The following is a 57,671-nucleotide window of genomic DNA, read 5'->3' as shown; positions in this document are numbered from 1 at the left end:
TTGAAAACCCAGAAATGGAAGTAAGCGGGGATTGAATCTCGTGAGACACGTTAGAAACAAAAGTTTGTCTCATCCCTTCAAGCTGCTGCATCTGGCTCGCCATATAATTAAAGCTTCTTGCCAACTGTCCGAGCTCATCCTTTCTGCTGCTCCACTCCAGATTAATGTCGAACTCACCTCTAGCCAACTGCTCGGTAGCCGCCTTCATGCCGCGTATTGGTCTCACTAAATACTTCGCGCCGATAAGAATGATCACACAACCTACCAATAAATTCACAACCAGTGCAAAAATAAGCAGCTTGGTCGTAATTGCGGACATTGAACCTTCGGACGCTTGTATAAACAGCGCATAACGGCTGCCCGCTTCTTCGTAAGGTAGTCCAATAACAAGCTCTGATGGAGAAACATCACGTCCCCTGTACGTTTCACCATTTAATACAAACCGAACAACTTGATCGGAAATAATAAATAGATCAGACGCACCTTCACCATTTATCACTTTCATTACTCTGCTGCTATCGTATAACATAACATCGTATTTTTTAGCATATCCTTTCTGCTCTAGCAGAACGTCGGCTTGCTCAATTCCATTACTACGAATGCCCTGCTCAAGAATAGCAACATCACGGGCCAATTCTTCCTGAAGATTAGCGATAAATTGATCCCCGTAAGACTTAACAACAAACTGTGACAACAAGAAAGAACTTATCAAACCAACCGATACAGCTGCTACATAGGTGAGTACCACCCGAATATATAGAGATTTGATCATATTTTCTGTTCCTCTAGCTTATAGCCTAGACCACGCTTAGTCTCGATTGTGAAAGCGCAGTCCAATCCAGCGAATCGATCTCTTAACCGTTTAATATGAACATCTACTGTACGGTCGTCTCCTTCAAAATAGGTTCCCCATACTTGCTCGATAAGATCATTTCGAGTAAATATTTTACCCGGATAGCTGGCCAGCTTATATAGGAGATCGAATTCTCGTAACGGGAGCGACAACTGTATACTGCCTATAACTGCTTCATATCTATTTTTGTCCAGCAGCATTTTGCCTACTTGCACCCTCATAGAGGATTGAATATGATATCTCTTCAAATGAAGCTTCACTCTCGCTACCAGCTCAAGCGGGTCAAATGGCTTGACGAGATAATCGTCCGCACCAAGATTAAAGCTTTTAATTTTATGCTCGGTTTCTCCCTTAGCCGTCACCATCAGAATGGGCATCTCATGAAATTCGTCCCTTAAGAAGCCGCACAAATCCCACCCATCCATTTGCGGCATCATAATATCTACGATCACTAAGTCTATTTTTTGATCATTTAATCTTTCAATCGCCTCAACGCCATTATATGCATGAATAACCTTAAAGCCGTCCCTATGTAAATAAAAGCGAATAAGCTCTAAAATATCTGGATCATCATCTACAATTAAAATGTTAGCCATCGATACATCCCCCTGTAACCTAGTTACCGCTAGAGTCATTTAACTAACTTACATCTATTATATAGATATATACCATATATTGTATGATTGGTATACTGCCATTTAGCAGCACAACATTAAGATGAATTGGCGTCGACCCCAAGCAGTTCCAAAGCTAATCTAACGTGAGATTGTTCGCGATTCTCCGTCAAATAACAGGCGTAGCCCTTTAAAATGGGTAACTCGACAGACAGTGGGATTTGATACAGCTTGTTCGACTGGAGAAACGGATCAGCTATCGATCTTGGTAAAAAGCCAAACACCGACTGGTTTAACAGCATCGTAAGCATTGTGGATGAATGATCAGTTTGAAGCGCTGGAATAAACCCCGGCTCAACAAGAGAAACAAACCATTCCGTGAAAGGATTGCCCCAATCAATATGACAATAGGTCTGCGCGGAAAAATCAACTTCCGAGCATTCGAACGCTTCATTAGCAGATACAAGAATGATTTCGTCTTCGAACAGCAGCCGTTTCGAAATGCTTGGATGATTGGGTGGGTCCACCTTGATTGCGAGACTGACGGTCCCATCCAACAGCAAATCACGAATCATATAGCCTGGATCGATATAGCTCAAAAATTTTACAGCAACATGTGGATGTTTATTTCTAAACTCAAGGATGCGATTCAAATATCGATAATGCCATACGGCACCTGGGCCGCTCATCACGATATGTTCCCGATATTGTTCGGATAGGGATATTTTGCTCTCCTCAATAAGCTGAAGCATCCGTTCAGCGTAAGGTAAGAAAGCGACCCCTGATCGTGTCAGACTAACGGTTCGATTATCCCGATCAAACAACCGCTTGCCAACATTTTGCTCCAACGCCCTAATTCTAGCGGTGACAGCCGATTGGGAAATATGCAGATGTTTAGCGGCAGTAGTAAAATTGAGAGTTTGGCATACCGCTATAAAGGCTTCCAAATGAGACTGATCCATTCGTATCCCCTCGATTCGATTTATTTATTACTGCAATACTTAAGATTCGTTATACAAATTATTCTAGGTCAACTATACTTCTAGTACAAGATCGTTAAGCAAAGACAACTTGGTTATCGGAGGAGATCAATCATGAAGGATGAGATGCTGCTTATTGAACTTACAAACAAGATTGACGATTATATGGAGGAAGAGCTTGCTGACCTTCTCGTACAAGTGGTAGAAAACGGCGCTTCAATCGGCTTCTTGCCACCGCTCTCGTTTGCTGAGGCTCGGAATTATTGGGCTAACATTTTAGCTCCAGACGTAAGGTTATGGATTGCTGTGTGGAGTGGACGTGTAGTAGGTACGGTGCAGCTCCATCTGTGCGGCAAGCCAAACGGGAACCATCGCGCCGAAATTGCTAAATTGATGACAAGCCCACAACATAGAAGATTAGGAGTTGGGCGTGCCCTTATGCGTACGGCGGAAGAAGCAGCATGGAGCGATGGCCGCACGCTGCTCGTGCTCGATACACGGGAAGGAGATCCATCCAATCTGTTGTATCGTTCTATCGGCTATCAACAAGCCGGAATTATTCCGTCCTTTGCGAGATCAGCTAGCGGAAATCTCGATGCGACGGTTCTATACTACAAGCTGCTTGAACAGAACGTCTAAGAAAGCAAACAAAACAGCCCATAGTCACACTATAGTGGACATGAATCAAGTTTCCACTTGTGTGAATGGGCTGTTTATTTTTCATAGAATATTGCGATGACCAATCTAGTTTAATGTGCTCTCCAGCCCAGAATTCCTAATCATACAGGAGTCAACGATGAAACCAAATCAATGAAATACAACTGACTTCGTGAGGCATAAGCAGCTAGTAAAGGTGAATCGCCTAGCGCACTTCAAAATGTTCAAACATATCATATCGCGTATGCATATTAGCCCTAATGTATAGGGGGAACGAGAAGATGGGTAATTCCGTAACAAAATCCACGAGTACTAGAAATGCGATCTTTCTTGCGGCCATGAGCTATCAGGCCTATCAGTTGTTTTTCACTAATAAAGTAAGCTTGCCAAAAGGCTATAAGCTTCGCTCCATCATTCGCGTACTGGCCAATGTAGAAAATCCGAAAGAGGAGATATTCGGCTTTATAGCAGAATCCAAACAAAAAATTATTGTTGCCTTTCGAGGCTATGCAGACTACCCCTCAGAACTTCTTGCTGGATATGATGCGCTTCAAATTCCTTATCCTTATGTCCAAAAAGCAGGTCACACACATCGAGGATTAACTTGCATGTATCAATCTACGAGAGACAAAATCATCCGCGAGTTAAACAAGCTCCCTGCAACCAAAAAACTATATATTGCTGGTCATAACTACGGAGGAGTCGTTGCCACACTTGCCGCGCTGGATATCGCAGTGAATACGAAGTTTAAGCGTCCCATCGTCTACACGTACGGCAGCCTGCGAACCGGAGACCCTATTTTTGCAGCACGATTTAATAAAGTGGTAAATAACAGCGTGCGCGTCGTCAACGTCCATGACGCCAATGCTACTTTTCCAGCCACGTTTTACCCGCCGCCGTTTACGAAGAACGGGTTGAAATACCAGCATGTGAAAAATAAATACCCGCTCTCCTTCCAACTCAACAGTACATCTCGAAATGATGGAATTGGCTGTTATTTTAAATATGTAAGTAAAAGGGACCCTGCTTATGCCAAAGCACTCTGCCAGACGAATCCGGGCTTTTGCCCCAATACAAGCATGTGTGTGCCGCTACTAAAAACTTGTTAATTCTACAGCCTAGTGTAAGAGAAAGGAGTCAACGATGGGGACCTATGGAGTGAATCATGATTCTACGAACAAAACAGCTATTTTTCTCGCAGCTATGACCTACCAGACGTATGTACTTATTCAAGCGAAAAAGATATTTCTACCGAAAGGCTATAAACTGCGCTATGTCATTCAAGCTCTTGGTGGAGTTGAAAAACCAATAAAAGAAGTGTTCGGGTATATTGCGGAATCGAAACATAGTATCGTTATGGCTTTTAGAGGAACGGGTTCGTTTGAAGATAATGAATCGGACCAAGATATTTTTCAAGTTCCCTATCCATATGTTCAAAATAGTGGAAAGACTCATCGAGGATTTACGTGCATTTATAGCTCCGCAAGAAACAATATCATTCGTGAGCTAAAGAAATTGTCTCCGACCAAACGACTGTATGTTGCTGGCCACAGCCTAGGAGGGGCATTAGCTGTGTTAGCAGGTTTAGATATTGCCGTAAATACGAAGTTCCGTAAGCCTATCGTATATACGTACGGCTCCCCTCGTGTTGGAAACCCCACCTTTGCCGCCAAATATGATCGAGTCGTAAAGAACAGTATACGTGTGTTCAATGTCCATGACATTATTCCCTATATACCAGATAAAGTGTACCCTCCTCCCTTTACCAAAGAAGGGCTCTACTATAAGCATGTAAACAGAAAGTATCCTGTATCCTTTCAATTGAACAGTGTAGCAGGACTTAACCATAGCATTGTCTGTTATTTTAATACCCTTAGCAAAAAGAACCCTGCTTACACGAAAGCCATCTGCCAACTCAATCCGGGTTTTTGCCCGGCTACAGGGGTATGTGTTCCTTTTCTAGGCGGATGTGGATCAACCATAACTAAAGGACAGTTGTATTGTGTAGGCTGTTAGTCGGTTATTCTATGCTTGCGAAACGAACTATTAAGCGGAGTTTCATTGTATATAAATAATACAAACCCTTTGGTGCTCCAAAGGGTTTTGTCATCTGCTATTACTTCCGTAAAAGTCCGCTGTCTTTGAAATTAACTTTTCGTAGACGCTCCACTTGACAACATTGTTATTCAGACTTGTATGATCAGATCGCAAGCCAAGCTTCGTTTGTATAATGATGAAATGTGAGAGGATGGATGTGCAATGACGATGATCAGCATGAAGAACCAATCGACAACGAATATGCTTCGCTTTAGAGTGCCTGGAGAGTTCGAGCTGCATCCAATTCTCGAACATCGAGACCACTGTTATATTCCCACGAGATTTTGGCCCTGAAATTATGATTGATGATACTGGTTGTCGCAAACTCGTCGATTTTGATTTTGATATGTACGGCCTTATGGACAAATATGCTCGACCTGCCAGACTGTTAGAAGCCTTCGACCGCGAGCATGCCAGGCTGCTTGGCATTGAGGAGACGGTGTTCACCCGTTTGATCGGTGAAGGTGGAAACCGTGAATTCAATGGACAAGGCGTCATGATGAGCATCGAGAATACCGAGGTTTGTAAACGCAATCGAGGCATGACTCGTGATGAAGTCGAGGCGGAATTTAAACGTATTTTCAATGTAAAACAAGTCATTTGGCTGCCCCTCCCCACTTTCGATGACGAGCATATTATGACTGGTCCTGTACCAGGTCCTGATGATTCTACACTCGCCTATCGCTCAGCTTCAGCCAACGGTCATATCGATGAGATGTGTCGCTTTGTCGATGAGAGGACGATCGTACTAGCTGAAATTACCGAAGAAGAAGCTGCCCAACATAAACTTGCAGCTATAAACAAATCAAGACTGGATCAAGCCTACGATGTTCTACGAAATTGCCTTGATACTAACGGCGAGCCATTTCGCATCATTCGTATTCCGATGCCTGATCCTATCTATGTTAAGGTTAAGCAAGGAGAACCTTTACACCAATCTTGGCACGGATTAAAAGACTATCTTGGTTTAACAAATTTATACGATGGCACCCCTATTCCGAGTGGCGATATGACGATGCTACCTGCCTTAAGCTATTGTAACTTTCTTATCTTGAATGGCATTGTAATCGGGCAAAAATATTGGGAGGAAGGGCTGCCAGAACGCATAAAAAAGAAAGATGAAGAAGCAGAACGTGTCCTTAATGAGTTATTTCCAGATAAGCAGGTTGTGCTGCTAGATACGATGGCACTTAATTTATTTGGTGGCGGGGTCCATTGCCATACTCGCAATGTGCCTGCTGCGTTACATGAGTAGCATGTTGTAGCATGTTCTGCTAGATGAAGGAATGAATAACAACCTCATGAAGTGCATCTGCTCGTTGATGACTATTGATCAAAACAACTTCATATCAAAGCAAAAAGACGTTCAAGCCAAGCCTGAACGTCTTTTTATATTAAAACCAGTAGTTGAAATCAATTTCCAAGTATTTTTGCATAGTTTCATGCCTATAGCTCTAAAAATCTGATAATTCTATGTCTTTTTCATTTAAATAAACCAAATTTAACTATTCTTTAGCTAAATGAAAAAGGAAACTACCAATTATTATGGAATAGATAGACTTCATTTATTTTCATGAAGGAGGTGATGCGAGCTCGAACATTGGTGGCGGTATTTGTCTCCGTATTATCAAAAATCATGTATTTTGAAAGGAGTACATCAAAATGAAGCCGAAAAAACCATTCATGCTTATGCTCTGTTCTGCTTTATTGTTGCAAACGCTAGTGTTCTCTGCCATTTCCTCTGCTCAACCAACGACTCCTCCATCGGTAACAGATGCTGTAGATGGACAGCATGCACATGAACAGAACATCGACACATTTGCTGCTGCCCAACGAGCATTTCCACAGCATGTTACTTATTCCAACGGCATTATTAAACCAAGCGTTTCTCAATCCAAATTAGATCAAGAGGTTCGCAGACTATATAATGAATGGAAAGCAAAGTACGTAAAAGCCCACCCGTATAAAAGCGGCCGTTATTTTGTCCACTACAATCAAAACGGCGAATCAACGAAAGATCCGCTTGACGCTGTTACCGTATCTGAAGCTCACGGTTATGGCATGATAGCAACCGCCTATCTGGCAGGTCATGATGCTGACGCCAAAAAAATATTTGATGGCATGTACCGTTTTTATCGTGACCACCCAAGTACGATTCACCCCGACTTGATGGCTTGGCAGCAGGTTGATCGCAATGGAGCTATTATTACGAATCCGAAAAATGGCGGCAGTTCCGCTACAGACGGAGATATGGACATTGCTTACGCACTGCTGCTCGCCGAGAAGCAGTGGGGCAATAACACAGGTATTAATTATGGAGCACAAGCGAAGAAAATCATTAATGCCATTATGCTCAAAGATGTGAACCACACCTATTATCACCTAAAACTCGGTAACTGGGTGCAAGATTCAGATCCTAAATACGGCCCTGGAACACGCACCTCAGACTTTATGCTTCACCATTTAAAAGTATTCCAAACGGTTACAGGCGACTCGCGCTGGAATCAAGTCATTACGACAACCCATGCAGCTAGAGAAAATTTATACTATGGATATGCTGCCAAAACCGGACTCCTGCCTGATTTCGGCACTCGTAATGGACAATACTATGAGCCTGTTAAACCGATAGCAGGTAAACCTTACCTAGAAAATATAGTAGGAGATGGAATCTATTACTATAACGCTGCACGCATTCCATGGAGAATTGCTACCGACGTCATTCTAACAGGGGATACACGTTCCAAGTTCCATTTGACCACACTTAACAATTGGATTCGCACAGAAGCTAAAAATAACCCGGCTAACATTCATGGTGGCGGTTTTTATCTAGACGGCACGAAATATATGAACAGTGGGACCTATTATGATCTGACCTTCACCGCACCATTTGCGGTCAGCGCTATGACCGATAATAATACGGCCAATAAAGAATGGCTTGATAAACTGTGGACCAATATTACTGCACAGCCTACGAACCAAGCATCTTACTTCGGCAACACTATTCGCTTGCTTAGCGTAATCGTCGTGTCTGGCAACTGGTGGTCACCAAATTAATTATTAGCTACTTCCAACAGGCATCCCTATAAAAAATGACGTTCAAGCTTCTCAGCCTGAGCGTCATTTTTTTTGGAATTTCATCCTATCTAATCTGATATACCGTTTCCAGATATCATTAATATTCTAATCGACTATTCCAGCCCATGCTCTTCTCTAATCTGGTACAAGCCTTGAAGAAGTACTTCAGCAGGATCTCGGTTTAGCAGAAGATGCATAAGCAGCAAGTCAATTTTGAAAGCACACACATTATTTCCATCTGCTATAGACGGGAATCCTGTCTCAAACACTGGACCGTGCTCCTCATGCCACTGCAAGCCCGCATAAACCTCTTCTGGGGCAAACTCTTCTTTAACTGCAGCGATACATGGCCCGACAATTTGACTATCGATAATTGCTTTTGCTTCTTCTTCACTTGTTGGCGGTGGCGGTAGTGCTTTTCCGCCTTTCGTTCTTATCAACTCGACAAAAAATGAAGCCATCCAAGTGGAGGGATCCGTATCGGATTGGAACTTCTTAATTAGCTCTTGCAGGAAAAAGCCGCATTCATATTCTTCATTAGCCTCATCTTTTACGGCAAAAATAAACACAGGGCCGAAAATCTCGTGGATTAATGCGCGTCCTGTCACTTGATCGTACTGTGTTTTCAATGCAGCAACACCATTATGACAAACTGCATGAATCAATTCGGTCCATTTCTCTTCTGAGAATGCTCCTTGTTTGCTGTCATCATTGATTTCGTTATTTCCTGTTTCATTGCTCATTCTCTTATCACCCTAGATTATCATATCATTTGATAGTTTGGAGAGTAAAGCTACAGCTAAACTGACGTCAAACCTACGTTTAGGTTTTGCAGCAACCAACTCTTCTATCGTAAAACTCGCGATCATATGCTCCGTAAATTTTGTAAGCTATAGCCGACACTATCCTCTTTATATACCTTTGTATAATATCCGATTCCAACGTCCTGATTTATATTTACTACTGTATTCAGCAACTCTGGAAAGCAGGAGGTCATCTTGTATGAAGGAATAGGATGTCATACGCACATGGTTTTATTTATTATGAAGCTGCAAGTTCTTTAGGAAAGAACAATTAGGAGGATACTAATGATGACAAGTAAATGCAAACCTTTATTGGCAATGATAACATTTTTCTGCATGACTATACTCGCCTTATTCCCAGCGTTCACTACCAATGCGTACACAGGTGAAGGGCCACTGAACCAACAATCTTCATGGCAAAGCTCCGACGGAGGGCGAAACATGTATACAGATGCTGTACTCCAGCGTTCAGGACCACTTGCTGGACAATTGGATGTTACAACACGAACGAAAAATAATGTTCTTATGACAGGCTTTACCGGCGGTGTATTTATTCTGCTGCGTAATGCAGATGGCGCTGTAATCGGAGTAACGGCTATGCAAAAGTATGGCGTCGACGGCAAATGGATCGGCCGTTATGATCGAACAGACTACTGGAACGATTCATTCCATTCTCAGATTGCTGCGGCTACGGTATCTTTGCAAATCATACAACAACATGCTGCAAAAGATCTCAGTGACCAATTGGCCTATTGGCAAAGAGTTGTATGCAGCAACTTGGATCGTTTAGGTTTGCCTAAACCTCCGTTTGGCTGCCCTGCATAACCTTTCTTTCTAGTCCATATGTAACCAGCAATGCCTCCAAGCCTACTGTTGATGTGGATTTGGAGGCATACCTTTTTATTTAGCAATTTCCAAGCGAGGGTAAATAAATAATATTTCCGAAGGATGTCGGATCTTTTAGCTGTTGTGTTTGACGGAAGGCTCCAAAAGTTTTTTGAGCAGTTGGGTCCGATTATTTACATTCAATTTACCGAACATCGATGTCATATGCTTCTTCACTGTAATTTCACTCACAAATAATGTAGAAGCAATCTCAGCATTAGTAAGTCCTTTTTCCAGAAGTTTAGCTACGTCTTTCTCGCGTGGAGTTAGATCGGGATGCACAAGAATGGGATCGACCAATGACAAAGCAGGATTCAAAGTAGACTCTTCCACTGCTTTCAGCGACAGAAGCTTACGCCCGAGATCCGTCTGGTTCAGTAGCTGATGAATATGTTGAATAAATTGCTCGCCCTTCCGGTTAAATACGAACGTCGGTGTTGGAGTAATGCCATCATAACCGTAATGAGTGGCGCCCTGCACCCGTTCGAAGCCCAAACTATCGTGGGCCATAATAAAGTATGGAAACGGAGCCGGCGATTCTACAATAAGTTCACCCGTCAGCATCATTGCAAGCAGCAAATGACCAATAGCCGCTTGCTGCATAGGATCTTCAAAATCAAGCGTATCGATCGTTTCAATAAACCAACCCGAACGAGCTGGATCTAGCACTTCCATTTCTTGCATTTGTTCGGGTGAAAGAGAATTGAAATAAGCCGCGGAGCGCGAACTTTGCTGCAAATAAGTCAGCGTTCTTTGATTGATAGGAATAATAACGGCCAGACCGATAATAGCCCCTGACGTATCCTTCATTGTCCAGAATACATCGCTTCCAAGCTCCAATAACGCGTCTATATTCAAATGACGTAGCGTATAGCAGCTTTCCTCCGACGTTAAGCTGATGTCGAAGCGTTGGTTCGTATGTGGATCGTTTAACTCAATTTTAATATCTTTGGCCTCACGATGTCGTTGTTGCATGTAAGTCTCAATTTCATGCTTATCGACACTCCCAATTGGCTCGAATCGACAAGGAGATAAGTCAAACCAATGGATGAAGGCACGGAGAGCAGCATCTCCGAAAGAATACAACAATTCGGTCGTTTCTTGTTCTGCCGAAAGTGGATTAGGAGCATGAAGAAGTTTGTTGTAATAATAGAGTAAAACGCGAGTTCGCCTATCCTCAAACAGACGAGGAGCTCTCGATAAAAGCTCTCGGTTAATCAACTCCCTCATAAGAGCATGCACCGTCCATCCATTGTTCACTTTACGTACAAACGAAAAACGGATTAGCTGGTGAAATTCAGATAAGGTAATCTCGCGACTTATGACGACAGAGAGACTTTCCTGATTAAAAATCCGGAGAAGAGCTGCGGTTTCAACTAAATTACGTTGGCTTTCTTCAGGAACTTCTCGCAACCATTGATTGACGATGTACGGTAAAGTCCCATAGTCTTCAAGGGGTGTATTTGTTTCGTTTATATCCACTTGTTGACTAATGTAGGTAATCAACGACATCGTTAAAGGATGGCCTTTAGAGTGCTGCCATATTTTTTGTATTTGTTCGTAATCGATAATAGAGTTGTACCCTGCATACCGTTCCACCGACGGATAGTCAATCTCGCTTAAAGGCATCCGGTAAATAAACTGTCTCCAAACGGGAGATATAAACCATGGCTCAGACAGCACATGCCTGCCCGCGATAACAATAAGAACATTATTGTTAAGCTGCTTTAGAAAATAATCGCGAAGCCATTGATCCATAACTGCCAGCTGTTCATACACATCGATAAAAAGGACGGTACGCGCAGACGATACCCCATTAAGCGATCGAATGCATAGTTCTGCGATATCTGCAAAGGTAGAGGTAGAGCTTGCACTCGCAGCGGAGCGATCAAGTACTTGCAAAATAGCTCTACAAAAAGCTTCAGGTGTCTTAACCAAATGCTCGCAATCAATGGTTATACAGCACGCATCGGCCATTCGTGCCTGTCGTTGCAGCTCATCAAGCAGAAAGCTTTTTCCGATCCCTGCCGTACCGTATACATTAATGATTTTATGAGAGAAGGTTTCGTCACCTAATATAGTGGCAAAGGACTTAAGCTCACGATCCCGCCCTACAAGCATTCGACTCTCCATTTGTTCCAATCTCTCAGCTTCCCTCATAAGGTACCCCCTTTTACAAAGTGGTCTATAGATATGATAGCTACTTCCAGTACGCATCTCATGAGTATAATGACTGACGAGCTGCATAATGAAAAATCCCCAGCTGGGTTAAACCGCGCTAGGGATTATTTACCATGTATTTTCACACTGTCCTGTCTACTTCATAAGATTACTTCATCTTTAGTCAAAACCACTATTTGAGTTTACTGATTCCGAAGAGGAAGGTCTCGCCTATATTTTATTTAATAACTTCAACCTTTTTATCCCCTTTTGTCTTCGATGCCTCTACCGTTGTATTACCTTGGTCAGCAACTATCCCGCCTGTTACCAGTGTAATGACAACTAAAGCTGCGCTGAGCGCTGTTAAAATCTTCTTTCTATTGCGATTGACCATGACCATACCTCCGATATCTATTTGTGGTAAGCGGTGAACGTCAATACATTTTATTTTCATTACAATTTTCCATTTTCGTGTTGGTAAATTTATCTGGTGGTTGTATTATAACGCAGTAAAAATGTTTGTAAAAGGACTTTTTATTGAGCGGCTCTTCCTCGATGCTAAGTACAAGAAAAAGAGATAAGCGTGTTGGATATCTTCATGAGGTTCATTGCTGTAGATGTCGATCAGAGTTTGGACAGCGCTGCAAAGAATTAAGAGCTTGATCAAGAATTTAAGGCTAGAACAGTTGATAGTTCATTTAACTAGCAAGACTATGAGCTTCTTATCATTAGTGGCTACGAAATAATGAAAGAAATGAAACAGTGTAATATCATGGTAATCACAATTATTCAATTTAAATTCAGAAACATGTGTGCCAATGAAAAAAAACGGCATCTTGGCCGTTTGTATTAGTTATTGGTGGAACCAAGGGGGATCGAACCCCTGACCTCTTCGCTGCCAGCGAAGCGCTCTCCCAGCTGAGCTATGGCCCCTTATTCAACTCAATCATGGATTCCCTATATTTTGAATCCGCTTTAATAATATAGCATACGCATATGTTCAGCCGCAAGTATTACCCTACTTTTAATCCCAATAAACAGTTCCAAATCCTAGAATCCTCCATTTCCTAAATATATCTTCCACTCTCTCTTAATATCTCGATCTATCAAATTTATTTACACCATTTCATTCCATGTTATATAATGCTAAAAGCGCTGGTTTAATAAGGAAACTTATAGAGCTGATGGTGCATGAACGATTAGTTAAATAATTGACGTAAGAGACGGAAGCTGGTGTGAATCCAGCGCGGTCCCGCCACTGTGATAGGCATATGCCTTAAGTCAGGTCGGTCGCTTACCTCTATCATTTAACCTGGACTTTCGAGGCAAAAGTCGGGTTACATCATCATGCTTCTTTTTGTATGATGATGGACCGCCCCTGCCTTATTGCAGGGGCTATTTTATTTTCATGGAGAGGAAGAGAGTCAGAATGAAGAAGAACATGTTTTCCCTGCTCCTTGCTGTAGCCTTATTTATCAGCACAGCACTAGGAGCAATTCCCGTACAGCAGGTTGCAACTGCTGCTGCGGGCTTTGATTTAAAGACAGAAATACAACGGGTGGTGCCTGCTTATGCCACTGCAACAAAATATGATGATTGGTCTGCAGTTGCAGATAACATTATCGGCCGCCAAATTCCTGACAGCTACATTCAGAAAGCAAAAGCAGGCGTTATTTCGGTGCAAGGTAATTATGATAAAGGTACAGATATTGCTAAGGCGATTATCGGTCTTACTGCTGCTGGCGTTGATATTACCAATGTAGATGGAATTAACCTTATCGAAAAAGCAGCATACTTAGATAAACAATATTTAGAACTGACGAACGACTACATCTATATGCTTATCGCATTCGATTCTGGCAAATATAAACTGCCAGACAATGCAACGATCACTCGGCAATTTCTAGTAGACAAACTACTTCAAATCAAACTCGATAAAGGCGGCTGGTCTTTAATTGGTTCAGAACCAAATCCAGATATGACAGGAATCATTATGGCCGGTCTAGCGCCATACATGGACCAACCAGCTGTATCTGATGCCGTTTATGGCGGAGATAAATTTTTTCGAAACAAGGCCCTAGACAACAGTAATAGTGCTGCAATGGCTGTTATCGGTCTTGCTTCGACAGGGAGAGATGCAACGACTGCATTTTACAATCAAGATGGTAAAAATGCAGTCGATAATCTGTATAGCTACCTTGGTCCGAATGGATTATACAAATGGAAGAAAACACAGGCTAATGGCAATTCAATGTCAACAAAGGACGTTATGTTTGCCTATCTTTCGTATCAAAGATACATTGATGGAAAGAACAACAGCTTTTTCTACGACTTAAAGGCCAGATACAATCCAACACCTGAACAGCCAAAGCCTCCACAACAAGCTACTTTTAATGTGCCTGTTAGCATCACATCCGATAAAACATGGGATGGATTCCCGCTTAACGGAACGTTAACGCTTAAAGAGGGAGATACGGTAGACACAGCTTTGATCAAGCTGGTTGGAACGGAAAATATTACATATAAATCTTTTGATGGAATGAAATATGTAGCTGGTATTAAAGGCTTGCAAGCTGGTGCTAACGGATCAAGCAGCGGTTGGACATATACGGTTAATGGTGAGTTCCCACCGGTTGCTGTTGATCAAGCTACGCTCAAAGCCGGTGATGTTGTTAAATGGAACTATGTCGTGGGACAAAAGCCCGTAACGCCTCCTCCTGGCAATGGTAGCGGCGTCACTGTTCCTGACACTCAGAAAATTCAAGTAAGCGTCATAACGGAAGTTCCACATCCTTCCTTGCCAATGAACAACCAACAGAACTATCGAACAAATATGACAGCCTATGATGCACTTGTCGGAGTCGCTGGAGCAGGTAATATTACAGCTAAAGGTTCAGATGATACTTTATACGTGTCTTGTGTCGTTGGATTATGCGAAAGAAAAAATGGCCCAATGAGCGGTTGGACATATACAGTAAATGGTGTTACGCCTGACTACTCTGCAGGTGTTTATGTACTAAAGCAAAACGACGTAGTAGTTTGGAAATACAACGGAACACCTCCTGCGAACAATGGCAGCGGCAGTTCGAATGGGGGTGGTTCTGTCGGTCAACCAAATACCGGCAATCCCACAGCTCCTGGTTCTGGAACAGCAGGTAATGAATCAGCCGGCAAGGACAACAGCAAAGGGAACACCAACGGAAATGGCAGTAGCGGGAGCAGTTCCACAACTGGCAATAAAGGAAACGGAGCAAACGCAGGTGCTAACCTTACTGCCGATGCTATTGCTGAGCATCTTTCTAAATATAGCGATCGGGATCAAATATCTGCATGGGCAAAGGAAGCTGTCGCTCGTGCAAAACAACTCAGCATCCTTGAAGGAGCAAAAGACAAAGCAGGAACCGTAACATTCAACCCTAAAAAGTCCATTACAAGAGCAGAGTTCCTTACGATCGTGACTAAGCTCTTATATAAAGAAGTTAGCGTAACAAGCAAAACGGAATATAAAGACGTAAAACCAGGCGACTGGCACTATAAATATATAGTTAAAGCAAAAGAAGCTGGCATCATCGGCGGCTTCCCAGACGGCAGCTTTAAGCCAAATGAGCCGCTTACAAGAGAGCAAGTCGCTATTATTGTAACCAAAGCATTTAAGCTAAAGGCAGAACAAGCATCCACCTTCAAAGATGTACCCAGCAACCATCCTTCTGCAAGCTACATTGCTGCTGTAGAAGAACAGAAATTGATGAAAGGCACAAACGGCCAGTTCCAACCGAAGCAAGCGGTAACGAGAGAGATGGCCGCTGTAATTGCCGTTAAACTATATGATGAATACTCATCAAAGAAATAAGGAGGCAGGACGATGCAAGCAGTAAGCACTGGGCTCCAACGAATAGTCGCTTCCCCGCTTATGCGAGATATTTGCATTGCGATTAGCTTATCTGCACTCAGTATTTTCGGCAGAATTTTAACGAATCAATTTCATATGCCGAACATTCAACCTTCAACAGCAATCATTATGATCGCCTCTATCACGCTTGGCATGCGCTACGGTATAGCTGTAGCGGTTGCGACTGCCTTAGGCTCAAATATTGCACTTGGACATGGCCCATGGACGATGTGGCAAATATGTGCTTGGGGTTCGGTTGCAATAGCAGCTAGCTTCTTGAAGCCTGTATATAAAAAATTGCCCATTTATGTACTCGTAGGCTGTGCAGCACTAACTGGCTATTTGTACGGCTTTATCGTTTCTAGCCCTGTTTGGGTTGCTGGTCCACAAGCTTTCTGGCTGTATTACCAAGCTGGACTATTGTTCGATACGTTCCACGCAGTAGGCAACGCTGCCTTTATGGGTATGTTAGCTCCGATATTATTAAGAGCTGTACACAAAGTAAAGTTGTAACGACTAAAAATTTTCAAGCTTAGTGTGCGGATCGTTATCACTTTTCATTCGAACTAAGAATAGAACAATGAACGCGTAATCTTGCACAGCTCATGCGTAGAATTAGCGTGATTAGCTAAATAAACATGAAAGACCGTTTCCTCAGCAAGTTGGCTGAATCTGAAACGGTCTTTTCTTTATGCTTGATTTCAAAGGAATACACACAGCACTAACTGCAAAATGAGCTTCCACACTACTTTTTACATGTACTTACCACACATCGGCGCTGCTCTCTTCCAATAAAAAAACAGCCCCATAGCGGCAATAACGCCTTTGCTACAAGACTGTTTCTACATCCCTTATCCATGTATGATTAGGAATTTCCATTCATATCCCCAAGTGGATGCTTAGACAACAACGTTGTCAGCTCCTTCATAAACATATCAATGTCTTTGAACTGACGATATACCGAAGCGAAGCGCACATATGCGACTTCATCAACAGGATACAGTTGTTCCATGACTAGCTCACCGATGTCACGGCTCTCGACTTCAGCATGTGCGGTCGTGCGAAGCTGCTTCTCAACTTCAGATACGATAGCTTCAAGGCGCTCCAATGGAACGGGGCGCTTCTCACAGGCACGAATCAATCCGCGCAAAAGCTTCTCACGACTAAACTCTTCACGACTGCCTTCTTTCTTAATAACGATGAGCGGCGTCTCTTCAACCATCTCAAACGTCGTAAATCGGCGGCTGCACAGCTCACATTCCCGTCTACGACGAATCGACCTATTATCATTCGCAGGGCGTGAATCAAGCACTTTCGTGCCGTTATGATCACAATATGGACATCTCATTTTTCTGTTCCCTCCTGTCCTACTGTAAAAAGTAATAAACTCCCAATGGTTACCTGTAATGATATTCGTAACTTTGCACACAATACAATTACCAACCGCAAGGAGGTGAATAGATATGAGCCAAAGCAACAACCGTTCCAGCAACAGCTTAGTTGTTCCTCAAGCAGCAGGCGCACTTGAGCAATTGAAATTTGAAATTGCACAAGAACTTGGTATCGCGATTCCGCAAGATGGATACTACGGACACGTAGCAACTCGTGACACAGGCTCCATCGGTGGTTACATCACAAAACGTCTTGTAACGATTGCCGAGCAGTCTCTTGCAGGTCAATACCACTAATGGTAATGAAGCGTCGAAGGTGCGCACGCGCACTTTCGATGCTTCTTCTTACTTTCAAGCAATTCAACAACAGCAAGTCCCTTTTCAAGGCATTAAGCTCCATACACCTTTTTGTATTTCGTATAGTAATGAAATACTTTCGTTACATAGTTGCGTGTCTCTGGAAATGGAATTTGTTCCTTAGCGGTTTCCAATCGCCCATCCCATGTTCCCTGCTTCAACCATTTGTTCACATTACCTGGTCCAGCATTATAAGCTGCAACAGCAGCAGGTATATTATTATGATACTGCTTAATTAAAGAATTTAAATAATAAGTACCAAGCTCAATACTTGGCTCTGCTTCCAAATGAAGCTGATCCAATGACCATTTCTGATCTCGTCCAGACTTCTTCTCCATAAGCCAATTCGCTGTATCGGGCATGAGCTGCATAATCCCTAAAGCACCTTTATGTGACTTCTTCCCGACTTGGTAATTCGTTTCTGCCCGAATGATAGCCGCAACTAACAGCGGATCAATCTGCTGCTCCTTCGCATGCTTTGTAATCTCATCCTTATAAGGAATGGGATACATCCACTCCCCCAACCAATTTGATTGGAAAAAGAGAATAAATAAAAATCCGATAAACACAAGAAGTATGACTCTCTTTTTCCGAAAGAGTCCCATTATTTTTTTCATAATAGCCCTTTCTCCTGCAAAAACAAACGAACTTGACGCTCAGTCTCCGTACGGTCTTTATCATTGTGAATAATCCAGTCCGCCCGTTCCCGCTTCTCTTCTAAACTCATTTGTGCACGAATGCGTGTATACGCCTCTTCTTCAGTGAGCTGATCTCGCTTTTTAAGACGCTCCAATTGTACAGAAGCTGGTACATACACAACCACAACTTCTTCGAACAGCTCGTCCAATCCCGACTCATACAAGAGCGGCACATCTACAACGACGAGCCTCTTTGGATCTTCTAATTCGTACTGCTTCATCTGATCCATCATCTGTTTGCGGATTGCTGGATGTGTAATCTGTTCGAGCGCGCGGCGTTCGACTGGATCTTGAAAAACAACTTCTCCCAATCGCTTACGATCTAACGTACCATCTGGCAGCAGCATTTCAGAACCGAACCGTTCAGCGATTTGCTCCAATACAGCACTGCCAGGAAGAACAACCTCCCTGGCAATTCGATCGGCATCTACCAACCGTGCGCCATACTGTACAAATAATTGAGACACGGTGCTTTTGCCAGATGCGATTCCACCCGTAAGACCTATGTTCAATCGAATCACCTCCATTCACTCGACGATTACACGATTACTTCCTCTTTCAAACCTATCACGTTACATTAATTTCATAATTCCCATCATAATTAACAATAAACCAGGTAAAAAGGTAAGCTTGCGAATCCATTCTGTACGAGCAAATGCTGCACCGACATGAATGCCAAGTTTAAGAAAAATGCCACCAAACAAAGCAATGAACAAAGATGTCCATAATGATGGGTAGCCAAGCATTGCCGCACCGATTCCCGCTCCGAATGCATCTAGCGACAGTGCCGCTCCGAGCCAAGCTGCCTCTGAAGGGCTAATCGTTCCTGAACGATCCATATCCGCTGCCGCTGGACTTCGCAAAATATGAATAATAATCCCGAATCGCTTCAACTGTAGCCGAAACAGTGTAGCTGGCGTCGGCGCTGGTGCATGAATAGTGTTATCAGGTATAATATCTACATGTGCAACAGCAGAAGTGACAGCTCTATCTGAAGGATCCGCAATATGTGCCATGTCGTTCGTCGGAGCCAGTGCCACAGCCTCATCATCATCTGAAGAGGTTCGGAAAAATTGAACCAACACCCCACAGCCAATCCCAATCAACAACAGCGCACCGGTCCAACGAGATACATCTGCCGAGAATATCTGCATAATTAGCGTACCTATTTGCATCGATACATATAACATCAATCCCGAACAGCCCGCAATGATGGCGACTGGCAGCCATCCTATTCGTACTTTTCGAAGCCCATAGGTTATGCCTACCCCGAAACTGTCCAGACTCAAAGCAAACGCCAAAATAAAAACAGACGACATAAAAATAACCACCGTGCCCCCTCCTCGCACAATGAAGGAAATGTCCTTCACCGATCCTTGTTACGTATCCCATCATATGGGCGCACATCACGAGGGGTGCATAGTTATCGTTGCTCATCTCTTCTCGTTCATTCCAGTACTCGAACGTATCGTTGTTTCTACCAAGTCATTAAGTCATAGTCATCAATTCAACCGTGAAAATCAATTATCATCAAATGTCGGTGATTCAATACTGAGGTTGGCACACTCGACAAGTATGCGTTCCTCTGCCACCAACAACACTTTTCTCAATCATCGTACCACAGTTTGTACAAGCTTGTCCCTGCTGACCGTATACTTTCAGCATCTGTTGGAACATGCCCATTTCCCCTTGTCCATTTACATAAGACTTAATGGAAGAACCACCTGCATCAATCGCTTCTTTCAAAGTCGTAACGATAGCATCATGAAGGCGCTCCACTTGTTCACGTGTAAGACTGTCCGCGGATTGGAGCGGATGTATTCGTGCTGTAAATAACGCCTCATCTACATAAATATTGCCTAGTCCCACAACTATGTGCTGATTCAGCAGCACGGGCTTAATCGCGCTGCGACGCTTGCGCAGCGATTCGTACAAGACATCTGCTGTGAAGGAAGAGTCCATTGGCTCAATTCCTAACTTATGCAGCGGAGCCATTACCTCTTCATCACCTGCTTGGAATAAATGCATCGTTCCGAATTGACGCACATCCTTATAGCGCAGTTCCGTGCCATCTTCGAAATGGAAAATAACATGCGTATGCTTCTCTACAGTCTCTTCAGAGCGATATACTCCATATCGTCCTTCCATGCGCAAATGGGACACGAGCACGAGTCCATCTAGACGAAAAATGAGGAACTTCCCTCGTCTATCAATATGCTGAATCGTATGACCGACTAAAGCGTCACCGAACTGTTCATACTCCTGTGGACGTTGAATGATTCGAGGCAGCGAGACGGTAACTCGTTCGATCCGCTTTCCTGTTACTAATTCATTTAACGTGCGTTTTACCGTTTCAACCTCCGGCAATTCCGGCATGCCTATCACCTCGATGTCTGAATTCTTCGAAAATTCATCTATATGCTCATTGAACTTGTCCAGTAGTTTGAGAGCAGCGCTACTACAGCCCTGCCCCCAAACCTCGAACATCCTAATCAAATGTAAATCCTTTACTTCGCCTCGTACCAGTTAGAACCTGTGCTCACATCCGCACGCAGAGGGACACTCAGCTCAATCGCTTGCTCCATAACCTCCGGCACAAGCTTCTTCATCGTTTCCACTTCATCCTGCGGCACTTCAAACACAAGCTCATCGTGCACCTGCAGCAGCATACGGCTCTTCAATTGCATCTCACGCATGCGTTTATCCATGTGAACCATCGCAAGCTTAATAATATCTGCCGCTGTACCTTGGATCGGTGTGTTCATCGCAGTACGCTCTGCAAAGGAACGCAAGTTGAAGTTGGAAGCATTAATTTCAGGTAAATAGCGACGGCGCTCCAACAGCGTCTTCACATAGCCATCTTGACGAGCTTGCTTCACAATATCGTCCATAAATGTGCGTACCCCTTGGAATACAGCGAAATACTGCTCGATAAACTGAGCTGCTTCCTTGCGCGTAATATTCAAGTTTTGTGACAAGCCATAATCGCTAATGCCGTACACAATACCGAAGTTAACCGCCTTCGCTTGGCGGCGCATATTCGAATCTACATCCGCTTCAGCAACACCGAACACATCCATAGCCGTCTTCGTATGAATATCCATATCATTGATGAACGCTTCTTTGAGCTTTTCATCACGAGAAATATGAGCCAATACGCGCAGCTCGATCTGAGAGTAGTCCGCTGCAACAATCGTCCAGCCTTCCTCAGTCGGTACAAATGCTTGACGGATTCGGCGACCCTCTTCCAGTCGAATCGGAATATTTTGCAAGTTCGGATACTGCGAGCTTAATCGGCCCGTCGCCGCTATCGTTTGACGATAGTACGTATGTACCCGTCCTGTCTCTGGTCTAACCTCTTTTAACAAGCCTTCAATATACGTAGACTGCAGCTTCGTCATTTGACGATAATGCAGAATGAGCGGAATAATATCATGATACGGAGCCAGTTTGTCCAGCACTTCAGCATCCGTGGAGTAACCTGTTTTCGTCTTCTTAACGACAGGAAGTTCCAGTTTATCAAATAAGATTTCGCCAAGCTGCTTCGGAGAGCCTATGTTGAACTCCGTGCCTGCAAGTTCATAAATACGAACCATCGTTGTCTCTATTTGTTCCGTAAACTGCTTACCAAGCTGTTCTAGACTTTCCTTATCAACACGAATCCCTGTCTTCTCCATCTGAGCCAATATCGAAGATAACGGCAATTCAAGCTCATCATAGAGCTTGCTCATCTCATAACGCTCAAGATCTGCCTTCATCAAAGGCACCACTTGGCGAATAACGTAAGCTTTGCGCGCCGTATGATTAGCTACTACAGAAGCTTCTGGCACTTTAAACTTCGCGCCTTTTCCAAAGATCGCTTCATCCTCTACGACCGACATTAGCTCATATTTGTTAGCTAACGATTGAACCGTTGCATTTGTGTCACTCGGATCAAGAATGTAAGCAGCGAGCTGAATATCAAACTCATTACCACGCAATGTAATGCCCGCCCAATGAAGAACAAGCTCCATATAGTGCAAATCATACCCGTACTTCACTGCTGATGCATGACCAAGCCATTCCCGTACAAATGCAGCGTCTTCATGCAAAAGGATGTCCATCGGCACATACCAAGACGCATTTATAGAAGAAAGCATCAGCCCGATTGCTTCTGCCTGATGCGGGTTGTCCCCTTTTGCTTCAAGCACAATCGTATCAACCTTAGCAATATCGTCGCGCAAACGTGCTAAATGTTCTGGCGTAACAACCACTACATCCAGTTCAACTTCAGGCTCCTTCTCCACTTCAGCCACAACATCACCATTTTGATGAGCTGCAAGCTTCTCAACCCGCTCCAATACAGACTTGAACTCAAGCTTACGAAGCATCGGAAGCGCTGTTTCCGCAGGGATACCTTCGAACTTCAGCTTATCTTGTTCAAGCTCAATTGGCACTTCACGGTATATCGTTGCCAGCTGTTTACTCATTCGAGCATCTTCAGCATGGTTCGTAATATTTTCTTTCATCTTGCCTTTTAGCTCATCTACATGATCAAGCACATTTTCAACTGAGCCATATTGATGCAGCAGCTTCAATGCGGTCTTCTCCCCGATGCCCGGCACACCAGGAATATTATCAGAAGAATCGCCCATAAGCCCCTTCATATCAATAATTTGCAGCGGCTTCAACTGATACTTCTCTTCGATGGCTGCAGGTGTATATTTCTCAATCTCTGTAACACCTTTACGTGTCAATACGATCGTAACTTGGTCTGATGCCAATTGCAGCATATCCTTGTCCCCGGTTACCACAAGCACCTGCTTATCTTGTTCCGAATCCAACGTCATCGTACCGATAATATCATCGGCTTCATACCCGCTAAGCTCAAACTGAGCGATTCCCATCGCTTCCAACAGCTCTTTCATTAATGGAAACTGTTCAGACAGCTCTGGCGGCGTTTTGGCACGACCACCTTTGTAATCCTTATAATCACCATGGCGGAATGTTACTTTTCCTGCATCAAAGGCTACGAGCATATGAGTTGGCTTTTCTTCTTCAACGAGCTTAAGAAGCATCGTGGTAAAGCCATAAACTGCATTCGTATGTATGCCCTGTGAGTTTGTCAAAGGCGGCATCGCATAAAATGCTCGGTTCGCGATGCTATTGCCATCTATAATAATCCATTTTTCCATAACCTGAACGCCCCTCATTACAATCATCTCTTGTTATTATGATAGCATAGCCCACGCCTATAATGGAAATAAGTCATGCACGTGTGAAGCATCAAATTTGTATGAAAGGATGACTTCCATATTAACCACCTGATTCCATTTGGAATTAGACAGAAAAGCCGTCCCCCAATGACTCAGGAACGGCTTCTTCACTATACACATGTTCAACTAGCTGTTGAGATCAGGTCGGCTGTTCGTAACTAAATATACGACACTCTCACCAATGTTCGTCGCATGATCAGCAATACGCTCAATATATCGGCCTACAAAGTTTAGCAGCATCACTTGGCTCGCATTATGCGGATTCTCGACAATATATTGATATAGGTCACGTAAAATTTGTCCGTACAACTGATCAACCAAATCATCTTCCTTAGCCATCTTATACGCAAGATCTACATCTTCACGTTCATAGGCTTTAATGGAATCTTCGATCATTTTTTGTACGATTTCAGCCATGCGCGGAATATCAACCAATTCCTTAATCAAGGGTTGGCCTTCCAAACGAACAACTACCTTGGCAATATCGATGGACAAGTCGCCCATACGCTCCAGATCGCTCGCGATACGGAAAGCAACAAGAATACGACGCAAGTCTTTTGCCACTGGCTGCTGAGTCAGGATAAGCTTAGAACCGATATCCATAATATCATTCTCAAGTTGGTTCAACTCAGCGTCTTTTTCTATAATTTCTTTTGCTCGAGCCACATCTTGAGTTTTTAATGACTCGACCGACTCTACCAAAGCACGTTCTACACGACGCCCCATTTCTTCCAAGAGAGTACTAAGCTCTCCTAATGCAAGATCAAAATCTCGACGTTGTATCATTGTTCAGTCTCCCTTCTCGCTTGCCGCTAATATGTCTATACTTATTAACCAAATCGTCCTGTGATGTAGTCTTCCGTACGCTTGTCGCTTGGGTTAGAGAACAACTTGTCTGTTTGATCGAACTCAACTACTTCACCATTCAAGAAGAATACCGTTTGATCTGAAATACGTGCAGCTTGATGCATGTTGTGAGTAACCATAACGATCGTATATTTATTCTTCAACTCTTGTGTCAGTTCTTCAATCTTCAATGTTGAAATTGGGTCAAGCGCTGAAGTGGCTTCATCCATCAATAGAATTTCTGGATTTACGGCCAATGCACGTGCGATACAAAGACGCTGCTGCTGTCCACCAGACAAGCTGAACGCAGAACGCTTCAAGAAGTCTTTCACTTCATTCCATAGCGCAGCCTGCTTCAAGCTTTGCTCTACAATTTCATCGAGCTGTGCTTTGTTTTTTATACCATGCAGACGCGGACCATAAGCAACATTGTCGTAAATCGATTTGGGAAACGGGTTAGCCTGCTGGAACACCATACCTACTTTTTTACGAAGCGTTTCTACGTCTACTTCATTGCTGTAAATGTCCGTTCCTGCAATATCAACTAGCCCCTCTATTTTTGTGTTCGGAATCATATCATTCATACGGTTCAACGTACGAAGCAAAGTCGACTTACCACAGCCAGAAGGACCGATAAAAGCAGTTACTGCCTTCTCTGGAATTGTTAGGTTTACCTTTTTCAAAGCATGATACGTACCATAATACAGATCCATATCTTTAATATCTATAATCGTCTTGAAATCAACTGATTTTGTTGTTTCTGTAACTTGTGGAGCCGCTGTCGTTGTAGACATACGTGCATACCTCCCTCAAAAAGTCCGTTCAGGTGTTGGTGTTAAATATTTTTCTGATATTTATTACGAAGCATGATTGCTGCCACATTCATAATAACGAGCATAATCATTAACACGATAATTCCTGATGCCGCCAAGTCTTGGAACGCTTCTTGCGGGCGAGCAATCCAGTTGTAAATTTGAATCGGCATTACGGTAAACGTATCGAACAAGCTCTCTGGCAAAAAGGCAACATACGTTGCTGCTCCGATAATAATCAGCGGCGCCGTTTCACCAATCGCACGAGACAAGGCTAGAATGACACCTGTCATGATTGCGGAGATTGATGAAGGAAGTACAGAGCGAGATACCGTTTGCCACTTCGTTGCACCAAGCGCAAACGAAGCATCACGACGAGCTCTCGGCACTGCACGTATCGCTTCCTGAGAAGCTACGATAATAATCGGCAGTACAAGCAATGTCATGGTCAAAGCACCGGATAGTAAGCTTCGTTCCAATCCGAATGTACGCACGAAAATAGCTAGACCTAGAATACCGTAAACGATGGAAGGAACACCTGCCAGCGTACTAATGTTCAATTGAATCAATCGCGTGAAGCGATTTTTCGGTGCATATTCTTCAAGATATATTGCTGCTCCTACACCCAGTACGAACGATAAAGGAGCCATTAAGCAAAGCATATATAGCGATCCAACAATCGCTGATTTCATCCCAGAAGCAGACGCCCTACGAGATGGATAATTGGTAAACAAATCCGGGTTCAATCGAGCAATCCCGTCTGTAACAATCGTGATAATAAGAGCGGACAACGCTACAATACCGAACAAGGTAGCACCTAAAAACAAGATCCGCCATATGAGATCGTTGCGACGGCGTCCACTTATTTGTTGACGATTCGCGTCTTGAAATAGATTGTTCATGCTTAGTACTCCTCTCTAAACCGCTTCGACACGTACTGCGCAAGCATATTGAGCACCAGTGTAATAACGAACAACGTCATACCAACTGCAAAGATAGTGCCGTATTCCACTGAGCCGTGCGGGATATCTCCCATACTTACTTGAACGATGTACGCAGTCATCGTCTGAATGCTTTCCAACGGATTCGCAGTCAGATTCGGAGTCGAGCCTGCTGCAACGGTAACGATCATCGTCTCACCAATCGCACGCGAGAATGCAAGCACGAAGGAAGCAACGATACCGGACAACGCTGCAGGAACAACAATTTTCGTTGCTACTTCGAAGCGAGTAGCTCCTAGTGCGTAAGCTCCGTTACGCAAGCTGTCTGGAACAGCTGACATCGCATCTTCACTCAAAGAGGAGATCATCGGGATAATCATAATACCGACGACGATACCTGCACTTAATGCATTAAACACTCCTGTGTCAGGGAAGATCGAACGAACAATCGGCGTAATGAACGTTAGCGCGAAATATCCGTAAACGATAGTCGGAACACCAGCCAAAACTTCAAGTATCGGCTTTACGATCTTACGAACACGTCTGCTGGCATATTCACTGAGATAAATAGCACTTGCCAAACCAATCGGTACTGCAACTATGATAGCGATGATGGTAATGAGCATCGTACCACTAAGCAATGGCCAAATTCCGAATGACTTCGGATTGATCAACGGTGACCATTTAAGAGATCCGAAGAACTCTTGAATCGGAACAATTCTAAAGAAGCTGATCGTTTCACTAAGCAGTGTATACACGATTCCAATCGTCGTTAGTACAGATACCGACGCACAAAGGAATAATAATACAGGCATGATTTTGTCTGCGATACTCGTCTTGCCTTTTGTAAGATCTAGACGAGCAGACGATTTAGGTGGTTGTTGGTTCATTAGACCCAGCCTTTCTCGAAAGATTCCTTGATATGCATGTAAGGATGCCCCAGCTTATAGCTAGAACATCCATCACATGAAGAGTGGAATATAGAGGGCTGCTTCTGCTTATTTCAGCTTCGCTATCTCTTTATCCATTTCTGCTTGTGGCAATGCAATATAGCCAACCTCTTGTGCCAATTCACCAATCGTATTCAAGTAGAATTCCATAAATGCTTTTACCTCAGGCTTTTCTTGCAGCATGCCTTTGTCCACATAAACGAACAATGGGCGAGACAGAGGTGCGTAGGAACCGTCTTGAACCGTTTCATACGTTGGAGCAATTGCGCCTTTACCATTATCAATCGGAACAGCTTTCAGCTTGTCTTTGTTCTCTTCAAAATAAGCGAATCCGAAGTAGCCGATAGCGTTCTTGTCACCAGCAACACCCTGTACAAGGTTGTTGTCATCTTCTGAGAATGTAACTTGCTCATCGTTACGGCTTGCTTGCGCTTCACCGTTAATCGTTTCTGTAAAGTAATCGAATGTACCAGAGTCTGCACCTGGAGAATATATTTTAATTTTTTCATTTGGCCAGCCAGCGCGAACATCTGCCCACGTTTTTACTTTGCTGCCTGGTTCAAAGATGGCTTTCAATTCATCCACTGTCAATTTATCTACCCAAGTGTTGTCCTTGCTCACGATAACGGACAATCCGTCGTACGCAACACTCAGCTCAATTGGTTCTACACCATTTGTAGTTGCTAGTTCTTTTTCTTTATCTTTCATGTGACGAGAAGCGTTGGCAATTGGGATTTCCCCATTGGCAAAGCGTTTGAATCCTCCGCCTGTACCAGATACACCGACTGCGATACGTACATCAGGGTTTTCTCGGTTGAACTCTTCCGCTATTGCTTCTGTCAACGGATATACTGTGCTTGAGCCATCAATATCAAGTTTACCTGTCATGCTCGATGCTTCTTTTCCGCCTTCTCCACCTGTGGAGCTGCTGGCACCTCCGCATGCTGTCACAACAAGTGCTAGCACCATAATCAGGGTTAACATTACAAAGCGTTTGCTGCGTGTGTTCAAAACAATCCCTCTCCTTCAACGGACATGAAGTTTATTAGTCATTTTCTCTCTTGCTCATTTGTAGTGTACCGCCCAATTGTTAATTTCAATTATTTAATTTGTAAACGCAATGTAAAATCTGCAAACATTTACGTGAAATCCACATTACAACTATCGTTCCATACCATTTGAACATGCTATTCACATAAAATAGTGCATAATTTCCATCAGATATGCAGATATTGGTTGTATTGCAAATCCATCTGGATGGTCTTAGCATACCCAGTTACCGCTTTTTTGAATGAACCACCTAATGAATTGGAATAAATACGAAAGTAGTGACTATGGTGAACACTAACGAACATACGAATCGCATTAACAAGCAGGAGCGGTGGTTGATCATTTTGAGCTTTAGTGTAGGCGTAATTATGCTGCTGTCATTTATCCGCCGCTTTTTAAGTTAGAGCTACGATTCAGTTAGAGCTACAAATAGAAAGCAGTAAAGCAGTAAGCATTGCTTTGAACAACTTACATATCTACACATCAAAAAGGAGAGAGCATATATGCACAGTTATGACCCTGTCCTATACAGCCGATTATTGACGGGACTTACATTAGGTGTCCATATTGTCTACGCCACCATCGGCGTAGGAGTCCCGCTTATGATTGCGTTAGCTGAATGGATCGGCATCAAGCGAAATGACACCTATTACTTGCTTATGGCTCGTCGCTGGGCTCGCGGCTATACAATAACCGTTGCTGTAGGTGTGGTTACCGGTACCGCAATAGGACTCCAACTAAGCTTGCTATGGCCTAACTTTATGCGGGTTGCTGGACAAGCGATAGCACTTCCCTTGTTTCTCGAAACATTCGCCTTCTTTATCGAAGCGATATTTCTAGGTATTTATCTATACACATGGGATCGTTTCAAAAATCGTATGCTGCACTTTCTGCTGCTGCTGCCCATCGTACTTGGCGCATCGATGTCCGCCTTTTTCATCACTTCGATGAATGCATTTATGAACACGCCGCAAGGCTTTGATATGGTCAATGGAAAAATGATAAATATCGATCCGCTTGTTGCGATGTTCAACCCTGCTATGCCAACTAAGGTGGCACATGTTCTGACCACAGCCTATGTAACGGCTGCGTTCATTCTTGCAGGAATCGCAGCATTCGCCCTGCTTAGAGGACGTAACCATGTGTATCACAAAAAAGCGCTGCGCTTAACGATGATGGCTGCGCTTATCTTCTCGCTCGCATCAACAGCGATAGGCGATCTATCTGGAAAGTTTCTGCATGAGTATCAACCAGCAAAGTTGGCAGCTGCGGAATGGCACTTTGAAACTTCAGACAAAGCCGAGCTTATTGTTGGCGGTGTCCTAACCGAAAACAACGAAATCAAGTATGCTTTCAAGATTCCATATGCACTCAGTATATTAGCTGGCAGTTCCCCCTACACAGTCGTTAAAGGACTGAACGAAGTCCCTAGAGATGAATGGCCACCTTTGCGTGCGTCTCACTATTTATTTGATGGCATGGTATTTTTCGGCGTGTACATTACAGTTGTAGCCTTATGGCATGTGCTTGCTCACTGGCGAAGACGTAGAAAAGGGTCAACGAAGAAACCGTTGAATCGAGCGCTGCTGATTGCCATCTTACTCGGAGCTCCTGCTGCGATGTTAGCTATTGAATTAGGATGGATATTTTCAGAAATCGCTCGACAACCGTGGATACTATGGGGGTATATGAAAGTTTCTCAAGGAGCTACCACCGCACTCTATGTAGATAGAATGTTGTGGATGTTTGCTGGGCTGTATGTATTATTGTCCGTAACCTGTATCTATGTACTAATTAAGATGTTCAAAAACAATCCGATCGAAGCAGAGTTTATTGCCCGGGGAATGAAAGAAGGAGATGTGAAACGATGAGTTACGAATTAATAGGTATTACAGTACTGTGGCTCTTCCTCTTCTTCTACCTTCTTCTAGGGTCTATTGATTTTGGTGCTGGCTTTTTCAGCTACTACAGCCTATTGACTGGGCAGCGCCACATTATTAATAACATTATCGAACGTTACCTCGCCCCAATGTGGGAATTAACGAATGTGTTTCTTATCTTTTTTGTCGTCGGACTGGTAGGCTTCTTTCCTGACTCCGCCTATTATTACGGTACGGCACTGCTGATCCCAGGCAGCCTCGGAATTATATTGATTGCCATTCGAGGCTCCTACTATGCGTTCAGTATGTATGGCTCTCGTAACAATCGAGTATTTATGCTGCTGTATGGATTAAGCGGACTGCTGATCCCTGCCGCTTTATCAACGGTACTGACGATTTCCGAGGGTGGTTATATTTTTGTCGAGAATGGTATCGTTAACTTCCATTTCACAAATCTATTTACAGATGTCTATCCGTATGCGGTTATCGTTCTCGCGCTCGTCAGTGTATTGTACATATCAGCGATGTTCTTGACCTATTACGCCAATCGAGCACAAGACAAGCCGGCACTGGAAATTGTGCGTAAGTATGCCCTGTCTTGGTCGCTGCCTACCATACTTGCAAGCTTGTTCGTCTTCTATGCCATACGGGGTCATAATATCGAGCACTATAACAATATGGTGGCAAATGGATGGATGTTTGCGTTGTCGTTTCTCTTCTTCATCGTTGCCGTTTACTGTGTATGGCGGCGGCGTCATTACGGTCTATCGTTCATTGCTGTCATTTTGCAATTTGGATTCGCATGGTTCGGTTATGGCAAGGCTCATTTACCCTACCTGCTATACCCATACTTAACTATAGAAGAGCATTTTACAAACGCTACAATGGGCGCCACATTAGTGACCGTGTTTATGTTGGGCCTGCTCTTCCTAATTCCGTCTCTTTACTTGCTGCTGCGATTGTTCCTATTCGACACCAACTATGTGAAAGGCAAGCATAGCAAGCCAAAATATTAGAAGGGAGCATGCTGCTTCATGACAGTGTTTCTTATTTTTTTCCTGCCCTTGATCATTGTCGTACTTTCCATTGTAGCTGTTTTTACTTGGGGAGCGATGGCAAGCACGAAAGAAGATACGTAATCGATAATCAAAATAGCATCTAGCACGATGACCTTCAGATGCTACATGGATATAAAAACAAAGGAGCATCCTTCTATCATATAAGATAAAGGGATGCTCCTCTTTTATAACACGTGTTATAACACGCTTGTCCTATGTTAACGCTAGGTTTGAACCGCAACGATGAAATAGATTTATGCAGACACGCGGCGCCTTTTGTAAAAATTTACAAATGATTACGAAGAAGTCTTGCTTACAACTAGCTTGTACCCCACACCTCTAATGGCATCGATGTGCACGGACTGCTGATTTAGCTCTAGCTTCTTCCGCAGTGAGCTAACATGAACATCCACTGTGCGCTGTCCACCGATATAATCAAATCCCCACACTTGGTTCATTAGCTCGTCACGGGTTATAACCGTCCCAGGTCGTTTCGCCATATGCAGTAGAACTTCAAACTCCTTAGGACGCAATGATATCCCTTCTCCCATCAACGTAACCTCATACTTATCCGGGAAAATATGGAGTTCACCGAGCTTAATACCTGTATGAACAGGTTCATCGATTGCCTCGAGTGTCATTCCGTCTGCGGAAGTACGGCGCAGCACTGCACCTACACGAGCCAACAATTCAGCTACACCGAATGGCTTCGTAATATAATCATCCGCCCCATATTTGAGTCCTTGTACGACTTCTTCTTCCGCATTGCGAGCTGTCAAAATAATGATCGGTGTAGTCACTTTCGCTTGGCGAAGCTTCTGCAGTACTTCGAATCCATTCATACCAGGAAGCATAATATCAAGTACAATAAGCTCGAATGGTTCATTCAAGCCCATCTGAAGTCCATCACGGCCATTATCAACAAGTGTTGTCTTGTACCCTTCCAGGGTTAAGTTATACGATAAGAGCCGAGCCAAAGTTGGCTCATCTTCCACAACTAATACTTTTGGTTCCGACATGTTCTCCTCCATGTTACCAATAGGAATCACCATTCCATCTATATTGCTATCCTATCACATTCTATTGTGGATGCATAACCTCTTATCCCATCCAAATTATTCGAAATCGACAGGGGCGTCTTGAATGATTGGCAGCACAATCGTAAAGGTACTTCCAATACCAACTTCACTCTCTACTTTCAGTGTACCTTGATGTGACTCCACCAGATGCTTCACAATAGATAGACCTAATCCTGTACCACCAGAGCCGCGTGATCGTGCCTTGTCTACCCGATAGAAACGTTCGAAAATACGAGGGAGGTCTTTTTTAGGTATACCAATGCCCGTATCCGTAATCGAAATCTCAATTTGCTCATCTAGCTCACTATCGATAGAGGCATCAACAAGTATCGGCCTAGCACAGAGCTTCACTTTACCTTCTTCAGGCGTATAGTTAATTGCATTCGATAAAAGGTTCAACACGATTTGACGAAGCCTATCCTCATCCGCCTCGATAAACAAGTCATCGGTCACTTCTAGCGTAATCTCAATTTCTTTACGTTCTGCATTTTTCTTCAATATGTGAACGGTCTGTTCCAATAAACTCGGTAGATGTACCGGTGAGTACTGCATCGGTACTTGTCGCGACTGAATCTTGGACAGCTCCAATAAATCTCCAATTAATCGATTCAAGCGTTCACTCTCATCATGAATAATTTGTACAAAGGAATGCGCTGTCTCCGCGTCCTGAATGGCCCCGTTCAACAGTGTCTCTGCAAAGCCCTTAACAGCAGCAATCGGCGTCTTCAATTCATGAGAAACATTAGCTACAAATTCACTTCTCATTCGTTCAAGTCTACGCAGCTCCGATAAATCTTGCATCATCAATAACAAACCTGCCCATTCCTCATCCGTATAATAGACAGGAACAGCGTGAATATCCAGCAGCCTCTCTTCAGGATAATACACCGTCGTTTCGTGCTGAACATAGTTGCGATACATCATGACTTCCGAAATAATGACCTGCAGCTCACTCGGGATCCGAATGTCTGTGTAATTTTTCCCTAGACATTCTTTGCACGACAATCCGAATAGTTGTTCTGCCTGACCATTCATCAAGCCAACTCTACCATTTGCATCAACCATCACAATGCCATTCATCATATGATCAAGCACACTCCGCAAGCGGCTTTCATTTTCACGAATCTCATTTACTTGCTCTTCCAAACTATCCGCCATTGCATTAATAGCGGAGCCCAGTTGTCCAAGCTCATCCTTCCCAGTTGCTTCTACCCGTGCGGAATAGTCTCGTTTAGCAATGCGCAGAGCAACCCGTGTCATATTCTCCATCGGACGAGTAAGTTTTTGCGCAATTCGATAGCTGACAATTGCAGCAGCTAAAAAGAGTACCGCTAAACCAATGACTACGTACTCCAAAAACTGCCGTACACCCGCTTCCACTTCTGCAAGGCCTTTAGCTAAGCGTACATAACCTTCGAATTTGCCAGGGTGTTGAATCGGCCCTGTCACGTAAAGCATATTTTCGTTTAGTGTGTTGCTAAATCGAATAATAGAGCCAAAATATCCATTCGCAGCCTGTTGAATCTCTTCCCGCTGCAAATGATTGTCCATCGAGTTCACATCATAATTGGAGTCTCCTATGACCGTTCCATCGGCCAATACGAAAGTGACTCGCGTTTCAGTCGCTTGCTGCAACGCTTTTGCCCATGACGTATAATACTCACTTCTTTCCTCAGCCGTATCAAATGAGCGCCAGTCAAGGGTTGTATCCAGCATCTTAATTTCCTGTACCATCGTCTGTTCCAGTTGTTTAATATGGCTCTCTTTAAAAAAATAAGCCATATATATGCCCGCAACTAGCACTGATAATCCGACCATAAGTACATAAGTTAACGTTAATCGATTGCGAAATCTTGACATACGTATACGCTCCATCTTCCATTCATTGTTGTTCAACTATCTATACGATATTGACCATGTTCCACCTATATATCCTAGCGTGTCTCAGTTCAAATTACCAGCAATAACACGTTGTCTCCTCCGAATAAGCCAATGATAGATCGTTGCACCCGGCTGCTGAATCAGAATGGCCAATACGACAGCAACTGCCGTTTCTGCTCCAAAATGCTGTAAAGCTAGCACTAATCCTAACGATATATTTCGCATGCCGGACGCAAAGCCAAGTGTATACTGAGGCGGGCTTGAAGCGGGAGACCATAACCGTTCTGTCACATGACCAAGCGCATAAAAAGCTGCCACTAAGCCGCACACAGCAGCGAACACAATAAAGGCCTCTGTATCCCATGTTCTGACGAAAGGTCCGATTGCTGCTGCATTTAATAATACGACACCAACGAAGGCAAGCTTGGACAAAGGCAGCAATACAGGCGCCATTCGAGGCTTAGCTTGTCCCCGTGTCCACTCATGCACGACAATGCCAGCCAACGTAGGCATGACAATAATAAGAAGCAGATCGAGAAGCATCGTCCATCCATCAAACGGAATCGATTGGTCATACAACAGTGACAACGATAACGGAACGACAATTGGACTTAGTAAACTATCTACAACAACTAAAGCAAGCATAATTGGCACAGCTCCACGTGCCATCTCTACCCATAGAACAGAGGAAATCCCTAATGGAATAACGGCAAACAGCACTAACCCAATCGTATAAGATGAGTCTGAACCAAATAGTACAGCTCCAAACCCGTAAGCCATTAGCGGCGCAACGAGATGCGTCATTACAAACACGATAAGAAACAAAAGTGGTCGACGAAAAGCAGCTACAATATCTTTCCAACCGCATCCTAATCCCATTACAAACGTAACCAAGCCGAACAACCATGGCACCAATGAAACATGTTCAATAAGCAGTGGACTACAAAGAACCCCCAGCACGAGACTGAGGGGAATCAAAATAAACATATATGTTTCAAACCAAGCGTTCATCTGTATCCCTAACGATAGTCGAGCCATTTAAAATACGTTCTCCTTGAATTGAGTTAATTTCTCGAAAGAATTTTTATCTACATCAGCGTGCAAGCTGTTCCCATGGGAATCCATCGTTACAATTGCCGTAAAGCCTTCCGCTTGTAAATGCCACATCGCTTCTGGAATACCAAACTCCATGAAATCAACACCGTTTACTTGCTTGATGCAGCGCGCATAAAACTGGGCAGCACCGCCGATAGCGTTCATATAAACGCCACCATGCTCTTTTAATGCAGCAAGTGTTTTGGCACCCATGCCACCTTTTCCGATAACTGCACGAATGCCCAGCTTTTTAATAATATCGCCTTGATAAGGCTCCTCACGAATACTCGTCGTTGGACCTGCTGCTTTTACATGCCAGTCACCGTCTCTGTCCTTCATCATAACAGGGCCGCAATGATAAATGACGCCACCGTTCATATCGATAGGACAATCATGATCCATCAAATACTTATGCAGCGCATCGCGTCCAGTATGAATCTCACCATTAATGACAACGACATCACCAACCCGCAGCGAGCGAATATCTTCCTCACTAATTGGTGTCGTAAGCACAACGGTACGCCCACTTTCTTCATCAGTGTCCGTATTTACCGACGTGTTATTGTCAGATGTAGCAGACGCAGCTACTTCTTCAGCAGCATCCTTCATCGGAACATCTGTGCCGCGCTCATATACCCACTGTTTCAAGGCACCCGTCTCACTATCCAATAATACACCTTGACGACGATATGCCCAACAATTGTACGCTACAGATACGAAGAAACTTGCCGGCAGGCGATTCATCACACCGACCTTGCATCCAAGCAAGGACACTTCACCGCCAAAGCCCATCGTTCCGATACCAAGCTGATTCGCTTTTTCCATAATATACTGCTCTAGCTGGTCGAGTTCAGCAATCGGGTTCCGATCCTCAACTTCACGGAATAATTGGTGCTTAGCAAGCTCGTAGCCTGTTGTGCGGTCTCCACCGATCCCAACTCCGATAAATCCTGCACTGCATCCTTGTCCTTGCGCCTGATAGACAGCATGGAGTATACATTTACGAATGCCGTCAAGATCGCGCCCTGCTTTACCCAATCCTTCTAGCTCTGTCGGCAAGCTGTATTGAATATTTTTATTCTCACAGCCGCCCCCTTTAAGGATGAGCTTCACTTCTATATCATCTTGTTCCCATTGCTCAAAATGAATAACAGGCGTTCCAGGACCTAAGTTATCGCCGCTGTTCGCACCTGTCAAAGAGTCGACGGAGTTCGTGCGAAGTTTGCCATCTTTGGTCGCTAGACGAACAGCCTCACGAATTTCCTGCTTCAGGACGATTTGATTAACGCCAACAGGGGTATGTACGATAAAGGTAGGCATCCCTGTGTCTTGGCAAATAGGAGAAACATTGGTTTCCGCCATCTCAATATTTTGTGCAATGGTGCTCAAGGACAAGCCGGAACGTGTAGCTGCATCTTCCCGCTCTCTCGCTTGTCGGATCGCTCTGCGGACGTCTCCCGGTAGGTTTGAAGACGCTTCCACGATTAGTTGATAAACACTCTGTCCAAACTGCTGTAACATCCTCCAACTGCTCCTCTCTATGTTCCCTCATTCCCGTCTGAAGACTGGTCTAGGCTGTTTATTTATTTGTATCAGCAGGATTAATTGGCAACCTATCTATTATCTATTCAACAAAGTGCCAATAATCATATAATAGCATAACAAACCCTTTTTGAGAGGATGGAATCTATTGAATACGCCCGCTTCACACTTTCTAGCTTATATGTATCGTCTCAAATATATCGAGCGCTGGAGCTTAATGCGCAATACGAATCGGGAATCCGTTGCCGAGCATTCCTTCCATGTAGCACTCACCGCTCATTTGCTATGTACGATCGCTAATGAGCAATTTCATCGGGGAATCAACACGGACAAAGTCGTAACGATGGCCTTATTCCATGACGCAACCGAAGTATTCACGGGAGATATCCCTACTCCAGTAAAGCACCATAATCCACGAATCTTAAATAACTTTAGAGAAATTGAGCAGCTTGCTGCCGATAGACTTCTTGACATGATCCCTGCACAGCTGCAAGCCGTTTATGAACCTTTATTAGGAGTAGGACAGCAGGACCCAGAACTTAAGAAGTACGTAAAGGCTGCTGATTTAATTGACGCCTATTTAAAATGCACGCTTGAACTCGCTACGGGTAATCGTGAATTTGCTGAAGCGAAGCGTCAAACCGAACAGAAAATGAAAGATCTCCAAATGGAAGAAGTGAACTATTTCCTTAATGTGTTTTTGCCAAGCTTCGAAATGACACTCGATGAAATGTCTAAGTCGGATTAGCATATAAACAAAACAAAAAGGCTAGCCTCGACTCGGCTCGGTTGTACAACCTGCCAGCGAGATAGCCTTCATTCATAAATGGTTAGTCATTAACCATTAAATAATGGATGAATTTTGCATCAGAACGAGCATACCGATGAAGAGAACGAACACGATGGAGCTAAATGTTACGATCTTCGAAATAGATGCTGTATCTGTCTGATTGTTTTTAGCTGCCTGCAAGGCAACCTTCATCTTCTTGCCCATAATGCCACTGAATGCAAACATCGCAAGCAATAGTACCGTTACAACTCCCATCCACACATGAGTAACGCCTGCTTTAGTCATCATGTAGCCGCCCGTAATAAATTGAACGACAAGAATATACTGAGCAATACGGTTACCCACGATCATCGTGGACAGCACGCCCTCTTGTGCACCAGGAGCAGCCTTCTTAAGCTTGTTTGCAAAAAATGGAGCTAGCCCGTAGAAACCGATCAAAGCCACTGCCATAAAGTGAATTGTCCAAAATACTGAAGCCATTGTTCCAAATCCTCCATTACCTCTATTTTATGTATATCTATGAATGAATCTTCCCGCAACGACAGGCGCTGGAGTAAAGAATCATCCTTTGTCTATGATTTATTATACTATACATTTGATATCAAAACATAGAAAAGAGTTGCCCGCACGCGAGCAACTCTAATAGGTTATCCCAAAATTTCACTATCCATTCACAACTTTAATAACATTACGAACGGATTCCGCTGATTTATCAAGTGCAGCCTTCTCTTCAGGAGTCAGCTCGATCTCAATAATTTTCTCGATTCCGTCTCCGCCCAGCACTGCCATAACGCCCATGAACAAGTTGTCATAGCCGTATTCACCTTCAAGCAATGCGATGACAGGAAGAACGCGCTTCTTATCTTTAAGGATAGCTTCAGTCATTTGTACAATAGATGCTGCAGGAGCATAGTAAGCACTGCCGTTACCAAGCAAGTTTACGATCTCACCGCCGCCAACACGTGTACGTGCTACGATTGCATCAATGCGTTCTTTCGGAAGAAGCTTCTCGATTGGTACCCCGCCAACGCTCGTGTAACGAACGAGTGGAACCATATCGTCGCCATGACCGCCAAGAACAACACCACGCACATCTTCAACAGATACATTAAGCTCTTGTGCGATAAACGTACAATAGCGAGCTGTATCCAATACACCGGATTGACCAATGACACGGTTTTTAGGGAAACCAAGCGTTTCGTTTGCTGCATATGTCATTGCATCTACTGGGTTACTCAAAAGAATAACATAAGAGTTAGGGCTGTATTTCTTTACATTCTCACAAACGGAACGGACAATTCCAGCATTGGTGTTAACCAAGTCATCGCGACTCATACCTGGTTTACGAGCGATACCTGCTGTAATAATAACTACATCAGAATCTCTCGTATCTTCATAGTTAGAAGTACCGATAATGTTGCTATCGAATCCTTGCACCGGGCCTGTTTCCAGCATATCCAATGCTTTTCCTTTTGTTGGGTTCTCCAACTGAGGAATATCTACTAGCACAACATCTCCAAGTTCCTTCTGTGCAAGCATCAATGCTGTAGTTGCTCCTGTGAATCCTGCACCTACTACTGTAATTTTCGCGCGACGAATTGCCATTTAATTATCCCCTTTACTTCAAGTTGCTGATGATTTGGTCAGCGAATGCTGAGCATTTGATTTCTGTAGCGCCTTCCATCAAGCGAGCGAAGTCATAGGTAACCGTCTTGTTATTGATTGCTGTAGCCATACCTGCATAGATAAGGTCAGCAGCTTCTTGCCAGCCCAAGTGCTCCAAGAGCATAACGCCGGACAAAATAACGGAACCAGGGTTAACTACATCAAGATCCGCATACTTCGGAGCTGTACCATGTGTAGCTTCGAAGATCGCATGACCTGTTACGTAGTTGATATTTGCTCCTGGAGCAATACCAATACCACCAACTTGTGCAGCCAAAGCATCGGACAAGTAGTCACCGTTCAAGTTCAATGTTGCGATAACATCAAAGTCTTTCGGGCGAGTCAATACTTGTTGAAGTGCGATATCAGCAATCGCATCTTTAACCAAGATTTTTCCTGCAGCAAGTGCTTCTTCTTGAGCTTTGTTAGCAGCTTCTGTGCCATGCTCGTCCTTAATGCGGTCGTACTGACCCCAAGTGAACGTCTTGTCAGCGAACTCTTCCTCTGCTACTTCATAGCCCCAGTTCTTGAAGGCACCTTCTGTGAACTTCATAATGTTGCCTTTATGAACGAATGTAACGCTCTTACGATCATGCTTGATTGCAAACTCTATCGCAGCACGAGCAAGACGCTTGGAACCTTCAGAAGATACTGGTTTCACACCAATACCAGATGTTTCAGGGAAACGGATCTTGTTCACACCAAGCTCGTCTTGCAAGAACTTGATCAATTTGTTCACATCTTCGGAACCAGAAGCGTACTCGATACCAGCATATATATCTTCTGTGTTCTCACGGAAAATAACCATATCAACCAGCTCAGGACGCTTAACTGGAGAAGGTACACCATCGAAATAACGTACTGGACGCAAGCAAGTGTACAAATCCAACTCTTGACGAAGTGCAACGTTCAAAGAACGAATACCACCACCGATTGGCGTTGTCAAAGGTCCTTTAATCGCAACAATATATTCACGAATTGCTTCTAACGTATCGTTAGGCAACCATTCGCCATATTCATTGAAAGCCTTTTCACCTGCAAATACTTCGTACCAAGCAAGCTTGCGCTCGCCGCCGTAAGCTTTCTCAACTGCAGCGTCCAATACACGCTTGGATGCGCGCCAAATGTCACGGCCTGTACCGTCTCCCTCGATAAATGGAATGATCGGTTGTGTTGGTACTTGCAACTTACCGTCTTTAATCGTAATTTTCTCGCCCTCTGTTGGTGCAGCAAACTTCTCCAATTGCAACATATATAGTTCCTCCTCAGAATAATGCTGAATGGTATAAATCCGCGTATATGACATACGCTGCGATGACGGGCACTACATCCTTATTGTAGCAACCCGCCATTTTCTATGACAAGCTAAATTATGAAATTTTTTGATACTTTAGATAAATTAACGTTCAGAAATCGGAATATAAGCTTGTGTTGACGGGCCAACATACTCGGCGCGCGGACGAATAATACGATTGTTCTCGTATTGTTCTAAAATGTGCGCTGTCCAGCCAGATGTGCGGCTGATTGCAAAGATTGGTGTAAACAAATCACGAGGGATACCAAGCATTGTGTAAACCGAAGCGGAGTAGAAGTCCACATTTGGTTTAAGTCCCTTTTGGCCCGTTACCAATTCTTCAATACGTACGCTCATCTCATACAAATCAAGATTGCCTTTTTCCTTACCAAGTTCCTCAGACATTTTCTGAAGATGCTTAGCACGCGGGTCTCCGTTCTTATATACACGGTGTCCGAAGCCCATAATCTTAGCTTTGTTGTCTAACTTGTCTTGAATGTAATCGTCTACATTTCTTGATTCGCCAATCTCTTCCAACATAACCATAACTGCTTCGTTCGCTCCACCATGCAACGGTCCTTTCAATGCACCGATTGCCGAAGTGATACCCGAATAAATATCGGACAAAGTGGCAACGGTTACACGACTTGCAAAAGTAGAAGCGTTCAATTCATGATCAGCATGCAGTACTAGCGCTTTATCCATTGCTTCAACTGCACGTGGCTCAGGCGCTTCGCCTAGCAATGTGTACAGAAAGTTGTAAGCAATAGACTTACCTGCTAACGGTGCAACTGGTTCTTTCCCTTCACGAATACGAGCATAAGCAGCTACGATGGTAGGTAGCTGAGCTTGAATCTTGATTGCTTTATTCAAGTTCGCTTCTGCACTCATGTCATTAGCACCGTCATCATACAGCGCTAATGCCGAAACAGCCGAACGAAGGACAGCCATTGTATTCGCTTCAGATGGGAACAATTTCAATTGCTCGATAACACCTGCTGGAACGGATGCATGATCACTTAGCTTCGCTTGGAGATCTTGAAGCTCTGCCTCATTTGGAAGCTTTCCATACCATAACAGATAAGCAACTTCTTCAAACGTAGCATGTTCAGCCAAATCATCAATATTGTAACCACGGTAGGTTAATACCCCGTCAATAATGGAGCTGATAGACGAAGCTGCTGCAACAATACCTTCTAGCCCTTTGGTTGCTGTCATAGCCCTCTCTCCTTTGCATCATACTTCTCTTTTGTGTACAACGTTCGACTGCATATTCGATTGTGCATAAGTATTTCTATGAAGTAATTAAACCTTCTAGTTAAATGATATAGGATATTGTCGGTTCTGTGAACGCAAAAAGGCAATTTTAGGGATAGAAATGCTTTATCACCTACATAAACGTATTTTTAAGGAACGAATCTAAAAACAGAAGAAATAGTTTATAAAACCCAACATATATTAAGTTAATCGCATTCTGAGCGTGCTAAACAACGAATATCAACCATATGAATGAAATACAGCGTCTGTTGCCGTTTTATAGAAAAGAATGAATTGGACTAGCATTCCAGAGGGGGCGTATCGTGGATACTAACATAACAAAAAGAGTCGTACGAGCTGTGATGGTTATGATCTTGATCATAGCTAGTATAGCTTTATGTACGCTGCTGCTGCCCTTGCTCTATCCGTTTTTGTTAGCATGGATCATCGCAGCACTGATGAATCCGATCGTAAACCTATTGGAAAATCGTCTTCGCTTCCCTAGGTGGTTGGCTGTCACACTTTCTTTATCAGTCTTTGTAACCTCATTGTTCACCGTGCTTGCTGCCGTGATCACACGCATCGTCAAAGAAATTATGACACTTACAGAGACGATTCAATTGTATTTACAAGCATGGCGTGAATTACTTCTCTCTCTTATGAATAATGAATATATCGTTTCGATAATCGATACACTTAGCATGCTGTACAAAGACAACCCTAACATTCAGAACACGATCAATACGAATATCTCCCGCACTGCCGAAACCGTCACTACTACCGTAACTGATCTCGTTACAAACATACTAAATGGCATTGTTACTCTATTATCACGCCTACCTAACATTGCAACGATTTCGGTCGTCGTATTATTAGCCGCTTTTTTTATAAGCAAAGATTGGAGGCACTGGCTTAATATCGTAACGGATTGGTTTCCCGATCAACTGCGCAAACCCGCCTATACCATATGGACGGACCTTAAAAAAGCACTATTGGGCTACTTACGTGCCCAATTCATCCTCATCTCCATAACAGCCGTCGTAATTACAATTGGGTTGCTGCTCTTAGGAGTACCCTATGCTGTTACAATTGGGCTATTAATTGGGTTAGTTGATCTACTCCCCTATCTCGGAGTCGGGGCAGTCATGGTGCCATGGATTATGTACAGTTTTATAACAGATCCTTCTTCTTTAGCTATTGGATTAACCATTCTCTATGCAATCGTACTTATAGCTAGACAAATTATAGAACCGAAAGTGCTTGCTTCCAGCATCGGACTCGATCCGCTTATGACCTTGGTCGCTATGTTTGTCGGGCTTAATTTATTCGGGGTGCTTGGTCTTATTATTGGGCCTGTCACGCTTATCCTGCTAACTGCCGTGCATCGAGCGCATGTATTTCGAGATGTTCGCAATTACATAATGATAGGGAGAAAATAGAGATAGGAATAAAAACAAAGCGAGTAGTTAATGCGGAAGCTGTCACTTCTACCAAGTTGATTGTAAAAACAAATCAAATCTAATTCTGAGTGTTTTTATACCAACTGCTGAACATCAAGAAACGCAATAGAACACGAATCCCACAACAGTTAAAAGTAGCTAGCCACCAATCATTGAATATGTTCGCACAACGTCACCTAATAAAAAAGAGCAAGGAAACATCGAAGCATCCAACACTTCGTCGTTCTCTTGCTCTTTTTTATGTTATTTTTTGAGAAAATAATGCTTGATACTGCGCAAGCACACCTTAAAGCTTGAGAAGTTTGAAGAGTTTATAGAGTTTGAGCCTAGATTGTGCGTTTGAGTTTGGTCTAATAAGCTCTAACGAACGCTATCTACGTTATTTTCTTGCAATCATCCATTTCCGAAATCTAACGGTTGTCATGGAGCTTATTTAAGCAAATTAAGCCTACATTTCAGCTAAATAGGTTAAATAAGCTCATTAGCAACCGTTAGATTATAAAATGAGCAATTAGGAGCCAAATAGCCTCCAAGGCAACCGTTAGCGTGAGCCAACATTAAGGTCACAACCAGTTCATCACATCACTACAGTAGTCATCACTAGTATCATCACTAATATCATCACTAGTATCATCACTAGTATCATCACTGTGTCGATGTCGTTACTACTGTCGCCACTAGTTCATTTTTAGATTAACCGCTAGTACCATTCACTATTTGTTAACGCAAAATATGAAAGTTTCCATTCTGCATCTTTTTCTCAATCCATTTCAACATGTAGTGTCTATAAATGGGACGAGTTAAAGGAAAAACCATTGTAAACCCGATCAAATCCGTTACAAAGCCAGGAGTCAGCAGTAAAATACCACCCAGCATGACGCAAAGTCCTTCCACTAGCTTGCGGCCAGGAATTTGTCCAGACTGCATCTGCTGCTGTGCATCCCCCCATACTTGCGCCGCTTCATGACGGGTAATAAGGACACCTATAATCGCCGTAACAATGACAAGCAGGAACGTATTCCATCCTCCTATTTGGCCGCTTACAAAAATAAATCCCCATATTTCCATCGCTGGAATTAGAGCGAGTAATAACAAGAACCACATATGCATTCACTCCCTATTTACCATTTCATGCTTCCATCTTCTTTTGCACAAGTTGCTGCAGCATAGACCACAATTCAGGCTGCTCACGACTCACTCGCTTTGGACGCCAATCACGTCCGATCCAAGCATGATCCGTACCGCCTTCGTAAAGAAGTTCTCCAATCGGCTCTGGCGACCATCCTGCTGTTTGTACCTGAGCAACTTGCTCTTCATTCAGTCTACACACAACCGATTGGAAGGACATACGAATCGTCCCCAACTGATCAAGTCTTGTAAACACAGCTACCCAATCATCATAATGAGCAGGACGCTTATAGCTGATGCGAAGATCAGTGACAGGAAACAAAAGCCCTTCTGCTTCAAGCTGCTTGTAGTCAACACCAAGTGCTCTTATCCATTCAGTACGTCCAACTTCAAACCAAGTTGCAACATTTCCATGGAAAACGACTGCCATTGCGTCCGTCTCCTGATAGCGAACCCGCATAGCCACACCAAACCAAGGATTTTTAGCGAGATGATCGATTTCGAGATGCATCAATTGCTGCTCTTCGTTTCTCATTTCCTACTCCCCCTAATGGAAAGTTAAGTTAACGATACAACAAAAGCAATGGCTGCGACACCATTGCTTTTGTAGATACTTCTATTTATAAATTAGTTGCAAGCTTGACCAATTTGCGTAACTTTCATCAAGTTCGTAGAACCTGCACAGCCAACTGGTACACCAGCTGTAATAACAACGAGGTCACCGTGTGCTACTAGACCAGTCTCAAGACCGCCTTTAACAGCTGTATCGAACATTTCGTCTGTCGTTTTAGCTGGCTCACCTTTAACAGGTACAACGCCCCATACCAAGGACATGCCGCGCATTACTTGCTCAGAAGCCGCTACAGCAACGATTGGGGCTTTCGGACGGTACTTGGATACCATACGAGCTGTGTAACCTGTTTGTGTAGATGTGATGATTGCTTTTGCATCAAGATCCAAAGCAGAGTTAGCAACTGCTTGACCGATTGCATCTGTAATTGTAGATTGCTGCTTCGAACTTTGACGAACGAAGATCTCACGGTACTCAAGCGCAGATTCTGCTTTCTCAGCGATGCGGGACATCGTAAGAACAGATTCTACTGGGTATTTACCAGCAGCTGTTTCACCAGACAACATGATTGCATCTGTTCCATCGAAAATAGCGTTAGCTACGTCAGAAGCTTCCGCACGTGTAGGACGTGGGTTGCGCTGCATGGAATCCAACATTTGTGTTGCTGTAATTACTGGTTTACCTGCCAAGTTACATTTCTCGATCATGCGCTTTTGCACTAGAGGAACTTCTTCAGCAGGGATCTCAACGCCGAGGTCACCACGAGCAACCATCAAACCGTCGGACAATTCAAGAATTTCATCCAAGTTGTCGACACCTTCTTGGTTCTCGATCTTGGAAATGATTTGGATGTGGTTCGCATTGTGCTCTTTAAGCAAGTTGCGAATTTCCATAACGTCGCTAGCTTTACGCACGAAAGAAGCAGCGATAAAGTCAACGTTTTGCTCGATACCGAAACGGATATCGTTAGCATCTTTCTCTGTAATACCTGGAAGAGAAATGCTTACGCCTGGAACGTTAACGCCTTTTTTGCTCTTGATTTGACCACCGTTAACGATCTTACATTTAATTTCTGTACCTTGAACTTCAACAACAGTCAATCCGATCAAACCGTCGTCGATCAAAATTGTAGAACCTACTTCAACATCACGCGGAAGATCAGCGTATGTAACCGATAGACGGTTCGCATCTCCCTCGATCTCTTCTGTTGTCAACGTAATGTACTGTTCTTCTACAAGCTCAATTGGTTCTACAGCCAATTTACCAGTACGAATTTCAGGACCTTTTGTGTCAAGCAAAATAGCAACAGTTTTGTTCAACTCTTGAGCTGCTTTACGAATATTGATGATACGATTGCCATGCTCCTCATAGTCACCATGGGAGAAGTTCAATCGTGCTACATTCATACCAGCCATAATAAGTTGTTTCAATTTGTCCAAAGGTTCGCTGGAAGGACCAATCGTACATACAATTTTAGTTTTGCGCATTATGAGTTTCCTCCAATTGTTCGGCTCTCTACTATCCACTTGATATATTTATTATAACAAGTTCACAACTATTTAATTTACTATACCTTGTCCATTTTGTATATGAAGATCGTCATATTTTTAAGTTTTACCAAATGAATACGCCGTTATGACTGTAAATTGTTAGTTAGGCTTGATCTAAATAGGTGAATCGACCAATAGAACGGAACTTTTCGTATCGATTTTCACGAAGCTCATCAGGTGTCATCGCCAGCAGTTCGGTTAGCTGTCTTACTAATGCATGCTTAACAGACTCCGCAGCCGTAGGAATATCCTTGTGTGCACCACCTTGCGGTTCTGGGATTACTTCTTCAATAATTCCCATCTCAAGCAGATCAGCAGCTGTAATCTTCATCGCTTCTGCAGCCTGATCCGCCTTCGAAGCGTCTTTCCACAAAATAGATGCCGCTCCATTCGGTGAAATAACCGAATAGATGGCATTCTCAAGCATCAACACTCGATTGCCTACACCAAGAGCAAGCGCTCCGCCGCTACCGCCTTCACCAATAACAACACAAATAATCGGCACACCCATCAGCATCATATCGCGCAAGTTACGGGCAATCGCTTCCGATTGTCCACGCTCTTCTGCGGTATTACCAGGATATGCACCTTTTGTATCGATAAACGTAATGATAGGACGCTTAAATTTATCAGCTTGCTGCATAAAGCGCAGCGCCTTCCGGAATCCTTCAGGATGAGGGCTTCCAAAAAATCGTGCTATGTTTTCTTTTGTATCTTTACCTCGTTGGTGGCCTATAACGGTTACGGGCATGCCATTCAGCTTCGCAATACCGCCGACGATAGCCAGATCATCCCCGAATAGTCGATCACCATGCAGCTCGATAAAGTCAGTAAAAATATGATTAACAAAATCCAGCGTCGTTGGACGCTGGTGATGTCTAGCCAGATGCATCTTCTGAGACGGTGAAATGCTCGAGTAGATCTCCTCTGCCAACTTAGCATGACGCTCTTCCAGTCGCGCAATCTCTTCGCTGAAGTCTATGTTCTTCTCTTCGCCAAAGCGCTTCAATTCTGCAATCTTCTGCTTCAATTCTGCTAGCGGTTGTTCAAATGGAAGCTCACTCGCCATTCGCCATCTCTCCTTTCACGGTATGAAGATCAATCAACTTCGTCAACGTTTGACGCATGTCTTTCCGTGGAACGACCATATCAACCTGACCGTGCTTCAAGTTAAATTCAGCAGTTTGGAAGTTGTCCGGCAGCTTTTGACGAATGGTTTGCTCAATAACAATTCGGCCTGCAAAACCAACAAGAGCCCCTGGCTCGGCCAAATTAATATCCCCCAACATAGCAAAGCTCGCAGAAACCCCTCCCATTGTAGGATCCGTAAATACGGATATGTAGAGTCCTCCACTTTCATGAAACTTCGCTAATGCTGCACTTGTCTTCGCCATCTGCATCAAGCTCAATATACTTTCCTGCATACGAGCTCCACCTGACGTAGAGAAAATGATAAGCGGATACTTCTTCTGCATCGCCATCTCGATCGCTCGAGTTATTTTCTCACCAACAACAGATCCCATACTACCACTGAAGAAGTCGAAGCTCATAACAGCAACGACAACAGGATATCCGCCAATCGTACCTTCACCGGAAATAACAGCTTCATTCAAGCCGGATTTAGCATGCTGCTGCTCCAGCTTCTTCGCATATCCCGGGAATTCGAGTGGATCTTCAGACACCATATTTGCTTCATATTCAAACAAACGACCATCATCTAAAGTCATCTGAATACGTTCCCATGCACTGAGACGAGCATGGTGTCCGCATTCCGAGCAGACTTTCAAGTTCTTTTCCAATTCCTTATGATATTGAATCGTGCCGCACTTGGCACACTTTGTCATCAATCCCTCAGGTATTTCACGCTTAGGACGATCGCTGTCATCTCGTATGGATGGAATCGTCGCGTATTTCTTCTTTTTGTGGAATAAGTCTTTGAACACTCATGACACCTCTTTAGGCTGATTTACGCTGCATGTAAACAACATCCACTAGGGCTTGTCCACGGAACGAATGCGCCCGATTGTAGGCAACAAAAAGCGGCTGTCTCAACAAAAATGACGTTCGTCAAGCAGCCGTATTATGCGTGCAAAATAGAGTTGAGCACTTCCTGCACTTCTTCCACTTCTCCGGAAGGTACGAGCACTTCGAATTGTTGTTTAGACATATGGACAGGGCGGACTTGTACAAGAAATCCTTCCTCCGTCAATCTGTTGTTAATTCTTTCAGCAATTTTAGCTGTCGGAGCGATGTAGATTACTGTCCACATTCGCGTGAGTACCTCCTCACGTTTGTTGCATGGTCATTAATGCACCTATGATAACATAGTGCCATTTTCATAGCAACAAAATCGAGCCTTCGTTACTATAGATTCTACACAATATTCCAGTTATTAGGGCGGAGTATTTTTAAAAAGAGCTGCTGCAATAAGCAAAAGTCAATGATGACTATCACACAATCTCATAGATTATGAATCTACTTTATCGTACTTGACAGCGTTCGGATCTTGGTGTGCAATCCGAGCAGATGCCGCCGCCGCAAGACCAGCTACGAGATCGTCAAGAAACACATGTATACCACTATGGTCATTATTCAACTGTCCCAATATACCTAGCTTGTTTTTATCCAAATATCCAAAGCTTGTCAGACCTATCATACCGAACATGCTCGTAATGCCCAATGCCAACGTCTCATCTACTCCATATAAGGACTCATCCGCTTCCAACATCGATTGCAGTGGCTCTGGCCATTGTTTGCGTTCTGCCATCATGTCCATGGCGATGCCTGTCATTAGCGTATATTGCACTTCCCGCTTGTGCAATACTGACTTCACGCTATCGAGGCACTGCTCCAATTCTAGTCGTGCATTGTAAGGCTTCTGCAGCTTATATACGATTTCTGCTATCGCTTCAAGTTTCACTCCACGCTGTTCCAACCATGATACGGTCATTGTATAATTCAAAAGGCACTCCCCCTGTCACACGATCCGCAGCCTTGTCTCTACACAAGGTGTAAAGACAATATATGCCGGAAGGTAGAAAATGGTGAGTGCCTTATAGAGGTTGTTCAAAAAGTCATCTTTTGATCACGAAGTGTCACAGAAAGTGAATTCGAAATTCAAAGTCTAGTGCTAGTCAGACAATGACATTGTAACGCAATAATAATCGTAACAGCTCAACTTGTATTACTTGACGCGCACACTGCCTTCTCCAAATAAGCTTTCAATGCGCTTAAACAGCTGCGGAGAAGGTTTCAGCGTATAGCTTCCGCTAAGAGCGCGAAGCTGCTGCTCGCGCTCGTAAAAGAGCACGGTCGGCAGCGTGCCATGATGCTCTTGAATGAGCGACTTCAGCTCATTCAAGAGCTCTGGCCGTTCGCATTCGGCCGTGATCTTAATGTACACGCGCTGGCCCTGCTTGGCGCGTGATGCGCCTGCGGCGCTTGCAGCGGCGGGCGGAGCGGCGCTTGCCGCTGGCGCACTAGCGCGTGGCGTATAGCCCGCGCTGGCAAGGCCATGGCCCTCGGCGGCTGAGGCGCTGCCGTTGGCGCGGGCAGTTGCTTCGCCGTGCGCTGCGCGCTCGCCTGCCGCTTGAGCGGAAGTGCTTGGCGCACGCGTATGGGCGCGATCCGCGCCACCGCGGCCGACTGCATCGCGACCGCCGGTGGCAGCCGCTGCGCGCTGCTGACGCGCACGCCGTGCCAACTGCGCCACGGCGTTCAAATCTAGCGGCGACACATCATGCGCCAATAGCTTGAAGCCCTCATCCTGCTGCTGGACTTTGGCACGCACCGCGATTAAAGCTCCCTTCGAAACAAGTGGCTGAGCACGCCTCCATACTTCAGGGAATAGCACAACCTCTACGCGCTCGATGCGATCCTCAAGCTCGATAAACGCCATCGGCTTACCCTTCTTCGTCATAATGCTTCGTTCCGATACAATCATGCCAACGACAACACATTCACTCTCATCTGGTGCATCATGCAAATCCACGATGCGATCCGCATCTGCTTCTCGCAGCAGTTCTACAAATTCATCAAGCGGATGACCCGACAAATATAGCCCGAGCAAATCCCGCTCCAGCTCCAACTGCTGACTCATTGTGAACGGCTGAATATCTGGATAATCGATCTGTCTGTTATTGACTTCTACAAAATCGAACATTTGAATTTGCAAGTCCTCACGCTGCTTGCGCCATTTCACTGCCGCTTCAAGCACTTCATCAAGAACAGCCAACAATTGAGCTCGATGCCCAGGCAATGAATCCATGGCTCCTGCTTGAATCAACGATTCAACAACACGACGATTGCACACACGCAAGTCGACACGGCGACAGAAATCCTGCAAATCTTCATAAGGCTGGTTGCGGCGCTCACGAATGATACTTTCAATTGCCTGCGTACCTACATTTTTAATAGCTGCTAAGCCAAAACGAATGGCACTATCCACAGGCGTAAACGTTACTTCACTTTCATTAATATCAGGAGGAAGCACCTCTAGCTGTGTGCGACGACAATCTTCAATATATTCAGCGACTTTGCGGTGATTGCCCATTTGAGCCGTTAGCATCGATGCCATAAACTCCGTTGGATAGTGGGCCTTCAAATAAGACGTTTGGAATGCTAGGACGCCATATGCCGCTGCATGGGCGCGTGGGAAACCGTAATCTGCAAATCGAACAATCATGTCATAAACACGATTGGCTTCTTCCATCGTGTACCCTAAAGTTAAGCTGCCTTTAACAAAGTGCTCACGCTCCTGATCAAGCACCTCTCGCTTCTTCTTGGATACCGCTCTGCGGAGCAAGTCCGCCTCTCCCAAAGAGAAGCCTGCCATCTTGGAGGCGATATGCATAATTTGTTCTTGATATACAATGATCCCGTACGTATCCTGCAAAATAGGCTCCAGATCAGGATGCGGATACTGTACAGGCTGTTTGCCATGCTTGCTCAAAATAAAGTTAGGAATAAACTCCATCGGACCAGGTCGATACAATGCTAATACCGATACAATATCTTCAAATACAGATGGCTTCAAATCTCGAAGCACACGGCGCACCCCAGCTGATTCTAATTGAAACAACCCTGTCGTCTCGCCTCTGCCTAGCAATTCATACGTCTTCGCGTCTTCGTCATTGACTCGATCAAGATCAAGGCTTTCTCCTGTCTTCGCCTTAATCCAATTCAACGTGCGTTCAATGATCGACAAAGTCCGTAAGCCTAGGAAATCCATCTTCAACAATCCGACTGCTTCTAGATGCTCCATGGAAAACTGCGTCAAAGGTACACGCTCTGTGCCTTCCTGAAGCGGCACATAATTCGTTAACGGTTCAGGGCCAATAATGACACCGGCAGCATGGGTGGAAGCATGTCGCGGCATGCCCTCTACCTTAAGTGCCATACTGATAAGATCATTAATACGAGTTTCCTTCTCCCGCCACTCCCGCAGTTCATTGCTGAGCGACAACGCCTTATCTAAGGTCATGCCAACGGCAGATGGAATCAGCTTGGCCGCCTTATCTGTCTCATGGTAGGGGACATCCAATACACGACCAACATCACGCACAGCAGCTCGAGCTGCCATCGTACCGAACGTTATTATTTGAGCAACATGATCTCTCCCATATTTCTCTGCGACATAGGCAATAACTTCATCACGACGCTCATCATTGAAGTCAATGTCGATATCAGGCATCGTAATGCGCTCTGGATTCAAAAATCGCTCAAACAATAACTTGTATTTTAACGGATCTACATTCGTAATTCGAAGCGTGTATGCAACCAAACTTCCAGCAGAAGATCCACGTCCAGGACCTGTCATAATGCCTTGCTCATGCGCAAAGCGAATGAAATCCCAAACAATTAGAAAATAATCCGAGAAGCCCATCGCATCAATTGTTTTCAACTCATAAGCAAGACGCTCTTGGGCTTGAAGTCGGAACTGTTCATCCTTCCATTCTGACAAGTGCTCATATCTAGCATGTAATCCCGCTTGGCACAACTCAGCCAAATAAGAAGAAGCCGTCATCTCGCTTGGGATTGGACTAAATTCAGGAAGCACATGTGTGCCCAGCTCAATCTCAACATTACACTGTTCAGCAATATCAGCCGTATTCGAGATCGCTTGCGGGACATGCGGAAACAGCTTCAACATATCCGAGCCAGATTTCATGTACATTTGATCAGAGGAGAAACGCAATCGTGCCTTTTCCTCCACCGTCTTGCCTGTACCGATACATATAAGCACATCCTGAACAGCGGCATCTGATTGTTCCATATAATGAACATCATTCGTTGCAACTAATGGAATGCCTAGCTCTTCACTAAGTGCAATGAGACCAATATTGACCTTCTTCTGATCAGGAAGCCCATGATCTTGCAGCTCCAAGTAGAAACCATCCTTAAATATATCTCGGTACGTCATCGCAACCTGGCGAGCCTCATCTATTCGATCATGCAGCACATGCTGTGCCACTTCACCGCCTAAGCACGCGCTTAAAGCGATAACACCTTCCGAATAGCGGTGCATCGTCTCTTTATCAATCCGAGGCTTATAATGGAAGCCTTCCAAGTGACCAATGCTGCACATACGCATCAAATTGCGATAACCTTCGTTATTTTTCGCCAGCAAAATCAAATGATAAATCGGCTGTTCCTTGCGTGTCCCACGATCCGATAACGTGCCAGCGGTAACGTATGCCTCCATACCAATAATGGGCTTAATTCCATGCTTGCGGCATGCCTTATAAAAGGCGATCGTGCCGTACATGACACCATGATCCGTGAGCGCCAGTGCCTTCATACCATAATCAGCTGCTCTCTTCGCCAATGCGTCAATACGGGCTGCCCCATCCAGCAGACTATATTCGCTGTGTACATGTAAATGCACGAACTGTTCCATGCCTTTTCACTCCATTTCATTTCAAAAATGCAATCTATATATGTTGATTTCATTCACTTCATCAACGTGCAACCGAACATACTTTCGTTCTTCATTGTATCATATTTTCCCGCCAAAGTTCTATATATGTAGTAAGAGGTTGTCCGCCTATCTACTGGGATAACGCACATCATTTCAACCTTCAATCCGTTCGAGAGGACGATTACAAAATGAGTCCATTTATGTCCAAAGCTATTATCGATTTTGGTATTGCACTAGGTGTTGTCATAGGCGGGTCCCTATTAGCAGGCATCGCAAGTGTACTTGCCCTACAATCTCCCATCGAAACGATGAGACAAGTTAGCGAGCACTTGAAAATATGGGCGATCGTCGCAGCTGTTGGCGGTACTATCGATCCGCTCCGCGTCATAGAAACGAATTTTTGGGTAGGGAATTTATACCCTGTATTCAAACAACTTATGTTTATATTAGTGTCCTTCCTAGGTGCACATATGGGGACCGAACTCATCCAATGGATATGCAGGGCCAGGGGGTGAGACTCATGCGACTACAGCGTTTATTTCAAGGAGCAGCTGTATTTATTGTAGGTGCTATCACAGGTGCTGCGGTATACCACAGTATATTTTTACATCAAATCGATGAACTCATCATGCGCAATCTCGACCTTCAAGACCGCCTCGCTCACTATAAAGCAGAAGCCGAGGCTTTATTGAAATATAAAAATCGCTCCACCGTAATCAAGAGCATTACGATGCACATCTATGAATCTGCTGATCAAAAAATGTCATCCTCTGACGAAACCGAACTGCGCAAGCGTCTACTAAAAGACTTGGACGGATTGAAGGGACGCAACGTCTATCAAATTGACGAATACGTTAAGCTCATTGAGGGATTGCTGACACGGAAGCTGTATACAGATGTGCATCATCAAAACTATGTCGTTACGTTGCGAACGATGCTGGTCACAGAAGGAGTACTGCATGTATGGGTAGATGTAAAGGCCGAGCTTCCCTCTCCAGGCTAATCATGTCGAACTGTATCGCTCACACCTAACATATGGTAAAATAAGTGCATTACCTATTAGCTGGAAGGAGCGTATTACTAGGATGTACGCGATTCAAATTACCTTACTCGTGCTTATTTGTGCAACATCTTTGCTTTCTCTTGTTTACAGCATTCGCTCCCGCCGATCTCAAGACCAAGTTAAACGCGGACTTTTCGCGGCTCGTACTAATATTTGCATGGGTTTCATGCTTATATTTATTGCTATCATCCAGATGACGATGTTCCCAACAACAGGAACACTTCGAATCGTGTTCGGTGCTATTCTCCTCGCAATAGGAGTATTCAATCTGGTAGCAGGACTGCGCAATCACAGTTACTTTGCCCGACTGCAACACTAGAATCCAATCTGCCAATGTAATCATGTATCGTTTATTTACAGACCGTTAAGCTGCCCTTAACGGTTTTTTCATATTTTAATATTTCATAAAATCGTTATAAAATTTTTCACTTACTTTTTGTGAGTTTGTGATATAATTATATTAATTATTGAACATACATAAAAAGGAGCATGCCTCATGAATACTTTCGAGGAAGTTGTAACCTCACGTCGATCAGCGAATAAGTTTCTCCCCGATGTCAAAATTAACGAGTCTGAACTTGATGAATTGTTCTCGCTAGTTAAATACGCACCTTCTTGCTTCAATTTGCAGCATACTCAATATTTAGTCGTGCATGATAGCGATAAAAAGGAACTTGTCTATGAGGCCGCATTTAGACAATACAAAATCAAATCAGCTTCTGCTGCTATCATTGTCTTAGGGAATAAGGAAGCACATCATGATGCAGCACGAATCTACGAAGGGATGCTTCACCTAGGCATGCTAAATCAGCAGGAATTTGATATGACCGTCTCAGATACGATTAATTTCTATGAACAGCGTGGCGATGCGTTCAAGCGCGATGAAGCGATTCGTAATGCCAGTTTGTCTGCAATGCAGTTTATGTTAATTGCAAAAGACAAAGGTTGGGATACATGCCCGATGAGTGGATTTGACCCAGAAGCTATCATTCGTGACTTCAATATCCCTGAAAATCTAGTACCTGTTATGCTGATCGCAATCGGCAAAGAGGACAAAAAAAGCCGTCGTCCGCGCGGCTACCGTAAGCCAACTGGTGAATATGTTACGTACAATTCGCTCTAAGCCTATCGCCGCATAACATGCGAAGCCCCCTATTCAACAACGGAATAGAGGGCTTCTATTAATTATGGTCAATCGACTGAACCGTCATCATCACTTTAGCTACAAGCTGATCGCCTTTTTTCATTTCGATTTCCAATTTGCAAACTTTGCGACCCATCTCAATAAACCTAGGCACAAGCCTTACGATGTCTTCAATTTGAACGGGACGAACGAAATAAGTCGTCATATTTTCCATAATGTGATCATGCTGTCTCGCGTCCTTAGCTGCACGGAGAGCCCCATTTGTAAGCAAAGAGGTAATAATTCCTTCCGATACAACACCGAAGCTATTCACCATCTGAGGTGTGATAACCCCCTGAAAGTAAATACGTCCTTCCTCATCCCTCATCTCGTTAAAACCGTTCCAAATCAAATCGTCGAACGTTTCTCCTAACTGAGGCTCATTCGGAACATCCCGCATCGCATGAAGGACATCCTGTCTCGTAATGACAGCCAACAGCTTGCGACTGCGGTCAATAACAGGCAGCAGCTCTATTCCTTCCCACACCATGGTGTGCGCTGCCGAAGCAAGCGTAGTATTCATCGTAACGGTTATTGGGTTTCTTGTGTACAGTTTGTCGATAGGCTGATCTTTATCCGCATATTCTATATCCTTAATCGTAATCATACCAGCCACTCGGTTCCACTCATCTATGATCGGAAATCGATTATAGCCCGTAACCTCTCTTAACTCTTCGAACTGACGGACCGTGCTGGATGGCCTTAGCACAGAAACAGCTAGCTTAGAGCCCACGATATCCTCGACAAGCAGTATCTTCTTTTTGATTAAGCGGTCGAACAATGCTCTGTTGATCATGGATGCTACTGTAAATGTATCATACTTAGAACTAATAATAGGCAAGTCCAATGAATCGGCGAGCAGCTTTACTTCACGACTTGTTGTAAAACCGCCTGTGATGAGAACGCCCGCACCATGCTGCAACGCGCTTTTATGTGCATTTTCTCGATTACCAACGATAAGTAAGCTGCCAGCATCTATGTATCGAAGCATCGCATCGAGCTTCATCGCTCCGATCGCATATTTATTAAGTGTTTTGTTCAATCCCTGTGCTCCGCCCAGCACATGACCTTCCACAATCTCTACAACCTCTGCAAAGGTAAGCTGTTCCGAAAGGTTACGCGGCTTCTTCTCTACACGCACCGTTCCGATACGCTCTTTTGTCACAACAAGGCCGACATTTTCAGCCTCTTTTACTGCGCGATACGCCGTCCCTTCACTCACGCCCAGCTCTTTGGCCAATTTACGAACAGAAATTTTAGTACCCGGTTTGAGCCCTTCAATATGGTGAAGCAGTTGTTCGTGCTTCGTTACGGTCGCATCATGAACGTCCATTCTGTTACACCCAACCTTCCCGAACTGTATTAATCTGTTATGTTAGTGTAACACAGTAAAGATAACCTAGACAAATATAATGTCAATCTATTCAGATGCTCATAGAAATCCATGTACGCCATTTTCAATGCAGCTAACACAAAGAACCGAACACTGGCATACACCCGCTTCGGCTCTACATGCTACAACCTATTAAATTACACAATCATTTATTTCATTCGTTCTGACATACGAACGATACGCCGTTCTACTTGACGATAACGCTCCGCCCGCACTTGCCGCATCCGATTCTCTTTTTCTTCATCAACACGAAGCAAACGATATAAATGCGCTCCGACAATCAACAAAGCGAACAATGACCAAACACTGCCGAAGACGACAGCCATCGACCAGCCTTCCCGAAAAGGAATCGTAGGCAATGCAATAAACAACATGATCATGACCGCCGCAATCGATATTACCGACATCCAAGATCCTCTACTGCGTCTGCTTCTACGGGTTATCGGCGTCTCGTTCATAGACTCACATCCCTCATCGTTCATAGTGAAGCTGCCGCTTCTCTATCATCTTATGCGGACAAGTTTCATGCTATGACCGATATGCCAGATGT

At 44.0% G+C, this 57,671-nt stretch carries 53 protein-coding genes, 1 tRNA gene and 1 riboswitch (1 of these 55 only partly in view); of the genes, 18 read left to right on the top strand and 36 right to left on the bottom strand.

What is annotated here, in order from left to right; translation table 11 throughout:
* The 3 genes from H580_RS0107750 to H580_RS0107740 all read right to left on the bottom strand — a co-directional run.
* Nucleotides 1–772, bottom strand: partial view of a sensor histidine kinase gene (locus H580_RS0107750; RefSeq protein ID WP_028594271.1) — the 5' portion only. Its footprint begins 602 nt before the window's first position; only the first 772 of its 1,374 coding nucleotides appear in the window; it begins with the start codon at nt 770–772; its stop codon lies off the left edge, out of view.
* Entirely contained in the window at nt 769–1,449 is a 681-nt protein-coding gene (locus tag H580_RS0107745) for a response regulator transcription factor (protein WP_028594270.1), read from the bottom strand. The genes H580_RS0107750 and H580_RS0107745 overlap by 4 nt, the downstream gene beginning before the upstream one ends.
* A gap of 116 nt (nt 1,450–1,565) precedes the next feature.
* Nucleotides 1,566–2,429 (bottom strand): LysR family transcriptional regulator, encoded by an 864-nt coding sequence (locus tag H580_RS0107740; RefSeq protein WP_028594269.1) that lies wholly within the window; start codon nt 2,427–2,429, stop codon nt 1,566–1,568.
* A gap of 132 nt (nt 2,430–2,561) precedes the next feature.
* On the opposite strand from H580_RS0107740, the gene H580_RS0107735 reads away from it, so the two are divergent.
* The 5 genes from H580_RS0107735 (at nt 2,562) to H580_RS23685 (ending at nt 8,255) form a co-directional block, all read left to right on the top strand.
* Nucleotides 2,562–3,086 (top strand): GNAT family N-acetyltransferase, encoded by a 525-nt coding sequence (locus H580_RS0107735; protein ID WP_028594268.1) that lies wholly within the window; start codon nt 2,562–2,564, stop codon nt 3,084–3,086.
* 299 nt (nt 3,087–3,385) lie between these two features.
* Complete coding sequence (locus tag H580_RS0107730) at nt 3,386–4,213, top strand: lipase family protein (protein ID WP_028594267.1); 828 nt, start codon at nt 3,386–3,388, stop codon at nt 4,211–4,213.
* Nucleotides 4,214–4,247: 34 nt separating this feature from the next.
* Nucleotides 4,248–5,120, top strand: coding sequence for a lipase family protein (locus tag H580_RS23695; RefSeq protein WP_051217328.1), 873 nt, complete (start codon nt 4,248–4,250; stop codon nt 5,118–5,120).
* A 280-nt stretch (nt 5,121–5,400) separates the two neighbouring features.
* On the top strand, nt 5,401–6,456 hold the full coding sequence (locus tag H580_RS23690) for an agmatine deiminase family protein (protein ID WP_084509056.1): 1,056 nt from the start codon (nt 5,401–5,403) through the stop codon (nt 6,454–6,456).
* Between the two features lie 407 nt (nt 6,457–6,863).
* Entirely contained in the window at nt 6,864–8,255 is a 1,392-nt protein-coding gene (locus tag H580_RS23685; RefSeq protein WP_157282751.1) for a family 8 glycosyl hydrolase, read from the top strand.
* A gap of 134 nt (nt 8,256–8,389) precedes the next feature.
* Here H580_RS23685 and H580_RS0107710 read toward each other — a convergent pair whose 3' ends face one another.
* Nucleotides 8,390–9,019, bottom strand: coding sequence for a hypothetical protein (locus H580_RS0107710; RefSeq protein ID WP_028594266.1), 630 nt, complete (start codon nt 9,017–9,019; stop codon nt 8,390–8,392).
* A gap of 345 nt (nt 9,020–9,364) precedes the next feature.
* Here H580_RS0107710 and H580_RS23680 point away from each other — a divergent pair, with 345 nt between their 5' ends.
* Nucleotides 9,365–9,904 carry a hypothetical protein gene (locus H580_RS23680; RefSeq protein WP_245583519.1) on the top strand — a complete coding sequence of 180 codons (540 nt, stop codon included), beginning with the start codon at nt 9,365–9,367 and terminating at the stop codon, nt 9,902–9,904.
* A 135-nt stretch (nt 9,905–10,039) separates the two neighbouring features.
* Here H580_RS23680 and H580_RS0107700 read toward each other — a convergent pair whose 3' ends face one another.
* The 3 genes from H580_RS0107700 to H580_RS0107690 all read right to left on the bottom strand — a co-directional run bounded on the left by H580_RS0107700 (nt 10,040) and on the right by H580_RS0107690 (nt 13,057).
* Nucleotides 10,040–12,124: a LuxR family transcriptional regulator gene (locus H580_RS0107700; protein WP_028594265.1), complete on the bottom strand. Its 2,085-nt coding sequence runs from the start codon at nt 12,122–12,124 to the stop codon at nt 10,040–10,042.
* A gap of 238 nt (nt 12,125–12,362) precedes the next feature.
* The gene (locus tag H580_RS26385; protein WP_169449355.1) at nt 12,363–12,518 is read right to left on the bottom strand and encodes a hypothetical protein; all 156 of its coding nucleotides are present in this window, start codon (nt 12,516–12,518) and stop codon (nt 12,363–12,365) included.
* Between the two features lie 463 nt (nt 12,519–12,981).
* A tRNA-Ala gene (locus H580_RS0107690) sits at nt 12,982–13,057 on the bottom strand.
* A gap of 265 nt (nt 13,058–13,322) precedes the next feature.
* A riboswitch (adenosylcobalamin (AdoCbl) riboswitch) is annotated at nt 13,323–13,467 on the top strand.
* 86 nt (nt 13,468–13,553) lie between these two features.
* Between H580_RS0107690 and H580_RS0107685 the strand changes: the two genes are divergently transcribed.
* Together H580_RS0107685 and H580_RS23675 are read left to right on the top strand one after the other, a co-directional pair.
* The gene (locus H580_RS0107685) at nt 13,554–15,974 is read left to right on the top strand and encodes an S-layer homology domain-containing protein (protein WP_028594264.1); all 2,421 of its coding nucleotides are present in this window, start codon (nt 13,554–13,556) and stop codon (nt 15,972–15,974) included.
* A 12-nt stretch (nt 15,975–15,986) separates the two neighbouring features.
* Entirely contained in the window at nt 15,987–16,526 is a 540-nt protein-coding gene (locus H580_RS23675) for a hypothetical protein (protein WP_051217326.1), read from the top strand.
* A 352-nt stretch (nt 16,527–16,878) separates the two neighbouring features.
* On the opposite strand, the gene nrdR is transcribed toward H580_RS23675, so the two are convergent.
* Nucleotides 16,879–17,361, bottom strand: coding sequence for a transcriptional regulator NrdR (gene nrdR / locus H580_RS0107675; protein WP_028594263.1), 483 nt, complete (start codon nt 17,359–17,361; stop codon nt 16,879–16,881).
* A 115-nt stretch (nt 17,362–17,476) separates the two neighbouring features.
* Between nrdR and H580_RS0107670 the strand changes: the two genes are divergently transcribed.
* On the top strand, nt 17,477–17,701 hold the full coding sequence (locus H580_RS0107670; RefSeq protein WP_028594262.1) for an alpha/beta-type small acid-soluble spore protein: 225 nt from the start codon (nt 17,477–17,479) through the stop codon (nt 17,699–17,701).
* Nucleotides 17,702–17,793: 92 nt separating this feature from the next.
* Here the strand turns inward: H580_RS0107670 and H580_RS0107665 are convergent, their stop codons facing one another.
* From H580_RS0107665 to H580_RS0107620, 10 genes are all read right to left on the bottom strand, one after another.
* Nucleotides 17,794–18,378, bottom strand: coding sequence for a lytic transglycosylase domain-containing protein (locus tag H580_RS0107665; RefSeq protein ID WP_245583518.1), 585 nt, complete (start codon nt 18,376–18,378; stop codon nt 17,794–17,796).
* Nucleotides 18,375–18,971 carry a dephospho-CoA kinase gene (gene coaE / locus H580_RS0107660; protein ID WP_028594260.1) on the bottom strand — a complete coding sequence of 199 codons (597 nt, stop codon included), beginning with the start codon at nt 18,969–18,971 and terminating at the stop codon, nt 18,375–18,377. Before coaE ends, H580_RS0107665 begins: the two co-directional genes overlap by 4 nt.
* A gap of 60 nt (nt 18,972–19,031) precedes the next feature.
* A complete protein-coding gene (locus tag H580_RS0107655) occupies nt 19,032–19,790 on the bottom strand; it encodes an MntP/YtaF family protein (protein WP_028594259.1) in 759 nt (252 codons plus the stop codon).
* A gap of 214 nt (nt 19,791–20,004) precedes the next feature.
* Nucleotides 20,005–20,835, bottom strand: a complete 831-nt coding sequence (mutM, locus tag H580_RS0107650; protein WP_028594258.1) for a DNA-formamidopyrimidine glycosylase — start codon at nt 20,833–20,835, stop codon at nt 20,005–20,007.
* A gap of 131 nt (nt 20,836–20,966) precedes the next feature.
* A complete protein-coding gene (gene polA, locus H580_RS0107645; RefSeq protein ID WP_028594257.1) occupies nt 20,967–23,633 on the bottom strand; it encodes a DNA polymerase I in 2,667 nt (888 codons plus the stop codon).
* A gap of 207 nt (nt 23,634–23,840) precedes the next feature.
* On the bottom strand, nt 23,841–24,500 hold the full coding sequence (phoU, locus tag H580_RS0107640; RefSeq protein WP_028594256.1) for a phosphate signaling complex protein PhoU: 660 nt from the start codon (nt 24,498–24,500) through the stop codon (nt 23,841–23,843).
* Between the two features lie 44 nt (nt 24,501–24,544).
* Entirely contained in the window at nt 24,545–25,273 is a 729-nt protein-coding gene (pstB, locus tag H580_RS0107635; RefSeq protein WP_425414120.1) for a phosphate ABC transporter ATP-binding protein PstB, read from the bottom strand.
* A 122-nt stretch (nt 25,274–25,395) separates the two neighbouring features.
* The gene (gene pstA / locus H580_RS0107630) at nt 25,396–26,274 is read right to left on the bottom strand and encodes a phosphate ABC transporter permease PstA (protein ID WP_028594254.1); all 879 of its coding nucleotides are present in this window, start codon (nt 26,272–26,274) and stop codon (nt 25,396–25,398) included.
* Nucleotides 26,275–26,276: 2 nt separating this feature from the next.
* The gene (pstC, locus tag H580_RS0107625; RefSeq protein WP_425414119.1) at nt 26,277–27,128 is read right to left on the bottom strand and encodes a phosphate ABC transporter permease subunit PstC; all 852 of its coding nucleotides are present in this window, start codon (nt 27,126–27,128) and stop codon (nt 26,277–26,279) included.
* A 183-nt stretch (nt 27,129–27,311) separates the two neighbouring features.
* Entirely contained in the window at nt 27,312–28,247 is a 936-nt protein-coding gene (locus H580_RS0107620) for a PstS family phosphate ABC transporter substrate-binding protein (RefSeq protein WP_036604884.1), read from the bottom strand.
* 569 nt (nt 28,248–28,816) lie between these two features.
* On the opposite strand from H580_RS0107620, the gene H580_RS0107615 reads away from it, so the two are divergent.
* Genes H580_RS0107615 through cydS form a run of 3 tightly spaced genes read left to right on the top strand, consistent with a single transcriptional unit; the run spans nt 28,817 to nt 31,332 of the window.
* Entirely contained in the window at nt 28,817–30,184 is a 1,368-nt protein-coding gene (locus H580_RS0107615) for a cytochrome ubiquinol oxidase subunit I (protein WP_028594251.1), read from the top strand.
* Nucleotides 30,181–31,209 (top strand): cytochrome d ubiquinol oxidase subunit II, encoded by a 1,029-nt coding sequence (locus H580_RS0107610; RefSeq protein ID WP_028594250.1) that lies wholly within the window; start codon nt 30,181–30,183, stop codon nt 31,207–31,209. The genes H580_RS0107615 and H580_RS0107610 overlap by 4 nt, the downstream gene beginning before the upstream one ends.
* Nucleotides 31,210–31,227: 18 nt before the next feature.
* Complete coding sequence (cydS, locus tag H580_RS26965) at nt 31,228–31,332, top strand: cytochrome bd oxidase small subunit CydS family protein (RefSeq protein ID WP_425414117.1); 105 nt, start codon at nt 31,228–31,230, stop codon at nt 31,330–31,332.
* A gap of 215 nt (nt 31,333–31,547) precedes the next feature.
* Here cydS and H580_RS0107600 read toward each other — a convergent pair whose 3' ends face one another.
* The 4 genes from H580_RS0107600 to H580_RS0107585 form a co-directional block, all read right to left on the bottom strand.
* A complete protein-coding gene (locus H580_RS0107600; protein WP_028594249.1) occupies nt 31,548–32,270 on the bottom strand; it encodes a response regulator transcription factor in 723 nt (240 codons plus the stop codon).
* Between the two features lie 96 nt (nt 32,271–32,366).
* Nucleotides 32,367–34,190: a two-component system histidine kinase PnpS gene (gene pnpS / locus H580_RS0107595; RefSeq protein WP_028594248.1), complete on the bottom strand. Its 1,824-nt coding sequence runs from the start codon at nt 34,188–34,190 to the stop codon at nt 32,367–32,369.
* Between the two features lie 84 nt (nt 34,191–34,274).
* Nucleotides 34,275–35,249, bottom strand: a complete 975-nt coding sequence (locus tag H580_RS0107590; RefSeq protein WP_028594247.1) for a bile acid:sodium symporter family protein — start codon at nt 35,247–35,249, stop codon at nt 34,275–34,277.
* Nucleotides 35,250–36,827, bottom strand: a complete 1,578-nt coding sequence (locus H580_RS0107585) for a fumarate hydratase (RefSeq protein WP_028594246.1) — start codon at nt 36,825–36,827, stop codon at nt 35,250–35,252. It abuts the gene before it with no gap.
* Between the two features lie 169 nt (nt 36,828–36,996).
* Here H580_RS0107585 and yfbR point away from each other — a divergent pair, with 169 nt between their 5' ends.
* Nucleotides 36,997–37,596 carry a 5'-deoxynucleotidase gene (gene yfbR, locus H580_RS0107580; RefSeq protein ID WP_028594245.1) on the top strand — a complete coding sequence of 200 codons (600 nt, stop codon included), beginning with the start codon at nt 36,997–36,999 and terminating at the stop codon, nt 37,594–37,596.
* 96 nt (nt 37,597–37,692) lie between these two features.
* On the opposite strand, the gene H580_RS0107575 is transcribed toward yfbR, so the two are convergent.
* The 4 genes from H580_RS0107575 to citZ form a co-directional block, all read right to left on the bottom strand.
* Complete coding sequence (locus H580_RS0107575) at nt 37,693–38,118, bottom strand: hypothetical protein (protein WP_028594244.1); 426 nt, start codon at nt 38,116–38,118, stop codon at nt 37,693–37,695.
* 183 nt (nt 38,119–38,301) lie between these two features.
* Nucleotides 38,302–39,243, bottom strand: coding sequence for a malate dehydrogenase (gene mdh, locus H580_RS0107570; protein WP_028594243.1), 942 nt, complete (start codon nt 39,241–39,243; stop codon nt 38,302–38,304).
* 13 nt (nt 39,244–39,256) lie between these two features.
* A complete protein-coding gene (gene icd, locus H580_RS0107565; RefSeq protein ID WP_028594242.1) occupies nt 39,257–40,555 on the bottom strand; it encodes an NADP-dependent isocitrate dehydrogenase in 1,299 nt (432 codons plus the stop codon).
* Nucleotides 40,556–40,702: 147 nt separating this feature from the next.
* Entirely contained in the window at nt 40,703–41,815 is a 1,113-nt protein-coding gene (citZ, locus tag H580_RS0107560) for a citrate synthase (protein WP_028594241.1), read from the bottom strand.
* Between the two features lie 362 nt (nt 41,816–42,177).
* Here citZ and ytvI point away from each other — a divergent pair, with 362 nt between their 5' ends.
* Nucleotides 42,178–43,293 carry a sporulation integral membrane protein YtvI gene (gene ytvI / locus H580_RS0107555; RefSeq protein ID WP_028594240.1) on the top strand — a complete coding sequence of 372 codons (1,116 nt, stop codon included), beginning with the start codon at nt 42,178–42,180 and terminating at the stop codon, nt 43,291–43,293.
* Between the two features lie 741 nt (nt 43,294–44,034).
* Here the strand turns inward: ytvI and H580_RS0107550 are convergent.
* From H580_RS0107550 to H580_RS0107515, 8 genes are all read right to left on the bottom strand, one after another.
* Nucleotides 44,035–44,424, bottom strand: coding sequence for an FxsA family protein (locus tag H580_RS0107550; protein ID WP_028594239.1), 390 nt, complete (start codon nt 44,422–44,424; stop codon nt 44,035–44,037).
* Nucleotides 44,425–44,443: 19 nt separating this feature from the next.
* Nucleotides 44,444–44,977, bottom strand: coding sequence for an acyl-CoA thioesterase (locus H580_RS0107545; RefSeq protein WP_245583517.1), 534 nt, complete (start codon nt 44,975–44,977; stop codon nt 44,444–44,446).
* A 92-nt stretch (nt 44,978–45,069) separates the two neighbouring features.
* Nucleotides 45,070–46,500: a pyruvate kinase gene (gene pyk, locus H580_RS0107540; protein ID WP_028594237.1), complete on the bottom strand. Its 1,431-nt coding sequence runs from the start codon at nt 46,498–46,500 to the stop codon at nt 45,070–45,072.
* A 166-nt stretch (nt 46,501–46,666) separates the two neighbouring features.
* Nucleotides 46,667–47,632 carry an acetyl-CoA carboxylase carboxyltransferase subunit alpha gene (locus H580_RS0107535; RefSeq protein ID WP_028594236.1) on the bottom strand — a complete coding sequence of 322 codons (966 nt, stop codon included), beginning with the start codon at nt 47,630–47,632 and terminating at the stop codon, nt 46,667–46,669.
* On the bottom strand, nt 47,622–48,506 hold the full coding sequence (gene accD, locus H580_RS0107530; protein WP_028594235.1) for an acetyl-CoA carboxylase, carboxyltransferase subunit beta: 885 nt from the start codon (nt 48,504–48,506) through the stop codon (nt 47,622–47,624). Before accD ends, H580_RS0107535 begins: the two co-directional genes overlap by 11 nt.
* 137 nt (nt 48,507–48,643) lie before the next feature.
* The gene (locus H580_RS0107525) at nt 48,644–48,832 is read right to left on the bottom strand and encodes a hypothetical protein (protein ID WP_028594234.1); all 189 of its coding nucleotides are present in this window, start codon (nt 48,830–48,832) and stop codon (nt 48,644–48,646) included.
* Between the two features lie 198 nt (nt 48,833–49,030).
* The gene (locus tag H580_RS0107520; protein ID WP_028594233.1) at nt 49,031–49,525 is read right to left on the bottom strand and encodes a phosphatidylglycerophosphatase A family protein; all 495 of its coding nucleotides are present in this window, start codon (nt 49,523–49,525) and stop codon (nt 49,031–49,033) included.
* 222 nt (nt 49,526–49,747) lie between these two features.
* Nucleotides 49,748–53,461, bottom strand: coding sequence for a DNA polymerase III subunit alpha (locus H580_RS0107515; protein ID WP_028594232.1), 3,714 nt, complete (start codon nt 53,459–53,461; stop codon nt 49,748–49,750).
* Between the two features lie 209 nt (nt 53,462–53,670).
* On the opposite strand from H580_RS0107515, the gene H580_RS0107510 reads away from it, so the two are divergent.
* The 4 genes from H580_RS0107510 to H580_RS0107495 all read left to right on the top strand — a co-directional run bounded on the left by H580_RS0107510 (nt 53,671) and on the right by H580_RS0107495 (nt 55,668).
* Nucleotides 53,671–53,997, top strand: a complete 327-nt coding sequence (locus tag H580_RS0107510; protein WP_028594231.1) for a YtrH family sporulation protein — start codon at nt 53,671–53,673, stop codon at nt 53,995–53,997.
* Between the two features lie 5 nt (nt 53,998–54,002).
* Nucleotides 54,003–54,485 carry a sporulation membrane protein YtrI gene (locus tag H580_RS0107505; RefSeq protein ID WP_028594230.1) on the top strand — a complete coding sequence of 161 codons (483 nt, stop codon included), beginning with the start codon at nt 54,003–54,005 and terminating at the stop codon, nt 54,483–54,485.
* An 82-nt stretch (nt 54,486–54,567) separates the two neighbouring features.
* On the top strand, nt 54,568–54,864 hold the full coding sequence (locus H580_RS0107500; RefSeq protein ID WP_028594229.1) for a YtpI family protein: 297 nt from the start codon (nt 54,568–54,570) through the stop codon (nt 54,862–54,864).
* A gap of 177 nt (nt 54,865–55,041) precedes the next feature.
* On the top strand, nt 55,042–55,668 hold the full coding sequence (locus H580_RS0107495; RefSeq protein WP_028594228.1) for a nitroreductase family protein: 627 nt from the start codon (nt 55,042–55,044) through the stop codon (nt 55,666–55,668).
* Between the two features lie 58 nt (nt 55,669–55,726).
* On the opposite strand, the gene H580_RS0107490 is transcribed toward H580_RS0107495, so the two are convergent.
* Both H580_RS0107490 and H580_RS0107485 read right to left on the bottom strand, forming a co-directional pair.
* A complete protein-coding gene (locus H580_RS0107490; RefSeq protein WP_028594227.1) occupies nt 55,727–57,061 on the bottom strand; it encodes a DRTGG domain-containing protein in 1,335 nt (444 codons plus the stop codon).
* Nucleotides 57,062–57,270: 209 nt separating this feature from the next.
* Entirely contained in the window at nt 57,271–57,528 is a 258-nt protein-coding gene (locus H580_RS0107485; protein WP_028594226.1) for a hypothetical protein, read from the bottom strand.
* Between the last annotated feature and the right edge of the window lie 143 nt (nt 57,529–57,671).

The organism is Paenibacillus assamensis DSM 18201 (genome assembly GCF_000422445.1).
Taxonomy (GTDB): domain Bacteria; phylum Bacillota; class Bacilli; order Paenibacillales; family Paenibacillaceae; genus Paenibacillus_B; species Paenibacillus_B assamensis.
This window is presented reverse-complemented; position numbering and strand designations above follow the sequence as displayed.

What these genes read in the sequence shown, in the direction of transcription:
- H580_RS0107745 (WP_028594270.1), bottom strand. Translation starts at nt 1,449, where the DNA reads ATGGCTAACATTTTAATTGTAGATGATGATCCAGATATTTTAGAGCTT.
- H580_RS0107740 (WP_028594269.1), bottom strand. Translation starts at nt 2,429, where the DNA reads ATGGATCAGTCTCATTTGGAAGCCTTTATAGCGGTATGCCAAACTCTC.
- H580_RS0107735 (WP_028594268.1), top strand. Translation starts at nt 2,562, where the DNA reads ATGAAGGATGAGATGCTGCTTATTGAACTTACAAACAAGATTGACGAT.
- H580_RS0107730 (WP_028594267.1), top strand. Translation starts at nt 3,386, where the DNA reads ATGGGTAATTCCGTAACAAAATCCACGAGTACTAGAAATGCGATCTTT.
- H580_RS23695 (WP_051217328.1), top strand. Translation starts at nt 4,248, where the DNA reads ATGGGGACCTATGGAGTGAATCATGATTCTACGAACAAAACAGCTATT.
- H580_RS23685 (WP_157282751.1), top strand. Translation starts at nt 6,864, where the DNA reads ATGAAGCCGAAAAAACCATTCATGCTTATGCTCTGTTCTGCTTTATTG.
- H580_RS0107710 (WP_028594266.1), bottom strand. Translation starts at nt 9,019, where the DNA reads ATGAGCAATGAAACAGGAAATAACGAAATCAATGATGACAGCAAACAA.
- H580_RS23680 (WP_245583519.1), top strand. Translation starts at nt 9,365, where the DNA reads ATGATGACAAGTAAATGCAAACCTTTATTGGCAATGATAACATTTTTC.
- H580_RS0107700 (WP_028594265.1), bottom strand. Translation starts at nt 12,124, where the DNA reads ATGAGGGAAGCTGAGAGATTGGAACAAATGGAGAGTCGAATGCTTGTA.
- H580_RS26385 (WP_169449355.1), bottom strand. Translation starts at nt 12,518, where the DNA reads ATGGTCAATCGCAATAGAAAGAAGATTTTAACAGCGCTCAGCGCAGCT.
- H580_RS0107685 (WP_028594264.1), top strand. Translation starts at nt 13,554, where the DNA reads ATGAAGAAGAACATGTTTTCCCTGCTCCTTGCTGTAGCCTTATTTATC.
- H580_RS23675 (WP_051217326.1), top strand. Translation starts at nt 15,987, where the DNA reads ATGCAAGCAGTAAGCACTGGGCTCCAACGAATAGTCGCTTCCCCGCTT.
- nrdR (WP_028594263.1), bottom strand. Translation starts at nt 17,361, where the DNA reads ATGAGATGTCCATATTGTGATCATAACGGCACGAAAGTGCTTGATTCA.
- H580_RS0107670 (WP_028594262.1), top strand. Translation starts at nt 17,477, where the DNA reads ATGAGCCAAAGCAACAACCGTTCCAGCAACAGCTTAGTTGTTCCTCAA.
- H580_RS0107665 (WP_245583518.1), bottom strand. Translation starts at nt 18,378, where the DNA reads ATGAAAAAAATAATGGGACTCTTTCGGAAAAAGAGAGTCATACTTCTT.
- mutM (WP_028594258.1), bottom strand. Translation starts at nt 20,835, where the DNA reads ATGCCGGAATTGCCGGAGGTTGAAACGGTAAAACGCACGTTAAATGAA.
- polA (WP_028594257.1), bottom strand. Translation starts at nt 23,633, where the DNA reads ATGGAAAAATGGATTATTATAGATGGCAATAGCATCGCGAACCGAGCA.
- phoU (WP_028594256.1), bottom strand. Translation starts at nt 24,500, where the DNA reads ATGATACAACGTCGAGATTTTGATCTTGCATTAGGAGAGCTTAGTACT.
- pstB (WP_425414120.1), bottom strand. Translation starts at nt 25,273, where the DNA reads ATGGATCTGTATTATGGTACGTATCATGCTTTGAAAAAGGTAAACCTA.
- pstA (WP_028594254.1), bottom strand. Translation starts at nt 26,274, where the DNA reads ATGAACAATCTATTTCAAGACGCGAATCGTCAACAAATAAGTGGACGC.
- pstC (WP_425414119.1), bottom strand. Translation starts at nt 27,128, where the DNA reads ATGCCTGTATTATTATTCCTTTGTGCGTCGGTATCTGTACTAACGACG.
- H580_RS0107620 (WP_036604884.1), bottom strand. Translation starts at nt 28,247, where the DNA reads ATGTTAACCCTGATTATGGTGCTAGCACTTGTTGTGACAGCATGCGGA.
- H580_RS0107615 (WP_028594251.1), top strand. Translation starts at nt 28,817, where the DNA reads ATGCACAGTTATGACCCTGTCCTATACAGCCGATTATTGACGGGACTT.
- H580_RS0107610 (WP_028594250.1), top strand. Translation starts at nt 30,181, where the DNA reads ATGAGTTACGAATTAATAGGTATTACAGTACTGTGGCTCTTCCTCTTC.
- cydS (WP_425414117.1), top strand. Translation starts at nt 31,228, where the DNA reads ATGACAGTGTTTCTTATTTTTTTCCTGCCCTTGATCATTGTCGTACTT.
- H580_RS0107600 (WP_028594249.1), bottom strand. Translation starts at nt 32,270, where the DNA reads ATGTCGGAACCAAAAGTATTAGTTGTGGAAGATGAGCCAACTTTGGCT.
- pnpS (WP_028594248.1), bottom strand. Translation starts at nt 34,190, where the DNA reads ATGTCAAGATTTCGCAATCGATTAACGTTAACTTATGTACTTATGGTC.
- H580_RS0107590 (WP_028594247.1), bottom strand. Translation starts at nt 35,249, where the DNA reads ATGGCTCGACTATCGTTAGGGATACAGATGAACGCTTGGTTTGAAACA.
- H580_RS0107585 (WP_028594246.1), bottom strand. Translation starts at nt 36,827, where the DNA reads ATGTTACAGCAGTTTGGACAGAGTGTTTATCAACTAATCGTGGAAGCG.
- H580_RS0107575 (WP_028594244.1), bottom strand. Translation starts at nt 38,118, where the DNA reads ATGGCTTCAGTATTTTGGACAATTCACTTTATGGCAGTGGCTTTGATC.
- mdh (WP_028594243.1), bottom strand. Translation starts at nt 39,243, where the DNA reads ATGGCAATTCGTCGCGCGAAAATTACAGTAGTAGGTGCAGGATTCACA.
- icd (WP_028594242.1), bottom strand. Translation starts at nt 40,555, where the DNA reads ATGTTGCAATTGGAGAAGTTTGCTGCACCAACAGAGGGCGAGAAAATT.
- citZ (WP_028594241.1), bottom strand. Translation starts at nt 41,815, where the DNA reads ATGACAGCAACCAAAGGGCTAGAAGGTATTGTTGCAGCAGCTTCGTCT.
- H580_RS0107550 (WP_028594239.1), bottom strand. Translation starts at nt 44,424, where the DNA reads ATGCATATGTGGTTCTTGTTATTACTCGCTCTAATTCCAGCGATGGAA.
- H580_RS0107545 (WP_245583517.1), bottom strand. Translation starts at nt 44,977, where the DNA reads ATGAGAAACGAAGAGCAGCAATTGATGCATCTCGAAATCGATCATCTC.
- pyk (WP_028594237.1), bottom strand. Translation starts at nt 46,500, where the DNA reads ATGCGCAAAACTAAAATTGTATGTACGATTGGTCCTTCCAGCGAACCT.
- H580_RS0107535 (WP_028594236.1), bottom strand. Translation starts at nt 47,632, where the DNA reads ATGGCGAGTGAGCTTCCATTTGAACAACCGCTAGCAGAATTGAAGCAG.
- H580_RS0107525 (WP_028594234.1), bottom strand. Translation starts at nt 48,832, where the DNA reads ATGTGGACAGTAATCTACATCGCTCCGACAGCTAAAATTGCTGAAAGA.
- H580_RS0107515 (WP_028594232.1), bottom strand. Translation starts at nt 53,461, where the DNA reads ATGGAACAGTTCGTGCATTTACATGTACACAGCGAATATAGTCTGCTG.
- H580_RS0107510 (WP_028594231.1), top strand. Translation starts at nt 53,671, where the DNA reads ATGAGTCCATTTATGTCCAAAGCTATTATCGATTTTGGTATTGCACTA.
- H580_RS0107505 (WP_028594230.1), top strand. Translation starts at nt 54,003, where the DNA reads ATGCGACTACAGCGTTTATTTCAAGGAGCAGCTGTATTTATTGTAGGT.
- H580_RS0107500 (WP_028594229.1), top strand. Translation starts at nt 54,568, where the DNA reads ATGTACGCGATTCAAATTACCTTACTCGTGCTTATTTGTGCAACATCT.
- H580_RS0107495 (WP_028594228.1), top strand. Translation starts at nt 55,042, where the DNA reads ATGAATACTTTCGAGGAAGTTGTAACCTCACGTCGATCAGCGAATAAG.
- H580_RS0107490 (WP_028594227.1), bottom strand. Translation starts at nt 57,061, where the DNA reads ATGGACGTTCATGATGCGACCGTAACGAAGCACGAACAACTGCTTCAC.
- H580_RS0107485 (WP_028594226.1), bottom strand. Translation starts at nt 57,528, where the DNA reads ATGTCGGTAATATCGATTGCGGCGGTCATGATCATGTTGTTTATTGCA.